The sequence below is a fragment of the Deltaproteobacteria bacterium RIFCSPHIGHO2_02_FULL_44_16 genome, assembly GCA_001798185.1.
Lineage (GTDB): Bacteria > UBA10199 > UBA10199 > 2-02-FULL-44-16 > 2-02-FULL-44-16 > 2-02-FULL-44-16.
Window position 1 is genome coordinate 1 of record MGRM01000011.1, and the last position, 57,671, is coordinate 57,671.

Consider the following 57,671-nt stretch of genomic DNA (forward strand, 5'->3'; position numbering starts at 1 on the left):
TATCCTTGCTCCTTTCAAATCCGCCACTTACACGGACTCAACTGGCAAGGCTATCACTTATCCCACTGTCCAAACTTCCAGGGCCACTTCTTAGAATACCTGTATAGAGATAGACTGCTGTAGAAGTTTCAAAAGAGATCGTGCCGTTAAGGAAGGTATATTCAATAGAAAGAATATTACGCCAGTGGCCGAATCTCTCTTTTCCTAAATGGCCATTGATAGTTACAGGTAGGCGATTATTCGCTTCAACAACACGATAAGGGGTGAGCTTTTCATCCCCTGCAAAATAAAATTGTCGCTTGAGATCTGTAAACGTAAAGTTTGGCGTTGTCATTGCTTTTTTAACAACCGCATATGTTTCTCTTGCAGGTTTCGGAAAATCTTCAAATACTTCTTGATCAAGCGAGACATATTTTATTTCTCCACCATCAATGTAGAGAAAAAGATCTTTTCCCTTCCTGGAACTTTTACCAGCTAATTCATCATCTCCATTATCAATAATATAAATGCCACTTAATCCCTTTCGAGGATTGTCAACGGCGAGAACGCTTATATATTGATCTAAATGATCGAGCTCGATGACATTATTGTTGTCGCTATCAAGAGTTTTGATTGACACACCTAAAGTATCAGAAAGTTTTTGCGCTAAGGGAGAACTCTTGGGGATTCCTAAAACAGCCATGATAACTCCACTGGACATAAACACATAAGTCTTATCGTAAATGAACCAAAACTGTTGCGTGGAATCAAGGGAAATTGTTTATTGGTGAGAGACTTTCTGAATCTCAAGAACTCTCTTTAAAAGATGCAGAAGCTCTTTGGCTTCGAATGGTTTCTTGACGAATCCATCAGCTTTCAATGTCTTCATGCAGTACTCTTCATGCTCATGAAGTGCGGAGAGAAAAATCACAGGGATATGTGCGGTCTCTTTTTTTTCGCGAAGCTTTTGAAAAAGTTCGATTCCCGAAGAATCAGGAAGTTTGATGTCCAGAAGTATCAGCGATGGGATCTGTTCCGTAAGATGTTGAAAAAAATCTGCGCCTCGTTCTGCAAGAAGAACCTTATATCCCGCAAAACGGAGACGCTTTGCGGTGAGATGTAATAAATCAACTTCATCATCGACAAAAAGAATGGTTGTCATAGAAATTCCTTAAAACCTCTGCTGTGGCATATTTTATGCGCTTATATGAAAAAAAACAATTGATTGAGAGTGCTCTTTTTCAATGCTATACTTTCGTCATCGGGTGAGGTCCATTTTTCTTCTCTTTCCTGGGAGCGGGAAAGCTATGGAACGTGAAAAACTTCATATTCTCGTTGTATGTTCAGATGATGAGAAGCAATCATTATGGCAACGTCATTTAAAAAATGAGTCCCCTCTCCATTATCATTTTTCTTTTGCAGCCCACATTGAAGAAGCTCTTCAAACGCTCTTGGTGCAGCCTGTCGATGTCATTGTCTCTGTGCCACTGACTCAACCAGAAACATTTCCTTTCATTAAAATGGTGAAAAATACGTATCCATTTCTCCCTCTTCTTATTCTTTCTCCTTGGGACGAAATGCGATTTGGAATTGAAGCGATGCAATGCGGAGCAGATGATATCATCTCTCTCAAAACATTTACGTCAGCACAATTTATTGAACTTCTTCGTCAGCATGTGGAAAAACAGCGCATACGACAAGATTTGAAGCAAGTCGTAAATCGCGCCTTTCTTCATTCCACTCAAGATCCTTTAACAGGACTCGCGAATCGCGCACTGCTTCAAGAACGATTGAATGCAGCAATCTCTTCTACAAAACGCCATGGCGGACTTCTTGGCATTTTATATCTCGATCTGGATAATTTCAAAACAGTCAATGATGATGTTGGTCATGCCACGGGCGATGAACTCTTAACTCAACTCGGAAAACGTTTTTTAGACACGTTGAGAAAAGAAGATGTTATTGCGCGTGTTGGAGGGGATGAATTTGTTGCGATTGTCAGTCATCTCACAAGCCTCGCCGATCTTGATCGTGTTGCACATCGACTTCTTTCTGTTTTTCAACATCCCATTGTGATCAATGAACGGTCTTTTGCCATGAGCGCAAGCATTGGGGCGAGCATTTTCCCTTTTGATGGTGAGCATCAAGAAGAATTATTGCAAAAGGCAGATACCGCAATGTATCTTGCAAAAAAATCTGGAGGAAATTGTTACCAATATTTTAATAAACAAATAAAGGAGGTCGACATGGCTGAGCAAAAAGAAAGTTCTTCTCATAAAACTATTTTAATTATTGAAGATGATCGCGATTGTCAGCGTATGTTGGAAAAGCGATTGACGAGCGCTGGCTATCATTGCGTTCAAGCTTCCAGCGTTGAAGAGGCATTGACACAACTCTCTTCTGTTCATCCCTCACTTGTCATTCTTGATCTCGGCTTTCAAAAAGCGAGTGGCATTGCTTTCTTGCAAAGCATGACCAATCATCTCAAACAAAGCGATACGGTCCCTCCTGTCCTCGTGATCAGCGGTCATGCGACTCCAGACATTCAAGAGTTTGTGAACAATTTGGGGGCGAGTGGCTTTATCGAGAAGCCATTTAAATCAGAAGAGGTTCTTTCGAAAATTGATGCGCTGATTCATTAACACTTCTCAGGAAGATACTCGAAGACGTTTCAATCGCAATGCATTTACAATGACAGAAACAGAACTCAAACTCATCGCTGCGGCTGCGATCATGGGTGAAAGAAGAAGGCCAAAAAAAGGATAGAGAGCTCCAGCAGCAATAGGAACACCAAGCGTATTATAAAGAAATGCAAAGAAAAGATTCTGTTTGATATTGCGCATCGTCACCATACTTAAACGTCGCGCACGCAAAATGCCACGTAAATCTCCTTTGACGAGTGTCACATGAGCACTCTCCATGGCAATATCCGTTCCAGTTCCCATCGCAATGCCAACATCTGCCTGCGCAAGCGCCGGAGCATCATTAATACCATCACCAACCATGGCAACTTTATACCCCTTTGATTGCAGCTCTCGAATTTTCATTGCTTTCTGAGCGGGAAGCACACCAGCAATCACCTCATCAATTCCTATTTTTTCCGCTACAGCTCGTGCCGTCATTTCATTGTCGCCCGTTAACATGACAATCTTCATTTTTTCTTTACGAAGTTCACGAAGCGCTTCCGGCGTTGTTTCTTTGATGGGATCCGTAATGCCAACAATTCCACTCAATTTTTCATTGATCGCCACAAAGATAACCGTTTCACCGCGACGACGAAGTTCATCCCCTTTGAGACGAAAAAAGGTGGTGTCAATGCGCGCATCGTCCAGGAAGTTTTGATTTCCAACAAGAACATTTTTTCCGTTGATCACCCCCTTCACTCCCCTTCCCGTCACCCCCTCAAAGCCTGCGGCTTTTTCTGGGTTTATTCCTCTCTCTTTTGCAGCTTCGGCCAATGCAGTTGCCAATGGATGTTCACTCGCCACTTCAAGACTCGCAACAAGCTGAAGCAATTCATTTTCAGAAATATCGCGCGAAAAAATTGAAACAACTTTTGGTTTTCCGAGTGTCAGCGTTCCTGTTTTATCGAGCACAAGTGTGTCGACTTTCTGCAATGTTTCAATGGCTTCAGCATTTCGAAAAAGAACACCAAAAGAAGCCCCTTTTCCCGTTGCCACCATAATCGAAAGTGGAGTTGCCAAACCAAGCGCGCAGGGACAAGCAATAATCAGCACAGCAACAGCATTGATAAGAGCATAGGAGATGCTGGGTGTTGGACCCACCAAAGTCCAAACAAGAAAGGTCAGAAGAGAAATTGCGATAACACTCGGCACAAAATAGCTCGAGACCGTATCCGCCAATTTCTGAATCGGAGCTCGACTCCGCTGCGCTTCAGCAACCATATGGATGATCTGCGCAAGAAGCGTTTCACTTCCCACTTTTGTGGCTTCAAGAATGAGCATGCCTGTGCCATTGAGCGTCGCGCCAATGACACGATCCCCCTGTTTTTTTTCAACCGGAAGTGCCTCGCCTGTGAGCATTGATTCATCAACACTGCTTTTCCCTTCAATCACGATTCCATCGACGGGAATTTTTTCGCCAGGTTTCACGCGAAGACGATCACCAACGTGAACTTCTGCTAACAAAATATCTTCTTCACCTTGCGTCCGTAAAATATGGGCAATCTTTGGAGATAAACCAAAAAGCGCTTTGATTGCAGTACTTGTCTGTGAACGAGCTTTGAGTTCCAAAACTTGACCTAAGAGAATAAGCGTCACAATTCCTGCTGCAGCCTCGAAGTAAACATCAACCTCTCCTCTTTCGTTTTGAAACGACGCTGGAAAGAGTAAAGGAAAAACTGCAGCGACGAAACTATAGAGATACGCTACACTTACACCGAGTCCAATCAGCGTGAACATATTCAAATGACGATTTCGAAGAGAAGCAATTGCTCGTTGATAAAACGGCCATGCCGACCAGACACAGACAGGCGTTGCGAGAAGAAGCTGAATGAGTGGACTTACATGAAGATGAGCCATGGCAATGACAAGGAGAGGAAGCGTTAAAAGAGTAGAGAACCAAAATCGTCGCGACATCTCTTTGAGTTCTCGATCGTCTTCCTGCGCGATTCCTTCTTTTGGTTCAAGCGCCATGCCACACTTAGGACATAGTCCTGGTCCAATCTGTTCAACTTCCGGATGCATGGGACAGGTGTAGATTGTTCCTTCAAGCTGATCACCTTGAGGAATGGGCTTCCTTTTAGCGTCATGCATATATTGTTGGCAACACGACATAGTTTTCCTGTAATATATTTGACTCAATACACCAAGATAAGATACTTACAACACTAAGCAGTGGGATAAAAAATGACTTCTCCCTTCCCTATCATCGATTTTCTTCATGTCAGCCTTGCCGAACCAACCTTAACATCAACATCGACCACATCGAACACTTCCTGTCTTGAAAGCAACAACTACGATGAAACCGTTTCGTGTTATAAAACGCTCATGAAAGCCAAACCAGTCGATTTTCGCATCTCACTCTCTCTGGCACATGTTTCACTGAAATGGAACAAATTCGACGATGCCATACAATATGCGCGACAATCGCTCAATATGTGTTCGGATTGTGAAAATTTTGCCGCCAGACGGCTTTTACAAGAAATTGAAGAAAGAAAGAGTGAACATCCTCTTTTTCATTCATCTGCAGGATTTCTCGGCGTTGTGGATATGAGTGAGAATGATTTTTATGTTGCGCCAGCATGGAACCTCACCTTCCAAGATGCTCTTTTTACTGCCCTCCAAAGCAAAAAGATCTCCGTTATAAAGCCAGATATTGAAAAAATTATGGAACAAACAGATCTGAAAATGGATTCAGAAGCAGCATGCGCTATGGAAATCACGAAAGCTGCAGGACTTTCCTTTGGAATATATGTCACCATCGAAGAAACACATTTGCCAAAGGATGTTATCGTAACGCTCCATACAGTACGTGAAAGTGGTGTGATTATTGAGCGCGTTTTTATCGTTATTTCCAAAAAGGAGCTCCAAAATGCACATTCCACAAACAGGCGCGCTTCTGAACTTGCAAGCGTTTTTGAAAAAACCCTGAAAAGGAAAAGGAATTGAGATGAAAATATGTAGTCATCATAGGACGCACGATCAGTGCCAAATCAACAGTGACAAGGCCAAGTCCACTCCTCTCTCCAATCATATTTCACCTCCTCTTACCTCTCCTTCTGGATTGAACAAATATAACTTCATACCCTCTTTTCTTGGCATCACACTTTTTGGGCAACTCTCCCGCAATGAACAAGCCTGTACTGAAGATAAAGAATTGGAAGCAATCAGATTTAGTTTTTACGAAAGAAACGTTGACAATGAATCTCAAGAGCTTTTTCAAGTATTGAATGATCGTTATATTGGCGAAGAATCCCGTTCTTGTGCTGCCTTTAAATTAGCATTATTACGTGATCCACGTGGGTTACGTTATTTGGATAACGTTTTAAATGAAAGCAGAGAGAACGGAATAAAAAGAGCTAAAGGATTTCAAATCAGTAATCTCTTTGCTTCAGAAAAAACCTTGGTCATTGCCAATCAACATCAACGAAAGTTTGCCGCCAAAGTACTTGGTTACATCGGTGATCCGGAAGCTACTGAGATCCTTGTCAAAGCAGCCCAGCGAAAATTCTTAAACGATTGGATCCTGGATCGTTCTATTCATGAAAAAGTCAATTTTGCACTGCAAGGGAAAAGAGATAAACACGCCCATATAATATGGAACGCTCTTTTCCATAGAGATATTTCACCTGACGAATGTTGTGAACCATCATCGGAAGACCTTCACCACGAGCATCCTTTCATCCGTTTCTACGCCGCTCTTCAATTAGGAAAACGCAGTGATCCTGCTGCGACAAAGATCCTCCTTAATATGTTGCATGGTAAAGACTCATGGGCTGATGAATACTATCAAATTCCTGAAGATGAGCGGGGAAAAAATATCATCGATGCACTCGTCGCCTCTGGTAACCTGCAAATAAAGAATGAACTCCTCGAATATGGTGGACCATATGGAGCTAACGCTGTGGTCGCCCTCGATAAAAAAGCCGCAGAAGAAGCTGAAAAACTCAGGAAAAAAGCAGCAGCAGAAGCAGAAAAACGCTATGAGAAAGATATAGAACAAGCAGAAAAGGAAAACAGGCTTGCTGATGCTGTCATCTATTATGAACAACTCATTACTCTTGGAACGCAAAATTTTCGATATCCTCTGAGACTGGCACACATCTATCATCAATTTGGATGGCTTGGAAAAGCAATGGAAGCATGCGATGTTTCCATCCAACTTTGTTCCGATTGCGACGGATATACCGCTCAAATGTTTTTAGCGACACTTCGTGAAGAACAGCGAGCAGCAATGATTCTGCCAAATGAAACCGTCTTTATTGGAATCATCGATCTTATTGAAGGTCAGGTCAGATTGGCAGATGGCCTTGAGCGCAGTATGGAAATTGCAATATTTCAAACGCTTCGCCGACATGGAGCAGTCGTTATGCCTGATATTTCAAGAGAGATCGATGCAAACGACATTGCTCTCTGTTCCGAATCAAGCTGTACTGCGGAAATTGCAGGAGCTTTGGGGTTAACATCGGGCATCTATGCGACGATCACTTCAATTGGAAAACCCTCGAAATGGTTTTTAACATTAAATCTCGTGAACCAGAAAAATCAAACAATTACACATAAAGCATCGATCACTTTTGCACCGCATCAACTTCGGAATGAAAAACAGGCAGAGTTAGCAGGAATACGTTTGGCTACCAAATTGATAGATACACTTAAAAAAAGATAATTTATGGCTGAAATTCTTTTCAATAAGATTTCTCTCTCTTCTCCTTCGCAAGAGGTGCAGGAAATGGAGAATACTATCGTGGCGTTCCATCCAACAACAGCCCCCAAGGCTTTCAACAAATACACTCTTATGCCTTGGTTCGTAGCTTCTCTCTTTATCGCTCAACCACCGTCTTCGCAATCGGATAGAGTAACTCGAGATATTTCTGATCTGCAGAATGCGAAGGATGCTTACAAGCGAGTTCGAGCAGCAAGAATTTTAGGCCTTTCAAAAGCAATAAAACAGTTAACACATGAACAGGAAACACACGTACATGAAGCGCTTATTTTGGCGCTTGAGGATAGTGACAAAACAGTTCGCGTCGAAGCAGCTATTGCATTGGCTTTTTTTTACAATGAAAAAGCCATTCCCGTTCTCTTGCAAGCTTTAGAAACACCGGATTATAGAAATGACTCTGTTTCAGATGCTTTTTTTCAGTTGGGTGAAATGGTCGTTGATGCTTTAGTGGAACAACTCAAAAAGGGAAATGAACCCAAACATCGCGCACCTACGGATCGCCAAATTTTTCTCATCCAAACGTTAGGGAAATTAAAAAATAGCAAAGCAGTGAACACATTGATTTCATGTTTAAAAATTCCTGCCCTGGCGAAAGAAGCAGCGATTGCCTTATTTGCTATGGGAGATGAAAGAGCATTTGAAACATCGCCATCAGCAAGTGATATATTACTTTCAAGCATCGGAACAGGAGAGTTCGAAGATCGTGTCTCCACAGTTGAACTGCTTGTTGAACGGGATGACAAGCGCATATTATGGCCTGCAGTTCAATTGCTCGAAGAGCTTCATCGATTAAAGGAATATACAAGACCCGATGATGACTCTGCACCAAGATTAGAACATCTCCTGTCAAAGGTAACACAGTGTCTCATAAAACTTGGAGATCCACGGGCTGCAAAAGCTTTGCACAATACAGGTAGAGGAAGAGATACAGTTGAAGCACTTTATGAGACAGCAATAACGAAAGTAAAAACATCTGGCGATCTTCGAAAAGCCATCCGCTATCAAAAAATGTTACTCGCCATGGACCGTGATTGGAAAGAAGATTTTTTTTCTGAACCATTTTCAAATGAAGAAAAAGCAAGGATTCATTTCGATATCGCACGTCTCTATCAACAATTGAATGAAATCGATCAGGCCATCGCAAACTGTAAAAAGTCGATTGCCTTATGCGATACTTGCGATGACTATAGTGCAAAAAAGCTTTTTATTGAACTCACCCAGCCACAGCCGAACAAATCAAAATCCATTCCGCTCGCCTATTTGGGATTCGTAAGTCTAAAAAATACCCCAGTTCTCAATCGTGATATGCGTATCATGTTAGAAACAACTCTTTTTCAGGCCTTAAAAGCACGACAGGTGGACGTCCAGATCCCTAATGTTGACGGATACATGGACCGACAAGAAATTTCTCTCTGCTCAGAAGAAGCCTGTGTTTCAGAAGTTACCGGGATGATGGGTCTGGAAGCTGGACTTTATATTGGAATTGAAGAAAATTCTACGTCACTCATCTTTACGGTGAATGTTGTTGATCTGGAAGGTCGTATCTCCAATCGTGTTGCCATAAGTCGAACCAGGGAAAAGTTAAGAAGCATTCAGGATTCAGAAAATGTCGCGAACGCATTAGCAGATGTCTTTTTGCAACAAAATCATTAACCAGACTTCCTCCTATCCAAAAACCTAACATCTTCTTGAAAAAAATCTTTCAGGCGGTTGAGCAAACGTTCTTCTATCTGGCGAACTCGCTCTTTGGTAATCCCATAGTCATCAGCAATTGCTTGCAAGGTCAGAGGAAGTTCAGACATGAGTCTCTCTTCAAAAATCTTCAGATCGCGTTCATTTAAACTTTTTGCAAATTCTGCAAATTTTTCTTTGAGAATATCTTGCGACTCAGCATCAGCGATCGCTTCATCAAGCGGTTTTTCATCAAGCGCAATAAAATCACTGAGGAGTGTTTCCTTTCCTCCATCATTATTTCTCATGGGAGCATCGAGAGCATATTCAGGTTGCGTCAATCTCTTTTGCATTTCCACCACTTCTTTTTCAGGAACTCCGAGCTGCTTTGAAAGCATTGCAGGCGTTGCATAATATCCCATGGCTTCAATTTTTTGTTTTTCATTCATTAAGTTAAAAAACAACTTACGCTGGTTTTTTGTTGTTCCGATTTTCATCAATCGGAAATTGTCGAGAATAAATTTCAGGATAAATGAACGAATCCACCACTGGGCATAGTGACCGAGTCTCGCCCCTTTTTTTGGATCATATTTTTGAACAGCCGTGAGAAGTCCCACTGTCCCCTCTTGGATGAGATCGAGCACATTGTGATACGCACTTCGATATTCCATCGCAATTTTGGCGACCAAACGAAGATGCGATGTCACAAGCTTTCGTGCTGCTTCAATATCACCTTGCTCATGATATCGCTTCGCCAGATCGAGTTCTTCCGTTTCCGTCAAAAAAGGATATGCATTCATTTCTTGGAGATAGGCTGTTAGCGGATCCCGCAGCGCCAGCGCTGAACTTCTTTTCTTCGGTTTTTTCTTTTTTTCTATCTTCATATTTTAAAAACCCTTAAGTCATTGCGAGGAGCGCAAGCTCCGAAGCAATCCCCTACAAATAGTGTTTTCGGGAGATCGCCACGCCCGCCACTAAACCATTGTCGGGCTCACGATGACATTCTTCTAAATCTTTCTATATTCAATTGTCTCGACAGTGTCGAGATTATCTCAATAAGCCAAACACTGTCTGACTTTTTTCATCTTTGAATTCCGTTGTGCTTTCAATTGTGTTTCACGTTTTGGTATTTAAATGCGGCTTTATTCGAGCAATGACAAGTTTCACCTCGTTAAGACTTCCTCGTAATACTTCCTTCACTTCTCGATCAATGGTCTGGAATTGAAACGATACCCACTTGAATATTTGCTGTTGAATACCTTGACCAACAACAACTGGGCTATCAGGAGAAATTGTACTCCCAGCAGGACTAAACCATGCTCCTCCCGAAGAAATAGTTCCTCCTCCTGATATTGAACAACCATGTCCCATTTTTACCGAAGCGCCTCCAGGGAAAGAAATTTCTAAAGTTTTTTGTTCGATTTTCTTTTGCGGTGTTAATTGATCATGTTTGTTTTCATTTACCAATTTCGCTAGCAACGGTAGAAAGTGAAGACCACTACGATTGTATTTTTGAGCCTTTTCAAGTTCATCATACAATTCTGAATGTCGGTTTTTCAGATCGGGCAGTTTGTTGTTGATAAAATTTTCAAACCCTTCCTTTGTTTCGCTGGAAATTGGAAAACCTGTTACTCCCGAAAAGTTCAGAACTTTTTCACAGATTTCTTTTGCAAGATAGTCAAGAGGTGACCGTACATTTTCAAAAAAGTTTTTTACCAAAACACCGATACGAGGATTTATTTTTTTATTCCCTAGGCTTTCCTGATATAAATCGGATATTTCTTGCAGCTGTTTTTCAGCCTCATTCAAAAGAATGCCTATGTCTTCAAATCGTTTCATATTTCAGATCGAAGTTTTTGACGAATACACCACTCGTCCACCGCAAATTGTATGGAGGACTTTTCCCTTCAGTTTCCAGCCATCAAACGGAGTGTTGCGAGATTTGGAAGCAAAGGTGGAGACATCGATCACATGACGACGATCAGGATCAAAAATCGTGATATCAGCATCAGATCCAACTTTGAGCGTCCCCTTTCCTTCAAGACCAAAAACTGAAGCTGGTTTACAGCTCATGGCATCAACTAATCGTTCGAGCGATATTTTCTTTTCATGAACTAAGGTAAGAGAAAGTGGAAGTGAAGTTTCAAGACCAACAATTCCGTTCGAAGCAAGATCAAAACCAACTTCTTTATCGGTGAGCGCATGCGGGGCATGATCGGTGGCAATCATGTCAATCGTTCCATCTTTAAGTCCCTCGATAAGCGCCAGACGATCTTCTTCAGTTCGAAGAGGTGGATGCATTTTGGTATTCGGATCATAACCACGAACCGCCTCATCGGTTAAGACGAGATGATGAGGCGTCACTTCACAGGTCACATGATCTCCCCTCTTCTTTGCATAGCGAATCATCTCTACACTTCGTGCGCTCGAAAGATGCGCTACATGGAGATGCGCTCCTGTGAGTTCAGAGAGAAGAATGTCACGAGCAATCATGATGTCTTCAGAAGCGTGAGGAATTCCTTTGAGACCAAGCTCAGTTGAGACTCGCCCTTCATTCATGACTCCCTTTCCGAGTGAAATGTCCTCAGCATGAGAAATAATGGGAAGCCCGAAGGGCTTTGCATACTCCATCGCACGACGCATGAGAGATGAGTTCATGATTGGTTTTCCGTCATCACTTAACGCAATGACTCCAAGCTTTGCCATGTCTCCAATATCTGCAAGCTGTTCTCCTTTAAGCCCACGACTAACAGCTCCAATCGGCAAAACCGTAATGAGCCCCACTTCACGAGAACGAGTGAGGATATATTCAGAAACTGAAGCAGAATCATTTACAGGATATGTATTTGCCATGCAGCAGACAAGCGTGAATCCGCCAGCCGCAGCGGCGCGCGAGCCAGAAGCAATATCTTCTTTATATTCGAAACCAGGATCTCGAAAATGAACATGGGGATCAATGAACCCTGGCGCCACAACAGCATTTTTCACATCATATACAACAGCGTCAGCCGGAAACTTTTTTGAATCTGTCAACGCCGCAATTTTTCCTTGGCGAAGAATGACATTCATTTTCTTGCGAAGTTTTTGACTCGGATCAAGCACCAGCCCGTTTTGGATAACAACCGTTGTCATGTCCCCTTTTCTCCTTCGCCACCAAGCAAGAGATAGAGAATCGCCATGCGAATCGCGACACCATTCGTCACTTGATCTAAAATCACAGATCGCGGTCCATCAATGACATCTGGAGAGAGTTCGATACCGCGATTCACTGGACCTGGATGCATAATAAGAAGCTCTGTTTTTGCCTTTTTTAATCTCTTCTCATTGATACCGAAATATCGTGCATATTCTCTGAGACTTGGGAAAAGATGTTCTTCGAGTCGCTCTTTTTGAATCCGAAGAGCAATGAGAACGTCGAGTTTTGGAATGATATCGTCAAATGAAGGAACCCACGTCACTCCATATTCAGCTTCAACTGAAGGTGGCATAAGCGTCAGAGGTCCACAGAGATAAACTTTGAGTCCCATTTTGCGAAAGAGGAGCATGTCTGATCTCGCGACTCGTGAATGGGCAACATCACCGACGATTCCAACCTTGAGGCCTTTGACTCGACCTAGTTTTTCGCGAATGGTGAAAAGATCGAGCAAGGCTTGGGTCGGATGTTCATGCATTCCATCTCCAGCATTGATCACATGTCCTTTTTTTATCAGCTTTGAAGCAAGGAGTGGCGCTCCGGCTTGATTGTGGCGAATGATGAGAATATCGGGATTCATCGCTTCGAGATTCAAAACCGTATCTCCAAAACTCTCCCCTTTTTTCGCCATCGCACTTCCAGAAGTTGAAATATTAATGGTATCGGCAGAGAGACGCTTTCCAGCGATTTCAAAAGAGAGACGCGTTCGTGTTGAATCTTCAAAGAAAGCGTTGATCACGGTGCGACCACGAAGGGTCGGAACTTTTTTAATATCACGTTCTGAAATTTCTCGGAAAGAATCGGCTGTTTGAAAAATAAGGTCTATATCTCTAGAACTGAGATCTCGGATCGATAAGATGTGTCGTGTCGAAAGAGCCATCAAATGTTATATTTTCCTTTTGACGATGACTTTGTTTTCTCCATCAATAGATTCAAGCATCACTTTAATGATCTGATCTGCATCTGTTTTGACTTTTTTCCCAATATAGTCAGCCTGAATCGGAAACTCCCTCCAACCGCGATCAATCATTACCATGAGGCGAATAAATTTTGGGCGACCATAATCAATAAGCGCATCCATCGCCGCACGAATCGTTCGGCCGGTATAGAGCACGTCATCAATCAGAATAATGCCGCGGCCCGTAACTGAAAACGGGAGCTCGGTTGGTTTCACCAGAGGCTGTTCAGCCACTTCTGACAAATCGTCACGATAAAGATTAATATCGAGAACTCCGGTATCAATTGGTTTTTTCTGAACCTTTTCAATCTTTCGCGCAAGCCAATCAGCAAGAGGAACACCGCGCGTGCGGATGCCGACAAGCGCCACTCCATCGGTACCTGCGGCGACAATTTCTTTTGCGATTCGCAGGAGTGCCGCATCCATGTCTTTTACGTTCATTATGAGTTTCTCTTCCACATGGCTCTCCTTGTCATAAAAAAGCCCCCCTCTTTTACGGAGGGAGGCTTTTGCAGTGCTCTGTTCGCGAACTTGATTCATTTGGGGCTGTTTCTGTATAGAAACCCTCTTTTAAAGTCAAATAAAATTCACTGTTCGGCCTGTCTTCCAACCAGATATCTTTTTTGTTGATTTGAGATATCCAACTTTGGTATTCTTTGTTCATGAAAAAAACCTTGTTAACGCTTCCTCCATCTCTTCTCAGTCGCGTTCAGAAACTGAGCCATGCACGGACGAAATCTGAAGCTGTGGTCATTGCCCTCGAAGAATATGTAAAAGATCGGAAGCTCAACCGTTTAATGGACAGAATGGGAAAAGGTTTTGGAACATCCCTCCACGAACTTAAAGTGGGCCGAAAACGGGGATGAAACCACTTCTCGTTGACTCTTCGGCCTGGATTCAGGCTTTTTCACGCAAGCCAGAAAAAAAACTTCAAAACATTTTGCGTGATGCGAAAGATGCCCATCGTCTGTCAACCTGCGGGATTATCTTTTTAGAAGTTGTACGAGGGGGCCGAACTCCTCGAGAATATGAGGAGCTCCAAGAAGAATTTCACTCCATGCATTGGCTCTCTACAGAAGAGGAACATTGGTCAATGGCAACTGATATGGGATTTCAACTTGCAAAAAAAGGCTTTCGGCCCCCATCGACTGATCTCTTAATCGCTTCGCTTGCTATCTCTACAGATTCCGAACTTCTTCACTGTGATCGGCACTTTGACCAAATCGCTCAATTTTTTCCGCTACGAATTGTATCTTCATTATAATATTTTTTTAAAGAACGCCTCTCATCCAATCTCCTGCCAGGCAACTCATGGCTCTCTTCAGCCGATAATGAAGTTAAAGAGGAGCCACATACATGAAGAAAACATTTATCTTGCTGCTATTGACGATTATTGCTCTCAGCTTCACAATAAAAAGTTTAGCATTTACAATACAAACCTTTGAATCCACACAGCATTCAATAGCGCAAGCTATCAGAAAGGGAACTCCATCACTTGAAGAGTGTCAAGAAGAGTATCAAAGAATCCAGGAAGATATGTGGCAAGCTTGGGAATCTTATGATCAATATCTCGAAAATAGTCCCAACCTTGATATGGCACTCAATGATATTCTTCGTCGCGTAGGTGATCTTGAAGTAAGACTGTTTGAATGCCTTGAAAGAAGAAATCAGAGATGGGAAGAGTCTGCTGGTTCCATGACATCTAGTGGGAGCACCATGAGTGGAACAATCGGACGTGGAGGTAGTGTGATCCACACCATTAACATTCGGTTTCATGAACCCATTTGCTCTCATCCGATATCCCGCACGATTCGTGAAGCCTGTCTCGCTGATTGCCAAAGGGCAGTAGAAGAAGCACGAGATCAATTACAATGGTTTAGAACACATCCTGATCCAGAACAGTTTTGGATGGATCACATCGCAAGTTGGGAACAATATAGTCGTGAATTAGCTGCTCGATTACTTGCATGTGAGGGACCTGGAGATAATCCGCCTCCAAATTCAAGGACACCACGTTTCGACACGAAATGAAGAGGAGTGCATGGTAAAAGCGGTTACATTGCTTAAGGCTTATGTGAGTCAACACGTGGAAGCGATGAAAATCTCCAAAAACAACTCCAACAATTTGATCGCAATGGTGATGGTGCGGTTGGGAAGTTCTTATGGGGACAGAAATTTCTCTCTTTTAAAATTTCTCACACAATCACTCTTCCAAACTCGTGCCAGCGGATGCCGCCGTGGTCGTGATCGATTCTGGGGTCAAGTCTTGACATGAGTCATGAAGGAGTTTGAAAGCTGACCAACTTTCTTTTGGAGCTGCTTTTCCCGCTGCAACCTCTCTCTAAAACGCCTTTGAACAGTCGCAACTGCATAAACGGTATTGCAATGTAACCACCTTGCAATCTCCTTTTGTGAAAGTCCCAAAATTTGCCGCAACAGATAACATGCCATAAAATAGGGTTCATTCTCTACTCCCCTCATTCTCTTTCTCAAAGAGGAGACAGGCACATTGTATGCAAAAGCTACATGCTGTAACAGTTCAGTCGGCTTCAATTTTGGTCGAGGAACTCTTATTGCTTTCGAAACTTCCTTTTGATGACGATTGTTATCCATGAAATTTTCATAGATCCACTCTCGAAACCCTCTACTTCCGACAAGAATATTTTCTTCTTCAAGAAGAGAGAGTAAATGTTCCGGGACACCAGCTTGTACAAATTGATTCAACGCACTCAAGGCAGATCGTTTATTTTTTCCAAATCGATCCAAGACTTCAGCTGTGGAAAGCCATTTTGGTCGATATTTTTCTCGAATATAAGCACTATGGCTTGTCCATCGGTGTTCACCAGGATGATTCGTAAGCCCTCCCTTTACAGGATTGAGATGAATATAACGTACAAGTTCCAAGAGATATTCTTCGCTTTCAACTATTCGCGCTTTATATCTCCCTCGAAACAAAGAACCGTCTGAGCCATGAAAATAATTGAAGCGCTGTGTATAGACTCCGTTAATGTGTCGCATCGCCCGCCCCAAGTTTCCTGATGGCGTGTGAATGAGGAGGTGATAGTGATTATCCATTAAAGAATATGCATAAACTTTGAGAGAAAACATTTCTGATGCATCTCCAATAAGGTTGAGAAAAGAGATACGGTCATTTTCCGTAAGAAAGATTTGGCGCTTTCCTTGACCACGATTCATCACATGATGCCAAGCGCCAGGATATTCGATACGAAGAGGTCGTGCCATATGCGCAGCGCTAGAGTATGAACAGGTATTGTGTCAAGAAAACAAAGAGCGTCAAAAGAGGGTCAAGTCTTGACATGAGACATCTTTTCAAATTTCCGGGAGAGAAATTGACTCATGTCAAGACTTGACCCCAATTGACCACCTGATTAACGAATCAATCTTCCAAACTCGTGCCAGCGGATGCCGCCGTATTCATTATCGAGAGAGAGCCAAACAAAGAGAGCTTTTCCCTTCACATTTTTCATCGGTACAAAACCGGTAATGCGACTATCTTCGGAGTTGTCTCGATTATCCCCCATCACAAAAATCGAGTCGGGAGGAACAACAGCTTCGGTCTCCACACGTCCCAGATGCTTGATGTATTGAACCACATAGGAAACACCATCAATGGTCTCTTCATAAAAATCGACATCCTGCCAGCCTCGCACAAAGGGTATCGTTTTTACCAAACCATTTTCCAGACGAAGCAATCTTTTATTCTGAGGATCTTCACTGACAACAAGTTTTTTTCGCTTTAACGTCTCACCGTTGAGCGTCACCTGATCATCCACAATACGAATGCGATCTCCAGGAATTCCGATCACTCGTTTAATAAAATTCCGTCCATCACCAGAGGTGTTTAAATAAACAACCACTTCGCCTCGCTTTGGTGTACGAAACCAATAAGGTCGAATCGTGGTAAAAGGAACTCGCGGACCATACACCAGTTTATTCACAAAAATATGGTCCCCAATCGAGAGCGTCGGAATCATCGATCCCGACGGAATTTTAAACGCTTCAATAAAAATGGCTCGAATCGTTAACGCCGCTAATCCAGCAAGGAGTAAGGCTTCCACTCCTTCACGAAATTTCGTTTTCTTTTTCATCAAAAGCTCCGTTGTTAAGATTTTGTTTTGAGAACACTTCGAAATGCCTCTTGTGGAATTTCTACACTTCCTACCTGCTTCATTCTCTTTTTCCCCTCTTTTTGCTTCTCTAAAAGTTTTCTTTTTCGAGTAATATCACCACCATAACATTTTGCCGTCACATCTTTGCGAAGCGCTTTCACGGTTTCGCGTGCAATGATTTTTCCACCAATAGCAGCTTGAAGCGCAACATCATACATTTGACGCGGAATAAGTTCGCGAAGTTTCTTTGCCAACTCTCGCCCACGATCATAAGCATCGTCACGATGAAGAATCGTGGAAAGAGCATCGACTTTCTCACCATTGATGAACATGTCAAGCTTGACCACAGTTGCAGCACGATACCCTTTCAATTCATAATCGAGTGAAGCATAACCTTGCGAAAGTGATTTCAGTTGATCGTGAAAATCGACCATCATTTCATTAAAGGGCAAAAGGTATTGAAGCATCACCCGTTCACGCCCAAAAAACTCCATCTGCTGCTGCTCACCTCGTCTCTCTTCACAGAGTTTAATAACATTGCCCAAATATTCTTTGGGAAAGTGAAGACTGACAAGCGCTACCGGTTCTCGAATTTCATCAATACTCGAAGGGTCGGGAAGTTTTGCAGGATTATCAACCGCAATTATTTTCCCCTCTTTTGTCACCACTTCATAGACAACCGTGGGAGCGGTTGAAATAAGATCCAGTGTATACTCTCGCTCTAAACGCTCTTGCACAATCTCAAGATGGAGCGATCCCAAAAGACCACATCGAAAACCGAAACCGAGAGCGAGCGATGTTTCCGGCTCAAAGGTAAAAGAAGAATCATTCAATCGAAGTTTTTCGAGAGCATCACGCAAATCTTCATATTGTTTTGAATCGACCGGATAGATTCCTGCAAAAACCATCGGCTTCACTTCTTGAAATCCGCGCAGAGCTTGCGATGCTGGCCTCTCTTTTTCGGTGACAGTATCTCCAATTTTTGCATCACGAATATCTTTGATATTCGCAATCACAAATCCGACTTGACCAGCACTGAGCGCGGGAACTTCAACGGGATGCGGAGAAAAAATTCCGAGCCGCTGAACTTGAAACTCTTTATTCACGTTCATCAGTTTAATCATCATCCCTTTTGCAATGCTTCCATCCATCACGCGCATCAGAGAAATAACCCCTTCGTAACTATCAAACCAACTATCAAAAATCAGTGCGCGCAGCGCTTCATCTGGCTTTCCCGCAGGTGGGGGAAGACGTTCCACAATCGCTTCTAAAAGAGCGGGAATTCCTGCACCCGTTTTTGCGGAAACTAAAACCGCGGTTTCACCATCAATCCCCAATGTTTCTGTAATTTCCTCTTTGACCGCTTCAACATTCGCGCTCGGGAGATCAATTTTATTGATGACTGGAATAATTTCGAGACCACTCGCAATGGCAACAAGAGCATTCGCAATGGTTTGCGCCTGAACCCCCTGCGCAGCATCGACCACCAAAAGAGCCCCTTCACACGCTGAGAGAGAACGAGAGACTTCATAGTGAAAATCGACATGGCCCGGAGTATCAATGAGATTAAACTGAAACGTTTCCCCTTTTAAATTTTTGTAGGTAAGTGCAACACTTTGAGCTTTGATGGTAATCCCGCGCTCACGCTCAAGATCCATTTTATCCAAAAACTGCTCGCGGCGTTCGCGTACGGAAAGAGCTCCGGTAGCATCGAGAATACGATCAGCAAGTGTCGATTTGCCGTGATCAATATGGGCGATAATACAAAAATTTCGAATGTGTGATTGCACGGAGATAGGACTCTTGAATGGTTAAAAGCTATTGTTCATTTAAAACGATCAATGGTTCAACACCTTCACGTGTCCGGATTTCCTCCATATAATGTTCTGCATTTTCGCGAGATTCAAAGCCCCCAATACGTACCCGATACCATCGACCACGATCAGGAATATCTGCAATCATCATATAAGCAGCATAGCCCTTCCCTTTCCATCGATCAATCGCAGCGTTTGCTTCTGAAAGTTCCGAATAAGAACCGACCTGAACCGAATATTTAGCCGCTTCTGCGGATTTTACTCTTACCACCCCTTGCGGAGAGGCTGCGCCCTTTTCTGGGGTTGTACTCTCTTCGAATGGAGGCGGAGTTGAAGCTTCTTCTGCAAGAGTTGTTGTTTTTGATTCATCTTTTGTTTGAGGTGCAGAGTTTTTAACAGAAGGCGCTTCCTCAGTTACTACCTTACCGGTTTGATCGGTTCCAAGCATTTTTGCGATGCGTTCTTTTAATTCAGGAGTTTGCGCTTGTTCAATGAGAATTTTCGCCATTTTGGTGATTTCAGGATCCTGCGTTGTTTTTATCTCTGCCTCGTTTCTCTTTTCTTGATCAGAAAGAGACGCGGTCTCAAAACCCAAAAATTGACGCCCATAGCGAGCCCCTAAGTAAAAAATGAAAAAAAGTGTAAAAACTTCCAGCAATAACAGGGCAAAAAACTGGCCGAAGGTAAAACGACAAAAAAAGTCGCTTTCATCTTCTCTTCGTGGCCGTGGATACTCAGACATCATCTCTCCCCGTCATCTGTTCAGGCGCTTCAAGTCCTAAAATTCTGAAACCGTTTTGTATCACAATTTGAATATTTTTCAACAAATACAGGCTTGCGCCTGTTTTCTGGGTATTTCTTTGCAAAATACGATACCGTTCATCCTGTTTTGCCTTGCTATAATAGGATTGAAAGAGTTTTGAAAGCTCTAAAAGATAAAACGCAAGGCGATGCGGTTCAAGAAGTTGTGCGCTCTTTTGAATGATTTTTGGATACGACGCCAACATCTTCGTCAGCTCAATCTCTTCCGGAAGATCAAGAAGACGCACATCGACTTTTTCGAAGGAGAACTTCAGCTCGTCGGCTTTACGAAAAATACTGCAGATACGAGCATGAGCGTATTGAATATAATAAACGGGGTTTTCAGGCGACTCAGTTTTTGCGAGATTCAGATCAAAATCGAGCTGTGCGGTGTGAGAACGCATGAGAAAAAAATAGCGACAGACATCTTTTCCGACTTCAAGAAAAACATCACGCAACGTTTCATATTGCGCACTGCGCGTCGACATGGAAACCAGCTTCCCCTCATGAATCAAATTCACCAGTTGAATGAGAACAATATCGAAAGAGTCTTCAGAATATCCAAATGCCTTTACAGCAGCCTTCATGCGACTGACATATCCTCCATGATCAGCACCAAGAACATTCATAACGCGGTCAAATCCACGATCATATTTTTCTTTATGATACGCGATATCAGCAGCAAAATAGGTAAGCGACCCATCACTTTTCCGCAGGACCCTATCTTTATCATCCCCAAATTGAGTAGAACAAAACCATAGCGCTCCCTCTTTTTCGTACGTAAATTTTTTAGCGGCAAGAAAATCAAAGGTCTTTTGAATACTCTTTCGTTCGTGAAGAGTATGTTCATAAAAATAGGTGTCATGATTGACGCCGATATCCTTAAGATCACGCTTGATTCCTTCAAAAATCGAGTTCGCGGCATACGTTGAACATATCTGAATCGCCTCTTTTTCAGAGCGCTTGAACACATTATCTCCCTGTAATTGATAAAGTTCTTCTGCAAGAGTGCGAATGTAAGTTCCTTGATAATAATTTTCTTTAAAATCAACAGTTTCTCCCTTAATTTCTCGAAGTCGCATGAGAACTGAACATCCCAGTGTCTCCATCTGAATTCCGACATCATTCAGATAATATTCTTTGGTCACGTTATATCCCATCGCTGTGAAAAGGTTGGCAAGAACATCACCATAGACAGCTCCCCTTCCATGACCAATGTGAAGAGGCCCCGTCGGATTTGCGCTCACAAACTCAACCATAAAATGCTTTTTTTGTTTAAAGCTCTGCGTTCCATAGGTCTCTTTTTGCGTGAAACAGTCATGGAGAAGTTCCAAAAAATAATGAGGATGAATGGAGAAATTAATAAAGCCAGGACCGGCAATATCGACACGCTGAATGAAATCTTCCTGGGACAATTCCTTTACAATTTTCCCCGCGATGTCGCGCGGAGACTTTCCTTCCCCCTTAGCCTGCATAAGCGCGAGATTTGTGGCAAAATCTCCGTGGGAAGCCATCTTGGGTTCTTCAAGCTCAACTCTTTCAGGCAAAAGAGAAAGTTCACCATTTTGAATGCAGCGCTCGTATGCTTCTAAAAGAAATTGTCTGAGTTTTTGTTCAATCATTCTTTTTCCCTACGACGACACGCACAAGCTCATCAGGATGAAGATAGGTCTGCGAAACACGAAGAATATCTTCTTTGGTCACGCTTTGAAGCGAATCTCGAAATTCTTTCCAATAATCGTCTGGATAACCGTAAAAACGAAAAAGCGCTCGTTGTTCAACAACGCGAAAAGCGCTATCAAATGAAAAAATCTGCTGATTCAAAAGTGATTTCTTTGCAAAAGCAAGCTCAAGATCTGAAACACCGCCTCCTTCATGAAGGCGTCGAATATGGGAAGTGATCGCTGCAATTGCCTCTTCGGTTGATTCTGATTTGGTGGCAAGACGAACTTCAAAAAGACCGTAATCGGTTTCGGGACTAAAACCACTTGAGACATAATAGACAAGTCCTCGTTGACTTCGAATTTCCTCCACCAGTCGACTTTTAAAAGCCCCTCCTAAAATATAATTCATCAGGAGAAGAGCATACTTATCAGGATTCGTTCGTTTTACTCCCAGATGACCGAGATGGATATACGATTGCGTAAGATCTTTCTCGATCCATAGATCGCGAGCCTTAAATTGCAACGGAGTTTCTGGAACAACGGGAAACGTGAAAGGCAAAGAGGATACTTCTTGCATCCATTGCTCGAGCATCGAGATCACCTTCTCCGTCGAAAAATCTCCTGCTATTGCCAAAATAATATTTTGAGGGCGAAAAAAAGTAGCATGAAAAGTTTGAGCATCATTCCGCGTTAATTTTTTAATGTCTTCTTCGACAGGCTCTCGTGCCCATGGATTATCCGCTCCATAAATCAATTTTCGAATTGCCTTGGCGGCAACCGTTGCCGGGTCATCGCGCTCCCGTCGGATATCCTCTAGCAAGTTATTTTTCACAATATCTAAACGATTGGGATCAAAACGAGGTCGCAAGAGCATTTCGATAAAAGAATGAATTCCTTCTTCAAGATGATCTGACAGCACCTGCAGAGAGGCCTCGCCCTTTTCGCGATGAATTTCGGTTTCCATCACAATGCCAGAGTCATCGAGTTTTTTGTCGAATTGAGAAGGTGAAAAAGCACGCGTTCCACCGCTTCTCATAAAACGTCCTACAAAACGAGCAAGACCCCTTTTGGATGGAGATTCATAAATACTCCCCACATGCGTCATTGCTGAAATGGTGACGAGCGGCAACGTATGATCTTCCAACAAAAAACAGGTCATTCCGTTCTTGAAGGTGACCTCTTTGACTTCTGGCACAATGAGTTTCGGCATTTCTGTCGGTTCAAGACGCTTCACCATCCGTTGCTTACTGCAACAGACCAAAAGAAAGAGAAGACTAAAAAAAAAGAGTGGTTTTTTCTTCATAAACCCTTCCCTTTTTGTACTCGCTCAACCACGACCTGGTTTTCATTCACAAAGTAATGACGGGAAACTCTTCGAATATCTTCTGCGGTAACTTTTTTTAATTTTTCAGGATAATCAGCAAGAAGCGTCCAATCCCCAAACAGTGTTTCAAAACTTGCAAGAGCTCGAGCTAAACTTAAATTTGTTTCAAGCGCATACACAAAATGAGCTCGCGACATCGTGATCACTCGCAGAAGCTCTTCTTTACTCACTAATTCCTCTTTCAATTTGACTAATTCTTTTGAAAGACTTGATTCGATGAGCTCAAAAGAGACGCTTTCCAACGGCTCGATCCAAAAAACAAAAAGATTTGGCAATCGAACACCAGGAAAATCTCCATAACAATTCACGGAACGTGCAATTTTTTCTTGCACGACGAAACGTTTGTGCAAACGAGAAGACCGACCTTCGCACAAGAGCACTGCAATAGCGTCAAAAACATATTCATCTTCATGAGGAAGCGTTGGTTTATGGAAACCAAGAGTCAAAAACGGTTGCGCATCAAATTCCACACGAGCTCGACCATGATTTGGAATTGATTCGGGAGGATTTGAATTCACCGATCCAGAGGGCAAAGACCCAAAATAATGGGCGATTGTTTCTTTTGCTTTTGGAAGATCGATATCTCCCACCAATACTCCGACCATATTTTTACCGAGATAATTTTTTTGATGAAAGTTTTTTGCGTCTTCGTCGGTTAAAGAGCGAACATCTGATTTAAATCCAATTGTGCTCCAATGATAGGGTCCGCTGCTAAATGCAGTATTCACCAGTTTTTCAAGCATTATTCCATCAGGACTATTTTCATTGCTTAAACGAAGCTCTTCCAGAACGACATCGCGTTCCACATAAAAATCCCGAAATACAGGATCAGAGACCATTTGTGAAAAGATAAAAGCCCAGAGATCTAAACCATTCGAAGGCATGCTGGCATGATATGCCGTAACATCTTTTGATGTGAACGCATTTAAATGAGCAGCCCCATGTTGCGTCATAACTTCCCAGATTTCATTCGGAAGCCGGTATTGCCGCGCAGACGCCGTGAGATCAGCCACTTGCTGTTTGATTTCCTGCTGTCGAGCTTTCTGACCTGGATCATCTTGGATGCGCGTCAGTTCTCTTCCTAAAGAATTAATTTTATTCAAAAATGGCTTTTCTTTGGAAAAATCGTGAGTTCCAATCTGACGCGAACCTTTAAGCGCCATATGTTCAAACATATGTGCAAGACCTGTTTTCCCCTGCTCCTCTTCGATACTCCCGACACGCACCATCACGATGCCGGAAAAAACAGGGGTCTGCGGTCGCACGACAAAGAACCATCGCATTCCGTTCGAAAGTTCATACTCGACGACTTGTTCGCGGAGCGAAGCAGAAAAAAGAATCGAAGGTAAAAGAAAAAAAGAAATAAGAATGAAGAGAAAGATTTTTTTGATCATAAAAAATTTTTATCCAAAAAAAACAAATGAACGAGGCTAACTTACTTGACTTCGCGGAAAAAACAAAATAATTTCTACTTCCCGACGATGGGGGATTCGGGAGATCCGGAACGAAGTTGCCAGTACCCAATACATTTCGAAATAAGTCGAGCGACAAGAAAATCAGAAGCATGACGACCTGGAGTCGGAAGCAGTTCCACGAAATCCATACCGACAACGTTTTTCTTTTCCATTAAAAGTCGAACAAAGGTGGTGACATCCCACCAGGTAAGTCCACCTGGCTCTGGAGTGCCAGTCTCTGACATGATCGAACTATCAAAAACATCCACGTCGACCGTCAAGTAGACGTCATCTGTGGTGATATCATCGAGAGTTCGACGCATCCATGTTTTATGATCATGCAATTCATACGCAAAATAGACAGGGAGCTTATCGCGCTTGACCCAAAGAGCTTCTTCTTTTGAAAGACTTCGAATGCCAATTTGAACAGCTGGAAAATCTTCACGCACCCGAGCCATCGCACATGCGTGAGAATATGGCGTCCCTTCATATTCTTGACGAAGATCAGCATGAGCATCGAGTTGAACCACAGTCAATTTTGGATATTTTGTAGCGACTCCACGCACTGCAGGAGGCGTAATACTATGCTCGCCTCCAAGAACAAGAGGAAAGCGATTTGCTTTTACCGTTGCAGCAACAGCATTTTCTATGAGTTGCATTGATTGTTCGACGGTACGATTTTTAAAGTCGAGCATATCTCGAGTTGTAATCCCCACTCGCGCCGGTTCAAAATCAAGTTCTTCATCGTAGAATTCTACTTGAGCAGATGCTTCGAGTATTGCCAAAGGAGCGTTCGCGGTTCCTTGTGCATAGGAAGTCGTTGCCTCAAAAGGAACAGGAATCACTTCGATCCGTGGATTCTCTGGACGCTTTTCAGGATCGATCCCTAAAAACGGCGGCGTTGTGTGATGAGATGCCATTAGGGAATAAAAATAGCTCCAGCAACGACACTGGTCCAGAGAGCATTTTTATCGCCTACAGCGGATTGAGTCACGTTGAGAGTTTTTACAATCTCCCCGGAAATGGTCCACGTTCCTTTGCGTTCATTCCATGCTTTATCCGCATCAAAGGAGAGACCTAACGTCGTTGCGAGCATTTCAGCGGCAAGGTCTTCTGCATAATCGCCCGCTTGTTTTTCTGTTTGTCCATTTCCCTTATGTTCTGAAAGATAGCCATGATGACTTGAATCTTTAGGAATGGCGATGCCCACAGAAGCAGCGATCAAGCGATGGGGTTCATTGGTAGCATGATCATAAAGGACGCAATGTACGATTTGTCCTGGCTGAAGCTGAATCGTTCCTTTGTTTCGGGGAAGAATCTTACAATATGGAGGCAAAATACTCGAAACCCGTACCAGATTGTATTGAGCGATACGAGCATCGCGAAGAGCCATTTCGAAACTTTGCAGTTTTTCTCGATGTCGTCCGACACCTTTGGTTAAAAACATCTGCCGAGGAACATATCCAGACATGAAAAATCTCCTTTCACCTAAACATTCTTTGCGCGGGTATCATATCTTTTTCTGAGGAACAAGAAAAAATAAAAGAATAAAAAAGCCCCCCAAGATTCGTGGGGGGCTTTTCGTGTTCCCTGTTTCTTAATGCTTTGTCTTCTTCTTACCTCTTTTTTTTGTCTTACGTTTTGATTTCTTCTTGCCCTTCTTCTTTGTTGCCTTCATACCTTTTCTTTTCTTTACCATTTCCCCCTCCTTAGATGTGGAAAGTTGTTTGCTCAACCATCGACTGAAAAAAATTTTACGCAATTTAGAGCACATAGTCAAACTTTTTTTATTCAATTCGACTAAAATGATATATAATTTTGGATCATACGTTGGGTGAAATATTTTTTTTCCCGCGAAGAATGCGAAGAGCAACACATGCTGCACCAAAACCATTATCAATGTTCACGACACAAATACCTTCCGAACAACTGTTGAGCATGCCGAGTAACGCAGTAATGCCGCCAAAATTTGTTCCGTATCCAACAGAAGTGGGAACCGCAATGAGCGGAGCCGGAGTAAGTCCACCAACAACAGAAGGAAGTGCTCCCTCCATACCTGCAACAATAATAATTGCATCCGCGTGACGACATTTTTGAATTTCAGTGAGAAGCCGCGGCAATCCTGCAACACCCACATCATAATAACGCGTGGCTTCAACACCAAAATACCGAGCCGTACGCCACGCCTCCTCTGCCACCGGAATATCGGCAGTCCCTGCACATAAAAGAGCTAAGTTTCCGGCAAGAGGAGCTATTGGATGCTGGAGGAAAAGAAACGTTTTGCTGATCGGATCATAATCTATCTGAGGAAAAAGTTCGCAAAGTTCTTTGGCAGCTCCAACCTGAAGACGAGTCCCAAAGATATTTTGACCTGATTGATGCAACGTGGTGATGATTTTCTCAAGATGAAGCTTTTCCTTACGATCACAAAAAATCACTTCTGAAAAAGCATTCCGTAATGGTCGATGAACATCATGTTTTGCTGACTCAAGGTCACGAAATGGGAGATGACGTAGGATTTCAAGAACATCCTCGATATTCTTTTCGCCGTCTTTCAATTGTTGGAGCAGTTGTTGAAGACTCAGAAGGTCCATATTTTAGCGAACTCCATAACCCTGAAGATCCAGCGAGATACGCTGCCATCCCAAAAGACGAAACTTTTCGATAATTTGATTTCTGAAATGAAAAAGATGTTCCATTTCATCAACAGGAACTTCAATACGAGCAATGACTCCATGATGTCTCACACGTACTTGCTGACATCCCAGGTCGCGCAAAAAATTCTCGGCATCATCAATACGCACAAGTAATTCTGGCACCACGGGAATATTGGTTTCAACACGAGATGCAAGACATGCCATGGCTGGTTTATCCGCCATTTCAAGCTGAAGTTCTCGAGCAGAGGTTCGTATATCATCTTTGGTGAAACCAACTTCAATAAACGGTTCCAAAACTCCTTCTTTGCGTGCGGCTTCTCTTCCGGGTCGATGACCGGAAATATCTGAGATATTTGTCCCATCGATCACGGCGTGATAGCCATTTTTATCTGCAAATTGTCGAAGGAGTTGATAGAGAGATTGTTTACAAAAAAAACAACGGTTATGGGGATTTGCCAAATACTGAGGGTCTCGAAATTCTTCAGTATTGATCTCTTGAAAAGGGATCATACGACGCTCACAAAATGCACGCGCCGCTCTCCGGTCTCGTTGTGGAACAGAAGGAGAAACTCCCAAAATTGCAATCATTCGATCCTTCAATTCCTCAAAAGCAACAACAGTAAGCAGAGCAGAGTCGACACCGCCTGAAAACGCAACAACGGCGCTCTCTAAACCTTGGAGGCGCCGTCTTAGTGCCAATACTTTTTCTGCGAATGAAGAATTTAAGTGTTTTTCATCAGACACTGCCGCAACTCCCCTACTGTTTCTGCAACAAGATCAGCTCCGGCAGCACGAAGTTCTTCGCGAGTGCCGTATCCATAGGAGACACCAATTGAAGAACAACTGCAGTTTTTTGCCGCATCAATATCGAGTCCGCGATCAGCAATGACAATCGGTTTGCTAATTTTTTCTTTTTCAATCAGATGTTTGAGAAGTTCTGTTTTCGTTGCTTTTTTCCCTGCGGCATCAAGACCGTAAACCTTGGTAAAAAGACTTTTCACTCCCAAATGATCAAGAACCATTTCGCAGGAAACTTGAGGCTTATTGGAAGTAATATAAAGCGTGCCGTTTTTTGCCGCGGCATCAAGAAGACCAACAATACCTGGATAGAGACGATGCTCAGCAATCCCTTCTTTATGGAAACGTTCTCTGTAGCAATCGACACATCGTTTCAAAAACTTTTTATCTTTTTTACCGGTAATATCAGCAAAGATATCTTCAAGAGGAAAACCGATATATCGCTTCAAACGCTCAATAGGGACTGTTCTTTCTCCAACCTTTTTAAGAGCAAAATTAATACAGCGAGGAATTGCTGTTCCTGGGTTGACAACTGTTCCATCAAGATCAAAAATAAAAGCAGTTTGCTTGCTCATGGCCCCTCCCTAGTTGAAGGAAATATAAAGAGATGGCGTGTATACTCGAATGGCCCTAAAACTCAACAAAAATCGGCTCAAAATCTCTTTAAATACAAAAAAACCTCATTTTCATGAGGTTTTATGATGTTGCGGGGGTGGGATTTGAACCCACGACCTTCAGGTTATGAGCCTGACGAGCTACCAAGCTGCTCTACCCCGCGATCTGGGTGGCTTTATGCAGAACTCATTGCTAACTGTCAAGAAATCCCACAAGAATTTCTCTGGACCGAAACGATCAAAGTCTGTAGGATATCATTCTAAGTCTTTGATATAAGAGGCAAATAAAGAACATGAGCCCTATCGAAAACCACGATGAACCTCTTCATATCCTTGTTGTCGATGATGACGCCACAAATATTCTTCTCATCGAGAAAACTCTCCGATCAAAGCATTACCACGTTTCGCACGCCTCTTCGGGCGAAGAAGCACTCACTTTTGTCCAGCAGCAGCCACCAGACATCATTCTTTTAGATGTCATGATGCCCGGCATGAATGGTTTTGAAGTGTGTAAAATTTTAAAATCACAACAAAGCACTCGTCTCCTCCCTATTATTATTATTACAGCGTTACAGGAAAAAGAAGATCGTATCGCCGGGATAGAAGCTGGATGCGATGATTTTCTTTCAAAGCCGATCGATCGGCTGGAGCTTGTCGCTCGTGTTCAAGCGCTTGGAAAAGTGAAACGACTTAATGATGATCTTGATCACGCAGAAGCTGTGGTGATGAGTTTTGCTCGCGCGGTGGAGGCAAAAGACGGAACCACTGGTGATCACTGTGATCGACTTATTCGACTTGTGACTTCTTTTGGGAATTATATTGGACTCATCCCTTCTGATATTCGAACACTTGTAAGAGCAAGCGTTGTCCATGACGTTGGCAAAATTGGTGTTCCGGATTCTATTCTTTTAAAGCCAGGAAAGCTCACGGACGAAGAATGGAAAGTCATGAAGCTTCATCCTCTTATTGGAGAGGAAATTTGTCGACCGCTACGCTCCTTCAAAGATGTGCTGCGTATTATTCGTCACCATCATGAAAAGTGGAATGGCTCTGGTTATCCCGATGGATTGAAAACTGAAGAAATTCCATACCTTGCTCGCATTTTTCAGATCATCGATGCTTATGATGCCATGACCACGGTGCGACCCTACAAAAAAGCATATTCAACGGAAGAGGCGCTCGCGCTTTTGCGAGAAGAGTCCAAACGCGGACTTTGGGATCCAGACATCCTTCAACAATTTATTGCGTTTATTGAACATCATCGTGGTGAATTTTCTCTCACCAGTTAAATGGTTTTGAGGAAGTGCTGAAGGGCTTCTAACAAATCTTCCTGATCTTCAATGCCGATCGAAAACCGTACAAGCGTATCATCAATACCGCGCGCTTCACGTATTTTTGCAGGGATTGAAGCATGGGTCATCGTTGCAGGATGACAGACAAGGGATTCAACAGCTCCTAAACTCTCCGCGAGCGTAAAAATTTTCATCTTTCCTAAAGCGCTCTGGAGTTTTTGAGCATCGGCATCAAGAACAATACTGATCATCCCCCCTCCCCCACACATCTGTTTTTTTGCAAGGTGGTGGTCCGGATGTGACGAGAGCCCGGGATAATAAACTTTTCTTATTTTTTTCTGTTTCTCTAAAAAGAGAGCAAGCGCGGCAGCATTCTTTACCTGCCTTTCCACTCGAACCGAAATTGTTTTTAAACCACGGTGAGTCAACCAGACATCAAAAGGTGAAGGGTTGAGTCCATAGACCATTCGCGCTCTCCAGAGTTCTTTCGCAAGTTCACTCTCGTTCATCACGAGCGCTCCTCCGACAACATCAGAATGTCCACCGATATATTTCGTCGTGCTATGAAGAACAACGTCCGCGCCTAAAGCAAGGGGTTGCTGAAGACATGGAGTCGCAAAAGTGTTATCAACAATGGTTCTAATCTTCTTTTTTTTGCCTATCGCACAGATCGTTTTGAGATCCACGAGTTTTAAGAGAGGATTTGTCGGAGTTTCGAGCCAAATATATTTTGTGTTGGAGCGAATCGCTTTTTGCCATGCATGAACATCATTGTTCGCAACATAACTGACATCGAGCTGAAATCGATCTTTCAGATGTTGAAGCAATCGATACGTGCCACCATAGACATCATCGACTGCAAGAACATGATCTCCCGAGTGAAGCTGCATCAGAAGAGCCATCGCAGCGCCAAGACCAGAGGAATAAACCACTGCATGTTTCCCCCCTTCGAGAGCTGCAATGGCCATTTCGAGATTTTGAAAATTCGGATTATCGGCACGCGTATAATCAAAACCCTGATGTTTGTTTGGCGCTTCTTGCGCGTAGGTGGAGGTTTGATAAAGAGGAGGAACAATTGCTCCTGTTTTACTCTCCGGCTTTTGTCCCACATGAACAACTTTGGTTTGGAAACGCATTCCCACCTCCGTAAAGCCAAACTGGTTCATCGTCTAGAGTCATTTATTGACCGATTCATAAAGAGCAATCGCTTCAGGTAAATATTTCTCAAGTTGTTTCGCGCGTGCACCACTTGAAGGAAAATCGTGGACATGCGAAACACGAGCAATCTTAAAGACGATAGTTCGAATTTTTCCCAATGCCGGTTCATCAGTGAGACTATCGTAATTAAGAGTTTTTTTACCGGTGATGCGATCTTGAGCACAATGGGTAAGAAAAAAGAGGACAAGGAGAAACAACGATTTCTGAAGTACCACGCGGAGCATAAATATATGAACAGTAGCTACACTCTGCATAACGGAGAGCAAACTCAATAGTTTCATTCCACGTAAACTCTTGAGTGCTCTCCGTAATTTGATCTTCACAAAAACCTTCTTTCAAAAATGTTTTTAAGCAAGATTTCCTCAATCGTCAACTGAACTCGGTGCGATACTCCGTTACAAAGTATCTAACCGATGGGAGTTGTCAGGGGGAGAGCAGGATCTCCCCCTGACTTTAGCGAGTGCGGATTCACTTCGCACAAGCGAATAGTTGACGGGAAAAAAGAGAAGAGTAAGATTCAAGCATGAAAAATATCTCTTTTCCCTTCTTGTTTTTTTTCTTCACGCTTCTTTCCTGTTCAAAATCGACCTCTTTTCTTGAAAAACGTGAAGAGATGGTCAAACGACATGTTGAGCGTCGAGGCATCACCTCGCCATTGATCTTAAATGCTTTTCGAAATATCCCACGTGAAAAATTTGTTCTTCCTCAATATCAAGACCGTGCGTATCAAGATCTTGAACTCCCCATTGGTGAAGGACAAACGCTCGACCTTCCTTACGAAGATGCCGTGATCATCCACGCTCTCGATTTGAAACCCACCGATAAGGTCCTTGAAGTTGGAACAGGAGCCGGTTATCTCGCCGCACTGATGGGACATATTGCAAAAGAAGTCTACACGATTGAGATTCGACCTGGGCTTGCAAATACAGCACGACAACGCTTGCAAGAACTCGGATATCAGAATGTTTTTGTTCTCACCGGCGACGGTTATAAAGGATGGCCTGAACATGCACCTTTTGATGCTATTGTTCTCACCGCTTCTCCCGATTATGTTCCTGAACCTCTTGTAGAACAACTTCGAGAAGGTGGCCGACTTGTGCTCCCTCTTGGAGGAGAAAAAAAATTTCAAGAACTTGTGCTATATACAAAAGAGAACAGGAAACTCAAATTGCTGAAACGACTTTCCGGAGCTCAATTTGTTCCGATGGAAGGTATCATCCAAGAACAAGAAAAAAAATAACTCTCCGCTCATGCTGAGCTTGTCAAAGCATATGGCTCACCCTTCGACAGGCTCAGGGTGAGCGAGAAGACTCTTTATGCTTCAATACATATCGAATCCCAATCAAACTTGATGTTGTTCCCATCACAAAGAGAAACAAAAGAATAAGCGTTGGCATCGAAGGACTCGTTGCGTTCATATCGCATCGACAATTTGTTCCCGAAGCATGCTGTTGAGGCATGCCTCCCAGAAAAACGAGAGCTCTTTCTTGAGGAGCTGGAACTGGTTCATTACTTTTTCCAAAAACATCATTCACCACAATAAATTGATAGTTTTGAGGTGGATCCCAAGAAATCGAGGTTGGTCGTATGAGGTCAATATTATGAAGAGATCCTCCAACTAGCTCCTGTGCTTCTCGACGAGAACGAATTTCTGATTTTACTTTTCCCCAATCGAGCTGACGTTGTTCTATCGGAATTGCATTTTTTGGCCCCCCTGCAACACCTGTAAATTGAGCTTCGTGTGGAGGAAGACGAAAATCGATGACGTGACAGGCATAGCCAGCATCTGGCAGGACCGTGAGCGCGTTCGTTGCAACAGGAGCTCCTTGTGGAGCATTTGTCGTCACCGCAGGAAGATCAAACCTTCTTCCGGCAACAGAAATACTTTCACCGCGTTCGAGCGGAAGAAGTCGATGCTGAAGCATATTATTTAATCGATAGACCGCTCTTCCCCGATGAATTTCGACGGGCACAAGTGACGACATCGGCTGAGGATCAGGAAAATTCGGAAGCGATGAAACACTTGGGAGCAGAAGTGGAATACTGATCGCTTGATCAGGATGTTCAGGAAGCACACGAATGGGTTGCGTCACAAGAGTTGTAGAAGCTGGACGAAATTCGCGCTGAGTAAAATCTTCCATCACCGGGCCACCTACTTGAACAAGCATCCACGGACGAACATTCCCTTCTTCATCGGGAAGAACATTTCCTGAAAGCGAAAGACTCAAATTAGCCGCTGTTCTCGATTTTGCTGAAGCATTGTTAATGCAACAGACACATTTCATCACGCTAAATTCCGGTTCCCCAAAAAGATCACCCTGTTTTCCACTCACTTGACGATATTCATCATTGAGGACGGTATAATTTTTTCGAGCCTCTTCACTTGAAAATCCATCTGCGAAACAATGACAATCATCTGCGACAACAGCTCCATAAATAACAGGCCCAACAGGTCCGTCACCTGGTTGAATACACTGACAGTCCGCTGTGCGAACTTGCCCTGTCGGACAAACATTCGTACATTCAGGTCGACATTGACATGTTGCTGGATCGCAAAATTGATCATTGGCGGGACAACGCGTATCCAAGTTACAATTTGCAGGGGCTTGCGGCGTCCCGCGTGGATTACACGCAAATGTCTGTGGATTGCCTGTATTGACAATGACCGTCATCTCTCCCTGTTCAGTATGCGCTCTCGTCACTCGAGGAGCAACCACCGGAGCCTGTGGAGGTGTCGGATTCAATCCCATCGGAATTTGAGGCGGAGGAGGAGGAAATTGAGGGGGGAGCCCACGAATAATCGTTTGAACTGTCATTAAATCTTTTCGATCGGCAATCCAACGTGGATTTAATTCTACGACTTGATCCGGACGATAGGTGGATGGAAGCGGTCGCGATGCAACATTTGCTCTTCCCGGTCGATAGAGATTCGGACCTGGTAAGGGGAGACAAATACTATCAAAATAATTACAGACATCATTAAATGGATTATTGACCGAGCCGCATCGCAGTCTTGTTCGACAAATTTGTGTCGGATCATTCCACCCCACTCCATTGGCATCGGCAGCGCAGGGGTTACAACAAGAATCAGTGATCCAAAAAGGGAGATGGCGCCCATCAACTGCGTTTCCTGCTGCATTCACCGCACACACGTCACGCGGAGCGCACTCATGTGGAACAACCGTATTCTGAGTACGATCCCAAAGATTCTGCGCAAGCGCATAATAAAGTTCCGGAATACTCGCCGCTTGCACATTATTCGGATCTGTTTGGGGATCTCCCGGACATCCTGTAGGTGCATTCACCACGGGAAGGCCAGCAATTCCCGCAATATTCGCTCCTTGATTCGGTTGAATATTCACCGCCAAGCTTTTTACCCCGACGGGGCCTGGATCTCTTCCTTCTGCAAAATTTCTCGGATCACTTAATTGTCCCCCTGCAGCATAACCGATACGAATGGAACGAGGCGCTTGAATACTGGAAGCATCAAAAAAGAGAAATGCATGCGCAGTTACTTGGGCATTCGGATCGCCTCCAATTCGACGGGGAAGAAGATCACCAATTAAGATGTCATTATCTGTTCCGTTTCCATCGAAATCAGCAACGACAACAGAGGTTGCCTGTCCTGGATTGCCAAGTTCATCAGGAGGAAGTTGAAAGATTTCACCGGTTCTCGGAGTTCGTTCAATGGCACACGTGGGAGCCACACCATGATAAATATAAACACGATCAGAAAACATACGTCGATCAGATGCGCTCACCTGAAAGACAAGACGTTGATTGCGCTGATTTTGAAAATTCGGATCAATTGATACTGTCTGCTGACCGCGAAACGTCAGCACCACGTCAGCACAACCATCATCATCAATATCAGAAGCAACACCTTTATAGGGAGCAAATCCCTGAGGCACATCAATCTCATAAACTTCAGGAAGAAGAATATGCGTTAATGGCGCAGATGCAGCACGAGCAGATGAAGGCGCAATGGCATTTATATCTCTGCTCGTAAGAAGAATGTTGTGAATGGGATCAATTTTATAAAGATAAAAACGACGCACGGCATTTGCATCAACAACACCCACACCTGAAGGAACAACAAGCGATTGGCGTTCAATTGCCGGCGTAGATCCAACACGATCGATCGCAACAAAAGCATCATAGGCTTCAGGACCGACAAGTGACATTGCAAAAGGTGTAAACACACTATTGGGATTGAGCAGTTCTTTTTGTGGCTCCCCTCCCCAATCTCTTCCCCGAGACCAAAAGACAACAGAAGAAACAGATCGATGTGGAAGAAGCGCAGGTTGTAAATCCTGAAATGCTGCGGCACCTCTTCCTCCAAATCGAGCAGCAATCGAGGGGATCACAAGACTTATAGCGCCTGTTCGGGTTAAGGAACTTGTCCCCAAATAATAGCTCCAAGGATGAGCGCGGCCATCAGATGAAACATAAGGCCCACCACTCTTCGCAAAAATTTGATCGAGATTGACAAGCGCTCCCTGATTGAGCACCGCAAAACCGTCATCAGGAAAAGAAGTGGGATAAATAGAGGACGAAGGAACAAGGTTATTATAAACATTGCGAATAGTCGGAAAATTTCGAGTAACGGTAGGAGCTATACCTCCCACAAGAAGAGGAAAAAATGAAAGCTGTTTTTGTGGAAACTGCATCGCCACCACATCAATTGGAGTAAAATTGTGATGCAACATATTTTGTGGATAAGCCAAACTCAGCGCTTCAAGTTGAAATGCAACTAACTGCGCAGAGCTTGGAGGAAGGAGTGACATCACCTGGGTTGGAGAATAAGCATACCCCGCAAACTGCACACGACCAATTCCGGGACGATCATTTTTCGCAAAAAAAGTAACTGGTGAAAAATAAGAGACATCCCGAACACCTAAATCGAAGAGGTCAATACTGGGAGGATTAAAGCCTTCACCATAAAGTTGGAGATGAAGTCTGACCATGAAGGGATCATACGCCGCAGTGACAATTCCCTCTCCAATATCAGCGAGGCCAAAAGGAATCACTTCATCGAAGTCTCCGTTTGGTGGCTGTAAAAGAGGCCACGTAAAAGGATAATCATTTAATTTTACCGTCGAAGGATAACTGCGCGTCGTATACGGCGTCACCTCTTCGTCGGCATTTCCAATAAGGGATTGTTCAAGAGGATTGGCCCCCGCAAAAAGAAGTGCAAATTCATCAGGAGCCACAGTATTTCTGACATCTGAAATATGAAGCTGACGGTTGAATACATTTTCAATCTGAACTTTACAGTCAAACGTCCAGAACAAATCTGGATTTCCGGTTGTCGTCATCTGTTCAATGCGTCGCGGACACATTCCATGAAGAGGAGTTACGCTTGAACTACTGCGCTCGCCAAGACTAAAAAATCCTTCGTAATTTCCAAAACCACCTTGACTGGAAATTAACCCTGGAACTGCGACAACATCATCCAAAAGATAAGAAGTGCCTCCCAATTGAATACCAATTTGGGAATAATTAACACTTCCCACCAGAGGTTGAGGATGAACAAAAAATATAATGTCTTCGGCAAAAGACTGTGTTGCTGGTCCGACCCCAACTTGGTTTTTATTGGAGCCAATTGGAATCGGAGCCGTAAAAGTGGGAACTGGACCAGTTGGAGCAGGAGCTTGCGCCCCTTGCATCTGAGCGATGAGTGAGAGTGAAAAAAGAAAGGTCTGGAGGAAGACGATGGTGACAGCAAACATCCTCAACATATAATGCTCCTCTCCCCCGTATCATAGATACTGTGCAAAAAAAGTGCCACGACGTCGTTTTTTCGGTATCACATAACTTACTGATTCACAAGACTGTTTCTAAAAAAAGTGCGGCCGCTCTGGAGCGTTTTATCTCCATTTTTTTCAAAATGAGAAAAAGATTCATCACCGTCAAAAAACCATCCTCTGTTTCAAAGTGCTAACCGCTCATGCAGAGCTTGTCGAAGGATGAACGTTTCTAATGTTCAACAAAAATAAAGGGACGAATGCTTTCCATGATTCCAGGGCCAATGCCAGTCACATTCAGGATATCCTCGACACGCTGAAATTTTCCATGCTGTTCTCGATACTCCAAAATTCGCTCAGCTCGGCCAGGACCAATGCCAGGAAGCGCTTCGAGACTGAAAAGATCAACTGTATTCAAATTCATTTTTTCTCCAACAAGGAGAGTCGCTGATGGAAAATAAGGCCCCATCAGAACTGAATGTTCGGGGGGATGATTTTGAACTCGAGAGAAAAGAAAAAAAAGAGAAATCGCCAACACAAGAACAATTGCAACACATGAAGAACGAACATTTAACATTGAAGTTTCTCGCGTATATTGGGAGAAAGAATTATTTCTCGCACTGCTTCACTGATCACTTTGAGTTCTATAACATAAGCTCGCTCGGGAAGAACTGTTGGAAATTTATTTCCCCATTCAATGACACTGACCCCTTCTCCTTCAAAATATTCATCAAGACCAAGCGCAAGAGCTTCTTGAACGTTTTCTAAACGATAAAAATCGAAGTGAAAAAGAGGGAGTTTCCCTTGATATTCATGGATGAGCGTAAATGTAGGTGACCGAACAAGTTCAGGGTCTGAAACTCCTAACCCTTCCGCCAATCCTTGGACAAAGAGTGTTTTCCCAGCGCCAAGTTCTCCTCTCAGAATAACAATATCTCTGGGCTTCAACAAAGCCGCCACTTTTCTCGCAAAATTTTTGGTTTGTTCAGGTGATGAGAAGAGCATTTGCTTAAGCTTCATCCTTCAAGGACAACATTTGCGACCGCATAATCTCCGTCGTGCGAAACCATCAAGTGAATATTTTTCACCCCAAACGCATCCGCTCGTTCTTTCACTTTCCCCCAAAGATTGACGGAAGGGCGTTCGTCGCGTTGATCAATTTCGATATGTTGAAAATGAATTCCATCTGCTCCTTTGGGAAAAAGAGCTTTTGCAAAAGCGTGTTTCGCCGCAAAACGAGTTGCAAATCGCTGCGCCGGATTTTTTTTATTATTACAATGATGAATTTCTTTTTCGGTAAAAATACGCTTGAGAAAACGATGTTGCCATCGAAAAATAATCCCTTCAATGCGACGCACATCAATTAAATCGACTCCGATTCCGAGAATCATGATGCCTCCAAAAGAAGTTGTATTTCCTGAATCGCTCTCTCCAAGCCGACAAAAAGAGCCCGAGCAATAATGGAATGGCCAATATTGTATTCGAGGATATCAGGGATATTCTGAACCAGAAAGGAAAGATTTTCCCGATGCAGTCCGTGTCCGGCACAGACGCGAAGGCCAATATTTTTTGCCATAAACGCTGAATTCTTCAATCGTTCGACTTTGCGATCTCGATGAGCTGTCTCAAAAAATTCACTATAGGTCCCAGTATGGAACTCGATGGAATCTACTCCGAGTTCTCGGGAGGCATTCACTTGAGCGAATTCAGGATCAATAAAGAGACTGACGTGAATTCCTGCATGCTTGAGTCTTCTGATAAAAGAATGCAACGGACTCATAAGAGCAGCGACATCTAGGCCGCCCTCTGTTGTCAACTCTTCCCTTTTCTCTGGCACAAGCGTCACGATCGCTGGCTTGAGTCGACAAGCAATGTCGAGCATCTCTTCTGTGGCCGCCATTTCTAAATTCACGGGAAGTTTTCCCCATGCAAGAATCATTTCAAGATCGCGATCTTGAATATGACGCCGATCTTCACGCAGATGCAGTGTCACCTGAGCCACATGACATTTCGCAAGAAGTTCACATGCTTCAAGGGGATTTGGATATGACGTCAGCCGCGCTTGGCGTAGGGTCGCAATATGATCGATGTTCACACCGAGACGTTTCATATTTTTTGTTCTTCACCTTCCTCAGTGATGAGGAGATCGAGCATATCTAAATAGCGACGTGTTGGCGCAACATCGTGAGCACGAAAGATTGTTGCTCCATGACGACGTGCTATCGAATACGTTGCAAGCGTTGCTTCAAGCCGCTCTTCCATCGGCAGATCCAAAAGATGACCAATAAAAGATTTTCGCGATGTTCCAATCAAAAGAGGACATTGAAATGAACGAAATCGATGAAGCTGCGTCAGGATATGGACATTTTCTTGAGGAGATTTTCCACCAAATCCGATTCCAGGATCGAGAAGAATATTATCAGATGATATTCCCACCTGATGACAACGTTTTAAAGCATCTTCAAAAAAAGAAGAAATCTCTCCCAAAAGATCACCGTACGTGCGTTGCACGTGCATAGTTTCAAAACTTGAGGAAGGGAGATGATTGAGACAGATCGGAACACGATGTGACGCCACCACTTCAAGCATTTTCGAATCAAAAAGACCGGCGCTCACATCATTGACCATATTCGCTCCCTCATTGAGAGCCTGTCGCGCAACTTCCGCTTTCGTCGTATCCAGAGAAAGAGGAATATCAGAATGTTTTCGTATTGCTTTTACCACAGGAAGAACGCGTTGCAGTTCTTCTTCCAACATCACCGGTGAAGCGCCGGGACGAGTGGACTCACCGCCAATATCAATAAGATCAGCTCCTTCATCAATAAGACGAAGCGCCTTGTCACACGCTTTATCTGGTTCCACACAACGATCGCCATGAAAGTAAAAAGAGTCTGGTGCCACATTGAGCACCGCCATCAACGTGGATCGCTCTGCGGAGAGATGATATTTTCCAATATCCATAAAAAGGTTACGCTAAGTTTAAGGCAGGTTCTTCACTCTTATTTGGAGGGACCTCTTCTTTTTTGATATTCAATTTTTTACCTTGAAGGAGTTTGGTGATCTGAGCTCCATCGAGAGATTCGTGCTCCAAAAGCGCTTCAGCCAATGCATTGAGCTTCTCACGATGTGTTTGAATCAGATCTTTTGCTCGTTGATAGTTCATCTGCACAATCCGTGAAATTTCAGTATCAATGTGTTCCGCAGTGTTTTCACTAAAATCTGAGTGTTGCGCAATTTCACGCCCAAGAAAAATTTGTTCCTCTTTTTTTCCAAATGATAATGGTCCCAATTTTTCGCTCATTCCCCATTCACACACCATTTTGCGAGCAAGATCGGTGGCACGCTCAATATCATTTCCAGCGCCCGATGTTGGTTGATCAAAAACAATTTCCTCCGCAGCACGTCCCCCCATCAAAATTGCAATCATATTTTCACAATAACTTTTATTTTGAGTATAGCGTTCATTCTCTGGAAGCTGCTGCGTAAGGCCCAACGCCATTCCACGTGGAATGATCGTCACCTTATGAATAGGATCTGTTCCCGGAATAAGTTTTGCGACCAAAGTATGGCCAGCTTCGTGATAGGCTGTGTTTTTTCTCTCTTCTTCCGAAATCATCATGCTCTTTCGTTCACTCCCCATGAGCACTTTATCTTTCGCAATTTCAAAATCCCCCATCAAGATGACAGAACGATTATGCCGTGCTGCATAAAGAGCTGCTTCGTTCACCACATTTTCAAGATCGGCTCCAGAAAAACCGGGAGTCCCTCGCGCAATTGTACTGAGATCAACCTCTTTATCGAGCGGTTTATTTTGCGCATGAACCTGCAGAATCTCTTCTCGACCTTTTAAGTCGGGACGTGGAACCACCACGCGACGATCAAATCGTCCAGCTCGAAGAAGGGCTGGATCAAGCACATCGGGTCGATTGGTCGCAGCCATAATAATGACCCCTTCATTCGATTCAAAACCGTCCATCTCAACCAGTAACTGATTGAGCGTCTGCTCACGTTCATCGTGCCCACCCCCAATACCTGCACCACGATGACGTCCCACCGCATCAATTTCATCAATAAAAATAATACACGGAGCATTTTTCTTTCCTTGTTCAAAAAGATCACGAACACGAGAAGCGCCGACACCAACAAACATTTCGACAAAATCAGAACCCGAAATCGAAAAGAAAGGAACTCGCGCTTCTCCTGCAACGGCTCGTGCAAGAAGCGTTTTTCCGGTTCCCGGAGGTCCCATAAGCAAGACCCCTTTCGGAATACGTCCACCGAGTTTGGTAAATTTCTTCGGCTCTTTCAAGAACTCGATAATTTCTTCGAGCTCTTGTTTCGCTTCTTCTACTCCCGCAACATCCTTAAACGTAATTCGTTTTTGAGTTTCTTTTAAAAGTTTGGCTTTACTACGACCAAAACTCATGGCCTTGCCACCACCAATTTGAATTTGCCGCATGGAGAAAAAGAAAAAAGCAAAGAGAAGAAGCATCGGGAGCCATGAAATGAGCAACTGCTGCCAAAAGGGGGTTTCGCGCTTACGACGATATTGAACACTCGCATCACTCTGTTCCAACTTTTCCAAAGCTCGTTCACTGTTGACCGGACCAATGGTTTCAAAAAAAGCACCGTTCTTATGTTCTGATTTAAATTTCCCTCGGTATTCATCTTCCTGGACAGTGACGGACTCGACCTGATTTTGTTCAAGCGCTTGAAGAAACACTGAAAAATCGATTTTCTCCGCATTCACCATCGGTTGGTTCATAAAATGCAGAAGAGAAAGGACCATCAGGGCAATAACAAGCCACAACGCAATTGTTTTATGACGATTGCTATTGTTTTCACTTTTTCGCGGACGAGCAACCATGAGTTTTCCTCCAAAAAAGAGTTTTTAGCGCAGCTTTCTACGAATCGCAACGTAAAAGCTTCTTTACACTTCAGCGGCTTCCTTCCCTAACACCACACGATCACGATATCGCCAAAACTTCCAACCATCTGAGAGAAAGTAATGCAAAACTTCTCCCTCTTCACATTGAACAAGCGCATCCATTTTTTTCAATTGATCCGCATTGACATGGAGCGTACCGGCAGTGAGTTGTTGATAGGCCAGAACAAGAAGTCGTTTTCGGAGAGCTGTTGGATACTGTGAAAGAAGCGCTCGACTCAAGACACAATTTTCCGCTGACATCTCAAACGTTACTTCTCGAAGACATTCGCGAGCAAGAAGCAAAAGAGCCTCTTCATCCTCAGCAAGATAACCAGACATCTGAGCAAGCGACGAAGAGACGCGAGGATGATACTTTTCCATCATCGGAAGAAGTTCATGACGCACCCAATTTCGTTTATAAGAAATATCGTGATTACTTTCATCTTCGCGAAATGGAATCTTTTCACTCTCTGCATACGCCATAATTTCTGCGCGAGAAATATCAAGCAGAGGTCGAAGCAAAAATATTTTCTGAACCATCTCTTTCCACGACATCCCACACATGCCGGTCAAACCACATCCGCGCATGAGATGCATCAACATGGTTTCAGCTTGATCTTGAAGATGATGCCCCAAAACAACGCTTCGAGCCTGATGCTCTTTCGCCAGTCGGAAAAAAAAGAAACGACGAAAGTCACGAGCAGCATCTTGGAAGTTTTGTTTCTCTTCAGCCTCTTTCCAATGTTCCGTAAAAACCGAACAGCCCCAAGCTTGTGAGATTTTGATCACGAACCGTTCATCATCATCAGATGCTTGGCCTCTTTTTTTATAGTTCACGTGCGCAACCAGAATTTTCAAGGACTTCTTTTTTGCAAGTCTGACCAAAAGATGAAGAAGCGCCATCGAATCGACGCCGCCTGACACTCCGACAACCATAGTGTCATGAGGATGAATGACATCGATCAATTTTTTTTCAAAAGTTGGAAATAGTGTCATCATTTTAATTTTAAATAACGTTGTGCAGCTTTCACATAATGTTCCGCATTCGCCGTTAACGACTGAACTTCTTGATCTGTGAGCGTTCGCTTCACTCTTGCCGGCATTCCCATTACCAACGACCGCGGGGGAACTTTCATTCCTTCAGGAACCAAAGCGCCTGCAGCAATAAGCGAAGCGTCACCAATGTCGGCACCATTCATAATAATTGCCCCCATCCCGACCAAGACATCATCGCCAAGCGTGCAACCGTGGAGAATCGCACGATGTCCAACCGTTACCCCTTTTCCAATGGCAATGGAATGTTGCTCATCAACATGCAGAACACTGATATCTTGAATATTACTCCGAGTTCCAATCTGAATCACGTTCGTGTCTGCTCGAAGCACAGCGCCAAACCAAACACTCGTCTGCTCACTGAGAATAACGTTTCCGACAAGCGTTGCATTATTCGCAACAAAAGCGCTTGGATCAATCACGGGGTTTTTCCCCTCAAATGGAAGAATCATAGAACCTCCGTATTACAGGAAAGGTAGTTGGAGCCGTCATCGCGAGCCCGAAGGGCGCGGCGATCTCATGAAATCACTGTCTGAAAGAGATTGCTTCGTCGCCCATGCTCCTCGCAATGACCACAAGGTTAGCAACTGCGTTTACATTTTATACTTTCCAAAATCTTCCGGAGAAAGATTTTCTAAAATCTCTGCCCATTTCTGTTTTCGAATATTTTCATTTCCGAGAGTTTCTTCTGAAAGATCTATTTTGCGCGACTTCTCAATGACTTTTCGCGCAACAAAAATCTTCGATTTTGTCCGCAGTGCCAGAGCAATGGCGTCAGATGGACGCGCGTCCATAATCCATTCCTTCTCTTTTTGACGCAAAATAATTTCGGCATAAAAAGTATTGTCTTCAAGACTCACAATGGCAATCCGTTCAACGGAAATAGAAGCATTGGTAAGAATATTCTTCAGAAGATCATGCGTCATCGGACGCGCGAGTTCAATATGTTCAAGTTCGGTGGCAATAGCAGAAGCTTCAATGAGACCAATCCAAATCGGAAGCGCCGATTTTTCAGCCGTATCTTTTAAAATAATAATCGGCATGCTGGTAAAAGGGTCAATGGTTAACCCCGTTACCTTCATCTCCACAAATTCGTCAACGGGTGCTTCTTTTTCACTGAAGGTTGTCATACAGCTCTCCTTCAAGGGAATTCCCAAGAGCTCGCACAATGCGAACGTTCACGATGTTTCCCATCATAGCGGCAGTTCCTGTAAAATGCACGAGACGATTATCAGAACTTCGTCCTGAACAGTGGTGCGCACTTTCCTCGTCATAATGGGTAACTAAAATATCTTGTGTCGTACCAACGCAGCGTTCATTTTTTTCTCGTGTGATACGACGTTGCATCTCGAGAAGGCGTGAAAGACGTTCCTGTTTTTCAGAAAGCAGAACATCATCGGAAAGATTTTTCTGAGCAAATGTTCCAGGGCGAGGCGAATAGGAAAACGCGTATATCTGATCAAATTGAACTGCTTCGACGAGTTGCAATGTCTCCTCAAATTCCTCTTTGGTCTCACTTGGGAAACCGACAATAATATCGGTTGTAATCGCAAGATGAGGAGAACAGCGACGCAGTTTCTCAATGAGCTGCAAATAATGTTCTCTCGTGTAGCCACGTCGCATGATTTTTAAGACTCGATTATTTCCTGCTTGAACTGGAAGATGAATATGGCGGCAAAGGGATTTCACCTCTGCATATGCCTCAATCAACGTGTCATCAATATCGCGCGGATGTGGCGACGTGAATCGAATGCGCTGAATGCCGGTCTGCTCTTCTAAGACACGCACCAAATGTGAAAGTCGGTAAGATGCAGAGAGACCTTTGTAGTCAGCCACATTTTGTCCCAGAAGCGTTACTTCTTTAACGCCACGACACACTAATGACTTCACCTCATCCAGAATATCAGAAGGATCACGATTGACCTCTTTTCCTCTGACCTGAGGAACAATACAATAAGCACACGAATAGTTGCACCCTTTCATGATCGTCACAAACGCTGTGCCTCGATGAATGTCCGTTTCTGTTATCCCATCAACAAAGACATAGGTGCCAGGATCATCAATTAAATCGGTCGCAGAAGAACGCTTCCCCGCTTCGATCTCTTCCAAAAGCATCGGAAGACGAAAAATCTGGTCAGGCCCCATCACAAAATCGATATGATGAAAACGCTTGAGGAGTTGCTCTTTTGCCTGTTGCGCAGCACAACCACAAATACCGATCATAACTCCTGGTCGATGTTTATGAACGCGTGCACGACCAATATCACTCATGGCTTTTTGATAGGCTTTATCTCGAATGGTACAGGTATTAAAAAGGATCAGATCGGCCTCTTCCGGATGGACTGCAACTCCAAACCCTCGGTTTTGAAGCATGACCTGCATGGCAGAGCTATCCCGCTCATTCATTTGGCAACCAAAAGTCTTCATATAAACACGCTTTTGAGGAGACGACATGACTCTCGGGTAACAGAAGAAGGCATGGCACGTCAAGCTGGGCTTAGGGCTTAAATTCCTTCTCTATACGCAATTCTTTCAACAGACCTTTCACCTCTTCTTCATATTCAACTTCGGAAAAAGAGCGAAGGGGATTATTGGACGTGAATGCATCTTCAAACTCGTCAAAATCTCCGTGTTGGATCCCCTTCCGAATTTCTTCAACATACCCATCGGGGTTTCGTTTACAAATACCTTCCACATATTTATTGAGGCGATCTGCCGCTTTTGTCTGTTTCTCTTCTCGAATCGTTTTCCAGTTTTTCAAATAGTGGAGACGACAATAGCCACTTGTCGTTGCTGCATTTTTACAATCGTCTTCTTTACAAATTCGGATTCGAGCCATGAGAAAAATTTTTCTACCAATGTACTCCAAGAGAGTCAATTACGTTTCTGAACCTGCTCAAGAGTTTTTCGAAATTTCTCTTGTCGCCTTTTGAGCGTTTCCAATTCCTCGTCGAGTTCCTTGCGAATCTCTCCCCTCATCGTTTCAGAGACCTTCTTTTTAAGATAACGACGATCTTGAAAATAATTCACGAGTAAAAGAACGAGAAGAAAAAATAAAAACGCTAAAAAAAGATACAAAATCATTAGAGTGTCTTTGCGTGAAGTTGCTGCGTCTTAAGATATTTCTGAACGCCCGCCGTAATTCCCTTTGCCATATGATCTTGATACGTCGGGTTCCGAAGTCTTCTTTCTTCCAGTGGATTTGAAATAAAGGAAGTCTCAATCAACACACTTGGACATTTGGCGCCAACCAAAACATAAAAAAGCGCTCCATGCACACGAAGATCTTTAAGCCCCGGATATTGTTGTCCCAGTCGTCCTACCGTAGCTCGTTGAATGGTCTCGGCGAGATCGCGTGACTCTTCAGTCGTATCATTTTGAAGCATGGTTAAAAGCACGCGCTCCACTTCTGGCAGGGGCTTTCCTCCTGAAGCATTTTCGCGTGTGGCCAGACGTTTTGCAGCTTCATCCGTTGCATTATTTAAATAGTAGGTTTGAAATCCTGAAACTTTATCGCTTGTGGATGCATTGGCATGAATCGAGAGAAAAAGATCAGCATTTTTCTTTTCTGCAAGATGATTTCTCTCTTCAAGAGAAAGAGTTCGATCTGAATCCCTTGTTAAAAAAACTTCTGCACGAAGTGTTTGTTGCAACTCACGCGCAAGTTTTTTCGCAATGAGCAACACGACCTCTTTTTCTTTGGCCCCACGCGGGCCGAGAGCTCCGCTATCATCGCCTCCATGGCCAGGATCAATGACAATACGCAGCTGGCGCTGTTTCTGGGGAGATAGAGGTTGAACCATTCGTTTTTGTGAAGAGGCTTTCGTTGAGCTACCTAAAAAGGAGACGGAAAGTTCATTCCCATGAACTTGCACATCATGTTTAGCACCAGTTCCCAAAACAAAGGTAAAACTCATCCCACCTTGAAGAAGATGTTTTTTCATTTTTAACGTACGGACAAAAGGAGAATCAAACGCAAATCGATCAGAGAGCTGCGCTGTTTTCTTCGTGTTGGCGACATGAAGCGTCAATTGCGCAGGTGATTTCGTACGTTTTCCATACGGTTCATAATCAAGCGTAAAAGCCACCGGTTGATCAAAAGCAAAAACAATCACTGCTTGATCTGAGGAAAGTTCTTTTTTTAAATCCATGAGCATCGCTTGCTTACTTCCAAATCGAGCAGCCTTTGGTTCTCGCAGTGGATCTCTTTTCGTTTCAACACCGGACGTTGCTGTAGGCCCCACATTTGATTCTTGAAATTTTGTCGGTTTGGCTGTCGAAGCTACTGGCGGTGTTATCACTGAAGGTGTTGCCAAAGGAGTTGTTACGGGAACTTGGGTGTGCAGTGCTGCTAAAAATGTTTTCGCTTTTGGGGTTAAATCACTGGTGGGATATTTCTGCAAAAGAGCTTCTACCGCTTTCACGGCGCGATCATCTTCTTTGAGAGGATCGTGACGAAGAAGAGCAATTTGATAAAGAGCATCATCTGCAAAAGAAGAGGTCGGATATTCTTTAATGACACGATTATAGGTCTGAATCGCAGCATTAATTTCAGTTGTGTCTCGCGTCATCAGATACAATTCACGACGAAGACGCGCGCTACTATAGAGAGCCTTTGTTCCCTCTGCTGTTCCTTTATGTTTTTCATGCACCGCTTCAAAACGCTGAATGCACGCTTTCCACGCTTTTGGATCACTCTTAAAAGAAGGATTTGCTTTCGTATTTTGATAGCAAAGACTTGCACCGTCATAGGCCTTTGAAGGGTTTGCAAAAGCCACAACAGAAGAAAAAAAGAATAAAGTGAAAAGAATGGAAACCGATCCCCGCATAAGTTGGGTATTGTACACAAGAATCGAGAAGGATCAAGTGTGCAAACCCGATGGGGGTTGTCAGGGGGAGAGCAAGATCTCCCCCCTGACTTTAACGAGCGTCGGATTCACTCCGCGCGAGTGAATTGTCCCGTTTCAAGTTGTGTCAACACGCCACGCGCTCTCGTCAGAACACTCTCCGGGAATCCAGCAAGTTTTGCCACATGAAGTCCATAACTGTGAGAGATCCCGCCTGGAATGAGCTTGCGTAAAAAAAGAATTTCTCCGCCAATGTCTTTGACCGCCACATGAAAATTCCGAATAAACGGCTTCGTGCGCGCCAGCTCAATAAGCTCATGATAGTGCGTTGCAAAAAGAGTCCGTGATCGAATGTGATCGTGCAGCTCCTCCGCCACAGCCCAAGCGATTGCCAAGCCATCAAACGTCGACGTCCCCCTTCCGATTTCGTCAATAAGAATGAGACTGCGAGAAGTCGCTTCTTTTAAAATAACTGCTGTCTCCGCCATCTCAACCATAAAGGTTGACTGACCGAGCGAAAGGGCATCCGAAGCGCCAACGCGCGTAAAGATACGATCGACAATACCGATCTCAGCTCGCTTCGCAGGGACAAAAGAACCGATCTGCGCCATGAGAACAATGAGTGCCGTCTGTCTCATGATCGTCGATTTTCCTGCCATGTTTGGCCCTGTGATCATGAGAAGTCGACCGGCGTCATTGCCAAGATGAAGATCATTCGGAATGAACCGTTCTTTGTGACGAAGCAATTCCACAATCGGATGTCTCCCCTCTTCGATAAAAAGTTTTTCGTCATCAGAAATTTCAGGACAAATATAACGATGATCTACAGCTGTGTATGCAAAGGAGAGAAGCACATCGAGGATTGCCAAAGCACGAGCGGTTTTGAAAATGCGAGGAGTTTCCTTTGCGATCGACTCACGAAGCTCGAGAAAAAGACCATATTCAAGGGCGCAGCCCTTTTCTTCACTGCCAAGCACCTTCTCTTCATACTCTTTGAGCATGGGCGTAATATAACGCTCACTACTGACGAGCGTCTGTTTTCGAATATAATCTGCCGGAATTTTTTCTCGATGAACGTGCGTCACTTCAATAAAATATCCAAAAATTTTATTATATTTAATTTTGAGCGAAGAAATACCGGTGCGTTCTTTTTCCTGCGTTTCCATACGCGCAATCACATCTTTTCCACTGTGCGCAATCTGTCGAAGTTCATCGAGTTCAGCAGAGATACCTGACTTAATCATTGCTCCTTCACGAAGCAAAAAGGGAGGATGCTCCACAAGGGTATTCTCAATCAGTGGAACAATATCTTCAAACTCTTCAAGATCGTGATGAATCTCAAAAAGCATTCCCGAACAGGAAGAAAGAAATTTTTTTATCTCTGGAAGAACTTTGAGCGAGCTCGCAAGAGCGACAAGATCTCGAGCATTTGCCGTGCGCATCGCAATTTTACTCATGAGTCGTTCCAGATCATAAACATTTTGAAGCAACGTACGAAGGCGCTCTCGATCTAAGGATGCACTGACAAAATGAGAAACAGCAAAGAGTCGCGCGTTCATCTCTTCAGATTCAAGAAGAGGTGAAAGGATCCAACTCCGCAGGAGTCTCGCGCCCATCGCGGTTTTAGTGTGATCGAGAAGACCTAAAAGACTCCCCTCGCGTTCACGTTCGCGAAGTGTTTCGAGAAGCTCAAGATTACGTTTTGTCGATTCATCAAGACGCATGGTCTTGTGCGCACCAAGTTCTTCAAGAGAGAAGAGATGATCGATCTCACGACGCTGTGTCTCTTTCAGATAGGAGAGAGCTCCTGCGGCAGCGGCTAACGCTCTTGAAGAGAATGACTGAACATGGAGGGGAGAGCGGGGCTCACCCGGGCGTGTGCCACACGCTCCTACAAAATGTTCTGGCGCGAAATCTTCTTTGTTGCGAATCGTCAGCGGAAAAGAGGAGAGTAAGGGAGCAAGATATTGAGATACTAAAATTTCACGCGGCTCATATCGAAGAAGTTCCTCTTTGAGCGCTTCCAGTGAATGACATTCACCCGCAACAAAATGTCCGGTAGAAATATCGACAAAGGCAACACCGAACTGATCATCAGTTTTCACCACTGCGGCAAGATAATTATCGCTCTTCGCATCCAGTCGATCACCATCCAGCACCACACCAGGAGTAATGATGCGCACCACTTCTCGTTTCACGATTCCTTTTGCAATTTCGGGATCTTCTACTTGCTCACAAATCGCTACTTTCTTTCCCGATTGAATGAGTTTTGCGATATACGGTTCTGCCGCATGATACGGAACTCCACACAAAGGGACCGGTTCAGGATCGTTTTTGTTTCTGGTCGTGAGCGTAATCTCAAGCAGCTTCGCTGCTTCAATAGCGTCGTCAAAAAACATTTCGTAAAAATCGCCGAGTCGATAAAATAAAATCGTGTCAGGATAATCAGCTTTGATACGCAAATACTGTTCCATCATCGGTGTTTGCTCTGATCTCATAATTTTCTCGAGTTTGTCATCGCGAGCCCGAAGGGCGTGGCGATCTCCTGTGAACACTAAAAACGACTATATCTGCAGGAGATTGCTTCGTCGTCCCCCAAGATTCGTGGGGGACTCCTCGCAATGACATCATTGGTATTTTTTCAGCCCTTCAATTAATTTCTCGATCCCTTCATTTTTTGTGGATGAGGTCAAGAAAATGGGAACATTCCGCTCAGCTTTTAAAGCCGCTGCAGTCTGCGATGCTCCTTCTCGATCCGCTTTATTCACGACAAAAATGTCCGCGATTTCTGATAAACCTGCCTTCATCATTTGAACGCCATCTCCTGCTTCGGGGACAACAACGACCACAACAGTATCGACCATCTTCACCACGTCGATTTCATTTTGCCCGACACCGACTGTTTCTAAAAAAATCCATTCAAATCCAGCGGCATCAAGACACGCAATGACCGCATGCGTTGCTTGGGAAATACCACCCGTTGCACCGCGCGTTCCCAGAGAACGAATGAAAACATCGGCATCTTGCGCATGCTTCATCATCCGAACTCGATCGCCTAAAACAGCGCCCCCAGAAAAAGGACTCGTGGGATCGATCGCTACAATCCCAACACGCAATTTTTCTACACGAAGGTGTTCGATCAAGCGATCGGTCAGCGTTGATTTTCCAGCGCCTGGAGGTCCAGTGATGCCAATGATGCGCGCCCCTTTCCTTGCTGCTTCGATTTTTTCGAAAAGAGCATCAGCTCCCTCTCCACCATGTTCTATAAATGATATGAGCTGACCCAAAGCTCGAGCGTTGCCTGAAAGGGCTTTTTGAAAAAGGTCTTCTGTCATCAAGCATCCTAAAATGTTTGTCATCCTGAGTGAATCGAAGGATCCCGGGATTCTTCGCGACGCTCAGAATGACATCGGAAATATATGTAATATCAAGCAGATAGCAAGTAAATCATTAAATTCTTCCCTCAGCGCAACTTACAGTGCCCGCGATTCCGATAATAACCGTGAGAGACGAGTATTAAAGGAGAATATATGATTGGAATTATCGGACTTCTCGGTTTTGTACAAATTCTAGGACTTATCATTGCAGGAGTTGGAGCGATCATCAGTGGTGCGAGCGCGGTTCATCAAGTAAACGCCACTATAAAAGCTGAAGAAGAAAATAAAAATCTCCAAACAAAACAAGATAACCTTCGTTTGAGAACGAATGCCGTTCATCAAAAAAATCGTGAACACCAAGAAATTGTCACAAAGATGAATACGGGCACGGAAGGCATGCTCGCAAAAATTGAAACACAACAAGTCGCGACAAAAGAAAAAGCGCTTCGGGTTGAACGGGTGTCACGTGGCGGACCTGATCTTCGTCAAGATTATTATTACGGGGTGAAAGTACCATCTTAAGGAGAAAATATTTATGAATACAAATCAAGCTCCAGTTCAATCTGGACCCAATGGACCATCCGGTGGCGATCCCTCCGGCGGATCTATACCTACTGTACAAACACCGGGACCATGGCGATATCAACCGCCCACTTCATGGAACCAATATCTTCAGGGCTCTTGGTCTAACACAAAATTTACTTCAAAACTTGATAGTAAAGATGGTCTTAAACTTGGTGAAACGCAAGCCTTCTGGCAGGGAAGCGTCGGCATTCTCGCAGGTTTAGGCGCGATTCTCGATGCGGGAGCTTCATGGCAATTAACCAACAAATATATGGAAAACGTCACCAAAGGTTATGATGCTCAAATTGCTATCTCATCTGATTATCGAGCCGTAGCCGAAAAAGAGATGGATACAAAATATCAAATGACGCTCGTCTCAAAAGATATGCATCAGAATCAACTTCGCCATGAAGAAAAAATAGCTGAAATTACACGCGACACACACGCAACACTTGCGCGTATTCAGGAAAATGGACGCATCGAACGAACACGTATCGTGGCTTCAGCAAAACCATTCGATATGCGCGAAGATCAATTTTACGGATAAAGGAGAAAACCATGTTTGCCTCTGGCGACACAACTGTTGGATCAATTGATACGCTCATCATGAATGAAGACTTGCAAGGCCTTACATCAGGCGTTGCTGCAGCAGGTCAAATCGTTTCGGCAATTGGGAGTATGATTGCAACAGGACATCAGCTCCAAATGCAATTCGATAATATTGACTACCAAATCAAAACTGCTGAAGAGGATAAGAATCTCAAATTTGCTGATATGGATTCTCAGGTTAAATTAGCGAAAGACATTGCTGCGATTCAAAAAAGCTCACATCCTGAAATTGAGAAACTCCAAAAAATTAAGGGCGATTATGAAGCAGAAAAAGCTTCAAGCAAAACACTCGATGCAATTGAAACCACAAGCACACTCGATGTTGGAAAGTTAAAGCGCTACTACGCCGGCCTCTTACGTGAACATTACAACTACGGCAGACCTCGATAAACTCATCAACTGACTGTGTATTTTCAGAGCCAAAAGGTGTCTGGCAGATTTCTGGCATGACGTTAATGCAAGAAACTGCCTGACACTTCTTTTGGTGATCTATGCAAACCAAAAGAAGTGCCAGACACTTTTTTGCACTCACATCGTGCCAAAAAGATGTCAGGCACCTTTTGGTTTGCGATAACAATTTTAACAGTATATAAAAAACTACCTATGACACTGAATCTCGGCGATTTCGATATCATGTCCTATCTGTGGGACACCATGGAGAAGACCGAAGATGGGAAACATCTTCGCTATTCGTTTCAGGATCTCGACGTTCTCTGGAACATGGGCTTTGTCGATACGCTGCGGGTCTCTCCTGAAATCTGGGTTCAGGCTTTCGACACCTATATTCAAGCTGATGGAACCTATCTTCTTTCAAAAGCCGATTTTCTCTCGTTGGATCAGTATCGCTACAAAGGAGAGATCAAGATCCCTTTTGATGCGATGAAAATCAACGAGGGGAAATATACCGATGAAGGTTTAACTGAACTTTTTATTCTCGGTATCACACCTTCATGCGATTTTACTCCGCGTCAACTGGATCAATTTCTAGAGAAAACAAAAAAGGATTTTCGAACTCCAGATGGACTGATTCGTATTAATCAACAAGCAAAACAGCGTATTAAAATTCTTCTCGAGCAGCATCCCTCCCCTCTTCGAAATCTGGAACTTCTTTTTGATCATCTTGTCAGCGAGCGGATCGATCCTTCATCCAAAGCCCAAGAAGTCGGAAAAAAATTCGCCGAGATTAAAACAGAGCGAGAGAAATCAAAATTTTCAGCGCAAGCAATAACGAAAACAGAAGCCAAAGCCAAAGAATTGCAACATCTCACCAAAGCGCGTCAAAAAACTTCGCCAGCATCAGATAAACCCACGACTGAACTCAAAAAAATCAGAAGGTCACCTAAAGGAGTACGTGGTTAAACCAAACTGTCGAGGATTTTCTCAAAAGTTTCTTATATAGTCCTTTAACTTTCAAATAGAATATTGTCATCCTCGCGTAGGCGGGGATCCAGAAGGCAGATAAACATCTGGATTCCTGCCTTCGCAGGAATGACATCGTACTCATGAAAAGTTAATTCACTATACCTTTGGGACTTGCTGATCTTGCTCAGAAATTTTGCGGACAACAGAGAGTTCTTTTTCGAGTTGGCGAATTTTTTTGTTCTTAGATCGCAGTTCCAGTGTTTTATAAAGTGACGGCAAGGCTTCAAGAAGAGGAAGCGCAACCATCCCAGCGCAAAAAGCGATGAGCAACACAAATCCGAGAGGTATGGGAGCAGAACGATAGGCGAAAAGCGTGGGGACCGAAAATTTAAACGAAACCGCATAACCAAACGTCGCATCGTCAAGATTACTATAAATAAGATTGAGGAGAACAAAAAGAAGTCCTGCCATGAGAAGTGCAAAAATAAACCGTTTCATAACCTCCTCCATCAGTTTGAGTCATCCTGAACCCTTCGACGATGCTCAGGCTAAACTCCGTGAAGGATCTCGTGTGATCACTTGAGATTCGCAGCTCAGCTCAGAATGACAATCATGCTTACTAAAGAGTTAATTTTTGAAAATTCGCCACTAAACGATCATACGTCGTCTGTAAATATTCTGGAAGCGTGCGCGTATCACTTATAATCGGTAAAAAATTGGTATCCCCCACCCATCGTGGAACAATATGTATATGGACATGACCCAAAACCCCAGCGCCTGCAGGTTTCCCAAGATTGAGCCCACAATTGATGCCTTCAGTTTTTAAAGTTTCGCGAAGAATTTGAATCGCCTCACCCATGGCATGAACCATGTCCGCTTGTTCATCGCGCGTCAAGAGATGAAGTTCACCCACATGCCGCAACGGCATGACCAAAAGATGACCATTCGTATAAGGATATTTATTCATGACAACCAAGGTTCGTTGTCCACGCCACAAAATTAATTTGTCACGATCATTCCCAGGTTCCTGAAGAAGATGACAAAAAACACATCCCTCTTCTTTTTCTTTCCCTCGCGTATCTTCAATAAATTGCATACGCCAAGGGGCCCAGAGATTATTTGCCATTATTCACCCGTTCGCGAAGTTCCTTGCCCACTTTGAAAAAAGGAACACGACGAGTTCCAACATCAACGGTTGCACCTGTTTTAGGGTTACGTCCTGTTCGAGGTTTGCGAGTTCGAACTTCAAAGCTTCCAAACCCACGAATTTCAATGCGTCCACCCTTTTTCAACTGTTCTGTCATAGAATCGAAAATGGTAGAGACAATCACTTCTACATCACGGCTCGAAAGATTGGGGAGCTTCTGCACTAATAATTCGATCAAGTCACTTTTGTTCATCACATCCTCCTTCGGGCAGATTAATATCGAAGCACTGGTTTGGACGACTCCTCACTGTGAAAAGCTTTGGTCAGAAGATCAACGGATTCAAAAAAACGTTCCAAGAATTTCAACTTTGATTTTTCAAATGTTACGAGCTTCGGTTCTCCTTCAATGCCAGCAAGTTTTCCCACAAGAATAAGAGCGTCGGAAAAACTTCCCAGTTCATCCACCAGCCCAAGTTCCAGAGCTTGTCGGCCTGTAAAAATTCTTCCATCTGCAAGTTCATCTACTTTTCGCTTATCCAGTTTGCGACGTGTTGCGACATCCTCTTTAAATTGCGCATGAATATCGGCGAGCACATCCTGCAAAATTTTTCTCTCTTCTTCGGTCATTGGTCGATCAAGCGGCGCTAAATCTTTATACTTTCCACTTTTAAGCGTTTCATGACCGATGCGAGCCCACTTGAGAAGTCCGCCAAATTCGACATGATCCATCCGCACCCCGATAGATCCCGTCACGGTACCTGGATTCGCCACGATTTTTGTCGCTCCCACGGCAATGTAATAAGCCCCTGATGCTGCAAGCGAACCCATTGAAGCCACGACCGGTTTTTTAGCAGCAACACGCTCCACTTCATGCAAAATTTCTTGAGAGGGCGCCACAGCGCCGCCGGGAGAATTGAGTCTTAAAAGAACTCCCTTAATATGATTTTCTTTTCTCGCTTCCTGCAACGCATCGATCACATCTTGGGAATCGAGGATTTCTCCTTCGATCAACACCAGCGCCACATTGCCACGAGAAAAAACATTGTTGGGTTCATCGGAGAAATTTGAAAAGAAAGAGGCACACAGACCAAAAAGAAAAGCAGCGCCTACAAAAAGAACAACGAAAAAGAGAACAAGCCATAAACTTTTTCGCTTCACGTCTCCCCCTTGCGGACTACTCGTTCACAGCTCCCTCGGGAACTGTATCATCATTGGTATGAGCACCACTCTTTTTACCAGGAATCGTCAAATAAAATTGGCGATCTTGCTGAACCGTTTTTTCAACTTGTACTTTTATTTGATCACCAACATTGAGTTTCGAATCTACCGCTTTTGGAATGAGACCTTCAACTCCTTTTTGGAGTTCAACAACAACGCCCGCAGAATTCACGGCTACCACTTTTCCTTCTGCATCTGTCCCTTCATGAAATCGACTGTTAATATGATCCCATGGATCATCAAGAAGCTGCTTTAACCCAAGCGAAAAACGTTCGTTGTCCGCATCAATTTGCATCACAATTGCTTCCACTTCGTCTCCTTTTTTGAAAACTTCGGAAGGATGAGCAAAATTTTGCACCCAGGTCAGATCGGAAATATGGATAAGACCATCAATCTCTTCGCCCACATCCACAAAAATTCCGAAATCAGCAATATTGCGAACGGTTCCTTTTACTTTATTACCAATGCTATATTTCTTTTCAATTTCTTGCCATGGATTGGGAAGAATTTGTTTGAGACCTAATGAAATGCGTTTTGCTTCTGTATCGACATCCAAAACAACCGCATCTACTTCTTCGTTCGGATGCAAAATCTTGGAAGGATGTTTTATTTTTTTACTCCAACTCATCTCAGAAATATGGATGAGCCCTTCAACCCCGTCATCAAGCGAAACAAAAGCGCCGTAATCGGTAAGACTGACCACTTTCCCATGAACACGGGAACCGACCACAAATTTTTCTTCTACATTCTGCCAAGGATCTGGTTGAAGTTGTTTTAAACCGAGCGATACTTTCTGACCTTCGCGATCAAACTTCAAGATAACAACACGAATTTCATCTCCGACTTTATACACGTCTGAAGGGTGATTAATTCTTCCCCACGACATATCGGTAATATGAAGCAAGCCATCAATGCCGCCAAGATCGATAAACAGACCGTAATCCGTGACGTTTTTCACAATACCATTAAAAATTTGTCCCTCAGAAAGATTTTCAAGGGTCGATTGTTTCAGCGCGGCACGTTCTTTTTCGAGAATGGCTTTACGCGAAAGAACCACGTTGCCACGACGTTTATTGAGCTTAATGATTTTAAAGAGATATTTCTGACCAAGATATTGATCCAAATTTTTCATCGGACGAAGATCAATTTGTGAACCGGGAAGAAAAGCGCGGACACCAATATCAACGGAAAGCCCACCCTTTACTTTCGCGACCACAGTTCCTTGAATATCGCCGTTTTCTGCTTCGATTTTCTCCAGAAGATCCCACGTGCGCATCCCAACGGCACGTTCTTTAGAAAGTGCTAGGTTCCCCTGATCATCTTCAACAGCTTCAATAAAAACTTCTATGATTTCGCCAATGGGAGCGGTTATTTCTCCACGAATACTCGTAAATTCATGAATCGGAACTTGTCCTTCGGATTTAAAGCCGATGTCCACCATGACAAAATCACGAGTGGTGCCAACAATCTTTCCTTTGACGATTTCTCCCTCTTTGAGAGAGACTTGCTTCATGCTCTCTTCAAAAAGTTGTGCAAACTCCGAGTTTTGTTGTTGCTCTGTCGGTTGAATACGAACGGGACTCATTGCGGCGCTTCCTCCATCCTTTTTGAGATTAGCTGAAAAGACCCAGCTGAAAAGGTGGCGCGACCTTAGTGAGGAACATTTTTTTTGTCAAAGTAAATGTTTGAAAAAATAAGAGGTTAGACCTTTTCTTTGACGCGATATCCAATACCACGAATGGTCTCAACATAATCAGCGGCTACTTCTAATTTCTTTCGCAATCTT

At 43.6% G+C, this 57,671-nt stretch carries 59 protein-coding genes and 1 tRNA gene (1 of these 60 running past the window's edge); 15 read left to right on the forward strand and 45 right to left on the reverse strand.

What is annotated here, in order from left to right; all coding sequences use genetic code 11:
- Nucleotides 1-37: 37 nt before the first annotated feature.
- Nucleotides 38-682 carry a hypothetical protein gene (locus A3C46_07035; protein ID OGQ22535.1) on the reverse strand — a complete coding sequence of 215 codons (645 nt, stop codon included), beginning with the start codon at nucleotides 680-682 and terminating at the stop codon, nucleotides 38-40.
- Nucleotides 683-760: 78 nt separating this feature from the next.
- Nucleotides 761-1,141, reverse strand: a complete 381-nt coding sequence (locus tag A3C46_07040) for a hypothetical protein (GenBank protein ID OGQ22536.1) — start codon at nucleotides 1,139-1,141, stop codon at nucleotides 761-763.
- A 145-nt stretch (nucleotides 1,142-1,286) separates the two neighbouring features.
- On the opposite strand from A3C46_07040, the gene A3C46_07045 reads away from it, so the two are divergent.
- The gene (locus tag A3C46_07045; GenBank protein OGQ22537.1) at nucleotides 1,287-2,621 is read left to right on the forward strand and encodes a hypothetical protein; all 1,335 of its coding nucleotides are present in this window, start codon (nucleotides 1,287-1,289) and stop codon (nucleotides 2,619-2,621) included.
- A 6-nt stretch (nucleotides 2,622-2,627) separates the two neighbouring features.
- On the opposite strand, the gene A3C46_07050 is transcribed toward A3C46_07045, so the two are convergent.
- Nucleotides 2,628-4,754, reverse strand: a complete 2,127-nt coding sequence (locus A3C46_07050) for a copper-translocating P-type ATPase (protein OGQ22538.1) — start codon at nucleotides 4,752-4,754, stop codon at nucleotides 2,628-2,630.
- A gap of 93 nt (nucleotides 4,755-4,847) precedes the next feature.
- Here A3C46_07050 and A3C46_07055 point away from each other — a divergent pair, with 93 nt between their 5' ends.
- From A3C46_07055 to A3C46_07065, 3 genes are read left to right on the forward strand one after another with little or no spacing between them, the layout of a single operon-like run.
- Nucleotides 4,848-5,609, forward strand: a complete 762-nt coding sequence (locus tag A3C46_07055; protein OGQ22539.1) for a hypothetical protein — start codon at nucleotides 4,848-4,850, stop codon at nucleotides 5,607-5,609.
- Between the two features lies 1 nt (nucleotide 5,610).
- Nucleotides 5,611-7,329, forward strand: coding sequence for a hypothetical protein (locus A3C46_07060; protein ID OGQ22540.1), 1,719 nt, complete (start codon nucleotides 5,611-5,613; stop codon nucleotides 7,327-7,329).
- A 3-nt stretch (nucleotides 7,330-7,332) separates the two neighbouring features.
- On the forward strand, nucleotides 7,333-9,039 hold the full coding sequence (locus A3C46_07065) for a hypothetical protein (protein ID OGQ22541.1): 1,707 nt from the start codon (nucleotides 7,333-7,335) through the stop codon (nucleotides 9,037-9,039).
- Here A3C46_07065 and A3C46_07070 read toward each other — a convergent pair.
- The 5 genes from A3C46_07070 to A3C46_07090 form a co-directional block, all read right to left on the reverse strand.
- Complete coding sequence (locus A3C46_07070) at nucleotides 9,036-9,857, reverse strand: hypothetical protein (protein OGQ22620.1); 822 nt, start codon at nucleotides 9,855-9,857, stop codon at nucleotides 9,036-9,038. The genes A3C46_07065 and A3C46_07070 overlap by 4 nt on opposite strands.
- Before the next feature lie 316 nt (nucleotides 9,858-10,173).
- Complete coding sequence (locus A3C46_07075) at nucleotides 10,174-10,896, reverse strand: hypothetical protein (protein ID OGQ22542.1); 723 nt, start codon at nucleotides 10,894-10,896, stop codon at nucleotides 10,174-10,176.
- A gap of 3 nt (nucleotides 10,897-10,899) precedes the next feature.
- Nucleotides 10,900-12,189, reverse strand: coding sequence for a dihydroorotase (locus A3C46_07080; GenBank protein ID OGQ22543.1), 1,290 nt, complete (start codon nucleotides 12,187-12,189; stop codon nucleotides 10,900-10,902).
- Nucleotides 12,186-13,130, reverse strand: a complete 945-nt coding sequence (locus A3C46_07085) for an aspartate carbamoyltransferase (GenBank protein ID OGQ22544.1) — start codon at nucleotides 13,128-13,130, stop codon at nucleotides 12,186-12,188. The genes A3C46_07080 and A3C46_07085 overlap by 4 nt, the downstream gene beginning before the upstream one ends.
- 6 nt (nucleotides 13,131-13,136) lie before the next feature.
- A complete protein-coding gene (locus tag A3C46_07090) occupies nucleotides 13,137-13,649 on the reverse strand; it encodes a bifunctional pyr operon transcriptional regulator/uracil phosphoribosyltransferase (GenBank protein ID OGQ22621.1) in 513 nt (170 codons plus the stop codon).
- Between the two features lie 221 nt (nucleotides 13,650-13,870).
- Here A3C46_07090 and A3C46_07095 point away from each other — a divergent pair, with 221 nt between their 5' ends.
- The 4 genes from A3C46_07095 to A3C46_07110 all read left to right on the forward strand — a co-directional run bounded on the left by A3C46_07095 (nucleotide 13,871) and on the right by A3C46_07110 (nucleotide 15,483).
- Complete coding sequence (locus A3C46_07095) at nucleotides 13,871-14,074, forward strand: hypothetical protein (GenBank protein OGQ22545.1); 204 nt, start codon at nucleotides 13,871-13,873, stop codon at nucleotides 14,072-14,074.
- On the forward strand, nucleotides 14,071-14,472 hold the full coding sequence (locus A3C46_07100; protein OGQ22546.1) for a hypothetical protein: 402 nt from the start codon (nucleotides 14,071-14,073) through the stop codon (nucleotides 14,470-14,472). Before A3C46_07095 ends, A3C46_07100 begins: the two co-directional genes overlap by 4 nt.
- 92 nt (nucleotides 14,473-14,564) lie before the next feature.
- Nucleotides 14,565-15,239, forward strand: a complete 675-nt coding sequence (locus A3C46_07105; protein OGQ22547.1) for a hypothetical protein — start codon at nucleotides 14,565-14,567, stop codon at nucleotides 15,237-15,239.
- A 10-nt stretch (nucleotides 15,240-15,249) separates the two neighbouring features.
- The gene (locus A3C46_07110) at nucleotides 15,250-15,483 is read left to right on the forward strand and encodes a hypothetical protein (protein ID OGQ22548.1); all 234 of its coding nucleotides are present in this window, start codon (nucleotides 15,250-15,252) and stop codon (nucleotides 15,481-15,483) included.
- Here A3C46_07110 and A3C46_07115 read toward each other — a convergent pair.
- The 13 genes from A3C46_07115 to A3C46_07175 all read right to left on the reverse strand — a co-directional run bounded on the left by A3C46_07115 (nucleotide 15,468) and on the right by A3C46_07175 (nucleotide 28,688).
- Nucleotides 15,468-16,451: a hypothetical protein gene (locus A3C46_07115; protein OGQ22549.1), complete on the reverse strand. Its 984-nt coding sequence runs from the start codon at nucleotides 16,449-16,451 to the stop codon at nucleotides 15,468-15,470. The two genes, A3C46_07110 and A3C46_07115, sit on opposite strands and share 16 nt — an antisense overlap.
- A gap of 146 nt (nucleotides 16,452-16,597) precedes the next feature.
- Nucleotides 16,598-17,317: a signal peptidase I gene (locus A3C46_07120; protein ID OGQ22550.1), complete on the reverse strand. Its 720-nt coding sequence runs from the start codon at nucleotides 17,315-17,317 to the stop codon at nucleotides 16,598-16,600.
- A gap of 14 nt (nucleotides 17,318-17,331) precedes the next feature.
- The gene (locus A3C46_07125; protein OGQ22551.1) at nucleotides 17,332-19,134 is read right to left on the reverse strand and encodes an elongation factor 4; all 1,803 of its coding nucleotides are present in this window, start codon (nucleotides 19,132-19,134) and stop codon (nucleotides 17,332-17,334) included.
- 22 nt (nucleotides 19,135-19,156) lie between these two features.
- Nucleotides 19,157-19,894, reverse strand: a complete 738-nt coding sequence (locus A3C46_07130; protein ID OGQ22552.1) for a hypothetical protein — start codon at nucleotides 19,892-19,894, stop codon at nucleotides 19,157-19,159.
- Nucleotides 19,887-21,572, reverse strand: a complete 1,686-nt coding sequence (locus A3C46_07135; protein OGQ22622.1) for an arginine--tRNA ligase — start codon at nucleotides 21,570-21,572, stop codon at nucleotides 19,887-19,889. The genes A3C46_07130 and A3C46_07135 overlap by 8 nt, the downstream gene beginning before the upstream one ends.
- Nucleotides 21,568-22,920: a hypothetical protein gene (locus A3C46_07140; GenBank protein OGQ22553.1), complete on the reverse strand. Its 1,353-nt coding sequence runs from the start codon at nucleotides 22,918-22,920 to the stop codon at nucleotides 21,568-21,570. Before A3C46_07140 ends, A3C46_07135 begins: the two co-directional genes overlap by 5 nt.
- On the reverse strand, nucleotides 22,917-24,395 hold the full coding sequence (locus A3C46_07145) for a hypothetical protein (protein OGQ22554.1): 1,479 nt from the start codon (nucleotides 24,393-24,395) through the stop codon (nucleotides 22,917-22,919). Before A3C46_07145 ends, A3C46_07140 begins: the two co-directional genes overlap by 4 nt.
- A 74-nt stretch (nucleotides 24,396-24,469) precedes the next feature.
- Nucleotides 24,470-25,375, reverse strand: coding sequence for an agmatinase (locus tag A3C46_07150; GenBank protein ID OGQ22555.1), 906 nt, complete (start codon nucleotides 25,373-25,375; stop codon nucleotides 24,470-24,472).
- Nucleotides 25,375-25,926, reverse strand: coding sequence for an arginine decarboxylase, pyruvoyl-dependent (locus A3C46_07155; GenBank protein OGQ22556.1), 552 nt, complete (start codon nucleotides 25,924-25,926; stop codon nucleotides 25,375-25,377). The genes A3C46_07150 and A3C46_07155 overlap by 1 nt, the downstream gene beginning before the upstream one ends.
- A 352-nt stretch (nucleotides 25,927-26,278) precedes the next feature.
- Complete coding sequence (locus A3C46_07160; GenBank protein OGQ22557.1) at nucleotides 26,279-27,049, reverse strand: hypothetical protein; 771 nt, start codon at nucleotides 27,047-27,049, stop codon at nucleotides 26,279-26,281.
- 3 nt (nucleotides 27,050-27,052) lie between these two features.
- On the reverse strand, nucleotides 27,053-27,811 hold the full coding sequence (locus A3C46_07165) for a TIGR00268 family protein (protein OGQ22623.1): 759 nt from the start codon (nucleotides 27,809-27,811) through the stop codon (nucleotides 27,053-27,055).
- 23 nt (nucleotides 27,812-27,834) lie between these two features.
- Nucleotides 27,835-28,485 carry a hypothetical protein gene (locus tag A3C46_07170; GenBank protein ID OGQ22558.1) on the reverse strand — a complete coding sequence of 217 codons (651 nt, stop codon included), beginning with the start codon at nucleotides 28,483-28,485 and terminating at the stop codon, nucleotides 27,835-27,837.
- Between the two features lie 129 nt (nucleotides 28,486-28,614).
- Nucleotides 28,615-28,688 (reverse strand) — tRNA-Met (locus A3C46_07175).
- A 129-nt stretch (nucleotides 28,689-28,817) separates the two neighbouring features.
- Here A3C46_07175 and A3C46_07180 point away from each other — a divergent pair.
- Entirely contained in the window at nucleotides 28,818-29,813 is a 996-nt protein-coding gene (locus A3C46_07180) for a hypothetical protein (protein OGQ22559.1), read from the forward strand.
- On the opposite strand, the gene A3C46_07185 is transcribed toward A3C46_07180, so the two are convergent.
- Nucleotides 29,810-30,952: a cystathionine gamma-synthase gene (locus A3C46_07185; GenBank protein ID OGQ22560.1), complete on the reverse strand. Its 1,143-nt coding sequence runs from the start codon at nucleotides 30,950-30,952 to the stop codon at nucleotides 29,810-29,812. The genes A3C46_07180 and A3C46_07185 overlap by 4 nt on opposite strands.
- Nucleotides 30,953-30,991: 39 nt before the next feature.
- A complete protein-coding gene (locus A3C46_07190; GenBank protein ID OGQ22561.1) occupies nucleotides 30,992-31,258 on the reverse strand; it encodes a hypothetical protein in 267 nt (88 codons plus the stop codon).
- Nucleotides 31,259-31,557: 299 nt separating this feature from the next.
- On the opposite strand from A3C46_07190, the gene A3C46_07195 reads away from it, so the two are divergent.
- Complete coding sequence (locus A3C46_07195) at nucleotides 31,558-32,274, forward strand: protein-L-isoaspartate O-methyltransferase (protein OGQ22562.1); 717 nt, start codon at nucleotides 31,558-31,560, stop codon at nucleotides 32,272-32,274.
- A 52-nt stretch (nucleotides 32,275-32,326) separates the two neighbouring features.
- Here the strand turns inward: A3C46_07195 and A3C46_07200 are convergent, their stop codons facing one another.
- The 16 genes from A3C46_07200 to A3C46_07275 form a co-directional block, all read right to left on the reverse strand.
- On the reverse strand, nucleotides 32,327-36,775 hold the full coding sequence (locus A3C46_07200) for a hypothetical protein (protein ID OGQ22563.1): 4,449 nt from the start codon (nucleotides 36,773-36,775) through the stop codon (nucleotides 32,327-32,329).
- Between the two features lie 238 nt (nucleotides 36,776-37,013).
- On the reverse strand, nucleotides 37,014-37,358 hold the full coding sequence (locus A3C46_07205; GenBank protein ID OGQ22564.1) for a hypothetical protein: 345 nt from the start codon (nucleotides 37,356-37,358) through the stop codon (nucleotides 37,014-37,016).
- On the reverse strand, nucleotides 37,352-37,801 hold the full coding sequence (locus tag A3C46_07210; protein ID OGQ22565.1) for a tRNA (adenosine(37)-N6)-threonylcarbamoyltransferase complex ATPase subunit type 1 TsaE: 450 nt from the start codon (nucleotides 37,799-37,801) through the stop codon (nucleotides 37,352-37,354). The genes A3C46_07205 and A3C46_07210 overlap by 7 nt, the downstream gene beginning before the upstream one ends.
- Complete coding sequence (locus A3C46_07215) at nucleotides 37,798-38,172, reverse strand: holo-[acyl-carrier-protein] synthase (GenBank protein OGQ22566.1); 375 nt, start codon at nucleotides 38,170-38,172, stop codon at nucleotides 37,798-37,800. Before A3C46_07215 ends, A3C46_07210 begins: the two co-directional genes overlap by 4 nt.
- Nucleotides 38,169-38,891 carry a pyridoxine 5'-phosphate synthase gene (locus A3C46_07220; GenBank protein OGQ22567.1) on the reverse strand — a complete coding sequence of 241 codons (723 nt, stop codon included), beginning with the start codon at nucleotides 38,889-38,891 and terminating at the stop codon, nucleotides 38,169-38,171. The genes A3C46_07215 and A3C46_07220 overlap by 4 nt, the downstream gene beginning before the upstream one ends.
- Nucleotides 38,888-39,742 (reverse strand): dihydropteroate synthase, encoded by an 855-nt coding sequence (locus tag A3C46_07225; GenBank protein OGQ22568.1) that lies wholly within the window; start codon nucleotides 39,740-39,742, stop codon nucleotides 38,888-38,890. Before A3C46_07225 ends, A3C46_07220 begins: the two co-directional genes overlap by 4 nt.
- A gap of 7 nt (nucleotides 39,743-39,749) precedes the next feature.
- Nucleotides 39,750-41,648 (reverse strand): cell division protein FtsH, encoded by a 1,899-nt coding sequence (locus A3C46_07230; protein ID OGQ22569.1) that lies wholly within the window; start codon nucleotides 41,646-41,648, stop codon nucleotides 39,750-39,752.
- Nucleotides 41,649-41,711: 63 nt separating this feature from the next.
- Complete coding sequence (locus A3C46_07235; protein ID OGQ22570.1) at nucleotides 41,712-42,707, reverse strand: tRNA lysidine(34) synthetase TilS; 996 nt, start codon at nucleotides 42,705-42,707, stop codon at nucleotides 41,712-41,714.
- Nucleotides 42,704-43,213, reverse strand: a complete 510-nt coding sequence (locus tag A3C46_07240) for a gamma carbonic anhydrase family protein (protein OGQ22571.1) — start codon at nucleotides 43,211-43,213, stop codon at nucleotides 42,704-42,706. The genes A3C46_07235 and A3C46_07240 overlap by 4 nt, the downstream gene beginning before the upstream one ends.
- Nucleotides 43,214-43,354: 141 nt before the next feature.
- Entirely contained in the window at nucleotides 43,355-43,891 is a 537-nt protein-coding gene (locus tag A3C46_07245) for a hypothetical protein (GenBank protein ID OGQ22572.1), read from the reverse strand.
- Nucleotides 43,875-45,215: a tRNA (N6-isopentenyl adenosine(37)-C2)-methylthiotransferase MiaB gene (locus tag A3C46_07250; GenBank protein OGQ22573.1), complete on the reverse strand. Its 1,341-nt coding sequence runs from the start codon at nucleotides 45,213-45,215 to the stop codon at nucleotides 43,875-43,877. Before A3C46_07250 ends, A3C46_07245 begins: the two co-directional genes overlap by 17 nt.
- 43 nt (nucleotides 45,216-45,258) lie before the next feature.
- Nucleotides 45,259-45,639 (reverse strand): hypothetical protein, encoded by a 381-nt coding sequence (locus A3C46_07255; GenBank protein OGQ22574.1) that lies wholly within the window; start codon nucleotides 45,637-45,639, stop codon nucleotides 45,259-45,261.
- Complete coding sequence (locus A3C46_07260; protein ID OGQ22575.1) at nucleotides 45,636-45,845, reverse strand: hypothetical protein; 210 nt, start codon at nucleotides 45,843-45,845, stop codon at nucleotides 45,636-45,638. The genes A3C46_07255 and A3C46_07260 overlap by 4 nt, the downstream gene beginning before the upstream one ends.
- Entirely contained in the window at nucleotides 45,845-47,590 is a 1,746-nt protein-coding gene (locus A3C46_07265) for a hypothetical protein (protein ID OGQ22576.1), read from the reverse strand. Before A3C46_07265 ends, A3C46_07260 begins: the two co-directional genes overlap by 1 nt.
- A gap of 107 nt (nucleotides 47,591-47,697) precedes the next feature.
- Nucleotides 47,698-50,163 (reverse strand): DNA mismatch repair protein MutS, encoded by a 2,466-nt coding sequence (locus tag A3C46_07270; GenBank protein ID OGQ22577.1) that lies wholly within the window; start codon nucleotides 50,161-50,163, stop codon nucleotides 47,698-47,700.
- Nucleotides 50,164-50,235: 72 nt separating this feature from the next.
- Nucleotides 50,236-50,967, reverse strand: a complete 732-nt coding sequence (locus A3C46_07275) for a hypothetical protein (protein OGQ22578.1) — start codon at nucleotides 50,965-50,967, stop codon at nucleotides 50,236-50,238.
- Here A3C46_07275 and A3C46_07280 point away from each other — a divergent pair.
- The 5 genes from A3C46_07280 (at nucleotide 50,957) to A3C46_07300 (ending at nucleotide 53,517) form a co-directional block, all read left to right on the forward strand.
- Nucleotides 50,957-51,142: a hypothetical protein gene (locus A3C46_07280; GenBank protein OGQ22579.1), complete on the forward strand. Its 186-nt coding sequence runs from the start codon at nucleotides 50,957-50,959 to the stop codon at nucleotides 51,140-51,142. The genes A3C46_07275 and A3C46_07280 overlap by 11 nt on opposite strands.
- Nucleotides 51,139-51,507, forward strand: a complete 369-nt coding sequence (locus tag A3C46_07285) for a hypothetical protein (protein OGQ22580.1) — start codon at nucleotides 51,139-51,141, stop codon at nucleotides 51,505-51,507. Before A3C46_07280 ends, A3C46_07285 begins: the two co-directional genes overlap by 4 nt.
- 13 nt (nucleotides 51,508-51,520) lie before the next feature.
- Nucleotides 51,521-52,096 carry a hypothetical protein gene (locus tag A3C46_07290; protein OGQ22581.1) on the forward strand — a complete coding sequence of 192 codons (576 nt, stop codon included), beginning with the start codon at nucleotides 51,521-51,523 and terminating at the stop codon, nucleotides 52,094-52,096.
- An 11-nt stretch (nucleotides 52,097-52,107) separates the two neighbouring features.
- Nucleotides 52,108-52,548: a hypothetical protein gene (locus A3C46_07295; protein ID OGQ22582.1), complete on the forward strand. Its 441-nt coding sequence runs from the start codon at nucleotides 52,108-52,110 to the stop codon at nucleotides 52,546-52,548.
- A 213-nt stretch (nucleotides 52,549-52,761) separates the two neighbouring features.
- Nucleotides 52,762-53,517, forward strand: a complete 756-nt coding sequence (locus A3C46_07300) for a hypothetical protein (protein ID OGQ22583.1) — start codon at nucleotides 52,762-52,764, stop codon at nucleotides 53,515-53,517.
- Nucleotides 53,518-53,676: 159 nt separating this feature from the next.
- On the opposite strand, the gene A3C46_07305 is transcribed toward A3C46_07300, so the two are convergent.
- From A3C46_07305 to A3C46_07330, 6 genes are all read right to left on the reverse strand, one after another.
- On the reverse strand, nucleotides 53,677-54,018 hold the full coding sequence (locus A3C46_07305; protein ID OGQ22584.1) for a hypothetical protein: 342 nt from the start codon (nucleotides 54,016-54,018) through the stop codon (nucleotides 53,677-53,679).
- A 121-nt stretch (nucleotides 54,019-54,139) separates the two neighbouring features.
- Nucleotides 54,140-54,646 (reverse strand): hypothetical protein, encoded by a 507-nt coding sequence (locus A3C46_07310; protein ID OGQ22585.1) that lies wholly within the window; start codon nucleotides 54,644-54,646, stop codon nucleotides 54,140-54,142.
- Nucleotides 54,636-54,920 (reverse strand): integration host factor subunit beta, encoded by a 285-nt coding sequence (locus tag A3C46_07315; protein OGQ22586.1) that lies wholly within the window; start codon nucleotides 54,918-54,920, stop codon nucleotides 54,636-54,638. The genes A3C46_07310 and A3C46_07315 overlap by 11 nt, the downstream gene beginning before the upstream one ends.
- Before the next feature lie 20 nt (nucleotides 54,921-54,940).
- On the reverse strand, nucleotides 54,941-55,825 hold the full coding sequence (locus tag A3C46_07320; GenBank protein OGQ22587.1) for a hypothetical protein: 885 nt from the start codon (nucleotides 55,823-55,825) through the stop codon (nucleotides 54,941-54,943).
- A 16-nt stretch (nucleotides 55,826-55,841) separates the two neighbouring features.
- Complete coding sequence (locus tag A3C46_07325; protein OGQ22588.1) at nucleotides 55,842-57,470, reverse strand: 30S ribosomal protein S1; 1,629 nt, start codon at nucleotides 57,468-57,470, stop codon at nucleotides 55,842-55,844.
- Between the two features lie 116 nt (nucleotides 57,471-57,586).
- On the reverse strand, nucleotides 57,587-57,671 hold the final stretch of the coding sequence (locus A3C46_07330) for a DNA-binding response regulator (GenBank protein OGQ22589.1). It continues 602 nt past the right edge of the window; 85 of the gene's 687 nt are visible here — the last part of the coding sequence; its start codon lies off the right edge, out of view; the stop codon is at nucleotides 57,587-57,589.

Coding starts and splice junctions, on each gene's coding strand:
- A3C46_07265 (OGQ22576.1), bottom strand. CDS start 47,590: ATGCGGGGATCGGTTTCCATTCTTTTCACTTTATTCTTTTTTTCTTCT.
- A3C46_07225 (OGQ22568.1), bottom strand. CDS start 39,742: ATGGATATTGGAAAATATCATCTCTCCGCAGAGCGATCCACGTTGATG.
- A3C46_07145 (OGQ22554.1), bottom strand. CDS start 24,395: ATGATCAAAAAAATCTTTCTCTTCATTCTTATTTCTTTTTTTCTTTTA.
- A3C46_07315 (OGQ22586.1), bottom strand. CDS start 54,920: ATGAACAAAAGTGACTTGATCGAATTATTAGTGCAGAAGCTCCCCAAT.
- A3C46_07040 (OGQ22536.1), bottom strand. CDS start 1,141: ATGACAACCATTCTTTTTGTCGATGATGAAGTTGATTTATTACATCTC.
- A3C46_07280 (OGQ22579.1), top strand. CDS start 50,957: ATGTTTGTCATCCTGAGTGAATCGAAGGATCCCGGGATTCTTCGCGAC.
- A3C46_07305 (OGQ22584.1), bottom strand. CDS start 54,018: ATGAAACGGTTTATTTTTGCACTTCTCATGGCAGGACTTCTTTTTGTT.
- A3C46_07245 (OGQ22572.1), bottom strand. CDS start 43,891: ATGACAACCTTCAGTGAAAAAGAAGCACCCGTTGACGAATTTGTGGAG.
- A3C46_07160 (OGQ22557.1), bottom strand. CDS start 27,049: ATGGACCTTCTGAGTCTTCAACAACTGCTCCAACAATTGAAAGACGGC.
- A3C46_07090 (OGQ22621.1), bottom strand. CDS start 13,649: ATGAACGTAAAAGACATGGATGCGGCACTCCTGCGAATCGCAAAAGAA.
- A3C46_07190 (OGQ22561.1), bottom strand. CDS start 31,258: ATGCTCCGCGTGGTACTTCAGAAATCGTTGTTTCTCCTTGTCCTCTTT.
- A3C46_07100 (OGQ22546.1), top strand. CDS start 14,071: ATGAAACCACTTCTCGTTGACTCTTCGGCCTGGATTCAGGCTTTTTCA.
- A3C46_07050 (OGQ22538.1), bottom strand. CDS start 4,754: ATGCATGACGCTAAAAGGAAGCCCATTCCTCAAGGTGATCAGCTTGAA.
- A3C46_07200 (OGQ22563.1), bottom strand. CDS start 36,775: ATGTTGAGGATGTTTGCTGTCACCATCGTCTTCCTCCAGACCTTTCTT.
- A3C46_07060 (OGQ22540.1), top strand. CDS start 5,611: ATGAAAATATGTAGTCATCATAGGACGCACGATCAGTGCCAAATCAAC.
- A3C46_07065 (OGQ22541.1), top strand. CDS start 7,333: ATGGCTGAAATTCTTTTCAATAAGATTTCTCTCTCTTCTCCTTCGCAA.
- A3C46_07075 (OGQ22542.1), bottom strand. CDS start 10,896: ATGAAACGATTTGAAGACATAGGCATTCTTTTGAATGAGGCTGAAAAA.
- A3C46_07150 (OGQ22555.1), bottom strand. CDS start 25,375: ATGGCATCTCATCACACAACGCCGCCGTTTTTAGGGATCGATCCTGAA.
- A3C46_07220 (OGQ22567.1), bottom strand. CDS start 38,891: ATGAAACGTCTCGGTGTGAACATCGATCATATTGCGACCCTACGCCAA.
- A3C46_07130 (OGQ22552.1), bottom strand. CDS start 19,894: ATGTCTGAGTATCCACGGCCACGAAGAGAAGATGAAAGCGACTTTTTT.
- A3C46_07095 (OGQ22545.1), top strand. CDS start 13,871: ATGAAAAAAACCTTGTTAACGCTTCCTCCATCTCTTCTCAGTCGCGTT.
- A3C46_07070 (OGQ22620.1), bottom strand. CDS start 9,857: ATGAATGCATATCCTTTTTTGACGGAAACGGAAGAACTCGATCTGGCG.
- A3C46_07115 (OGQ22549.1), bottom strand. CDS start 16,451: ATGGCACGACCTCTTCGTATCGAATATCCTGGCGCTTGGCATCATGTG.
- A3C46_07230 (OGQ22569.1), bottom strand. CDS start 41,648: ATGGTTGCTCGTCCGCGAAAAAGTGAAAACAATAGCAATCGTCATAAA.
- A3C46_07295 (OGQ22582.1), top strand. CDS start 52,108: ATGTTTGCCTCTGGCGACACAACTGTTGGATCAATTGATACGCTCATC.
- A3C46_07120 (OGQ22550.1), bottom strand. CDS start 17,317: ATGAAAAAGAAAACGAAATTTCGTGAAGGAGTGGAAGCCTTACTCCTT.
- A3C46_07035 (OGQ22535.1), bottom strand. CDS start 682: ATGGCTGTTTTAGGAATCCCCAAGAGTTCTCCCTTAGCGCAAAAACTT.
- A3C46_07260 (OGQ22575.1), bottom strand. CDS start 45,845: ATGATTTTGTATCTTTTTTTAGCGTTTTTATTTTTTCTTCTCGTTCTT.
- A3C46_07310 (OGQ22585.1), bottom strand. CDS start 54,646: ATGGCAAATAATCTCTGGGCCCCTTGGCGTATGCAATTTATTGAAGAT.
- A3C46_07045 (OGQ22537.1), top strand. CDS start 1,287: ATGGAACGTGAAAAACTTCATATTCTCGTTGTATGTTCAGATGATGAG.
- A3C46_07240 (OGQ22571.1), bottom strand. CDS start 43,213: ATGATTCTTCCATTTGAGGGGAAAAACCCCGTGATTGATCCAAGCGCT.
- A3C46_07210 (OGQ22565.1), bottom strand. CDS start 37,801: ATGAAGCTTAAGCAAATGCTCTTCTCATCACCTGAACAAACCAAAAAT.
- A3C46_07105 (OGQ22547.1), top strand. CDS start 14,565: ATGAAGAAAACATTTATCTTGCTGCTATTGACGATTATTGCTCTCAGC.
- A3C46_07215 (OGQ22566.1), bottom strand. CDS start 38,172: ATGATTCTCGGAATCGGAGTCGATTTAATTGATGTGCGTCGCATTGAA.
- A3C46_07275 (OGQ22578.1), bottom strand. CDS start 50,967: ATGACAAACATTTTAGGATGCTTGATGACAGAAGACCTTTTTCAAAAA.
- A3C46_07325 (OGQ22588.1), bottom strand. CDS start 57,470: ATGAGTCCCGTTCGTATTCAACCGACAGAGCAACAACAAAACTCGGAG.
- A3C46_07290 (OGQ22581.1), top strand. CDS start 51,521: ATGAATACAAATCAAGCTCCAGTTCAATCTGGACCCAATGGACCATCC.
- A3C46_07180 (OGQ22559.1), top strand. CDS start 28,818: ATGAGCCCTATCGAAAACCACGATGAACCTCTTCATATCCTTGTTGTC.
- A3C46_07195 (OGQ22562.1), top strand. CDS start 31,558: ATGAAAAATATCTCTTTTCCCTTCTTGTTTTTTTTCTTCACGCTTCTT.
- A3C46_07185 (OGQ22560.1), bottom strand. CDS start 30,952: ATGCGTTTCCAAACCAAAGTTGTTCATGTGGGACAAAAGCCGGAGAGT.
- A3C46_07205 (OGQ22564.1), bottom strand. CDS start 37,358: ATGTTAAATGTTCGTTCTTCATGTGTTGCAATTGTTCTTGTGTTGGCG.
- A3C46_07080 (OGQ22543.1), bottom strand. CDS start 12,189: ATGACAACGGTTGTTATCCAAAACGGGCTGGTGCTTGATCCGAGTCAA.
- A3C46_07155 (OGQ22556.1), bottom strand. CDS start 25,926: ATGTCTGGATATGTTCCTCGGCAGATGTTTTTAACCAAAGGTGTCGGA.
- A3C46_07250 (OGQ22573.1), bottom strand. CDS start 45,215: ATGTCGTCTCCTCAAAAGCGTGTTTATATGAAGACTTTTGGTTGCCAA.
- A3C46_07300 (OGQ22583.1), top strand. CDS start 52,762: ATGACACTGAATCTCGGCGATTTCGATATCATGTCCTATCTGTGGGAC.
- A3C46_07085 (OGQ22544.1), bottom strand. CDS start 13,130: ATGGCTCTTTCGACACGACACATCTTATCGATCCGAGATCTCAGTTCT.
- A3C46_07235 (OGQ22570.1), bottom strand. CDS start 42,707: ATGATGACACTATTTCCAACTTTTGAAAAAAAATTGATCGATGTCATT.
- A3C46_07110 (OGQ22548.1), top strand. CDS start 15,250: ATGGTAAAAGCGGTTACATTGCTTAAGGCTTATGTGAGTCAACACGTG.
- A3C46_07170 (OGQ22558.1), bottom strand. CDS start 28,485: ATGAGCAAGCAAACTGCTTTTATTTTTGATCTTGATGGAACAGTTGTC.
- A3C46_07285 (OGQ22580.1), top strand. CDS start 51,139: ATGATTGGAATTATCGGACTTCTCGGTTTTGTACAAATTCTAGGACTT.
- A3C46_07140 (OGQ22553.1), bottom strand. CDS start 22,920: ATGAAGAAAAAACCACTCTTTTTTTTTAGTCTTCTCTTTCTTTTGGTC.
- A3C46_07055 (OGQ22539.1), top strand. CDS start 4,848: ATGACTTCTCCCTTCCCTATCATCGATTTTCTTCATGTCAGCCTTGCC.